The organism is Flavobacterium sp. (assembly GCF_044341265.1).
GTDB lineage: Bacteria > Bacteroidota > Bacteroidia > Flavobacteriales > Flavobacteriaceae > Flavobacterium.
Genome location: NZ_JBIISA010000028.1, coordinates 1 through 52,092 on the forward strand (window position 1 = coordinate 1; position 52,092 = coordinate 52,092).

Consider the following 52,092-nt stretch of genomic DNA (forward strand, 5'->3'; position numbering starts at 1 on the left):
CAAAACTCCAATGCAAGCAAGAGCTATAGCATCAGATGTTCAATTAGAAGTAGTAAATGTTTTTGAAGCTTTGGCATATCCAAATCCATTTGCAGAAAACTTCAAGTTGGATGTAAAAACTAATAGCGAAGCAAGTATTCAAGTTAGAGTTTACGACATGATAGGAAAACTAGTTGAAGACAAAATGATAAACGCTTCTGATATTCAAAATTTTGAATTAGGAAACCAATATCCATCTGGAGTTTACAATGTAATTGTATCTCAAGAGTCTAACACTAAAACACTACGTGTTATTAAAAGATAGTTTTTAAAAAAAAAACTAAATAGTTTAAAACCTCCTCAGTTTCCTGAGGAGGTTTTTTTATTATTATTTATCTTACATAGTTCAACATTGTTAACATTATAACGTTGTAGTTTAAAATCTACAATGCTAATGCTTTGTAAATTAAAAAAATAATGTATTTTTACAGACTCGAAAAGTGGTTCGTTTTCAACTGAATAGCTTTTGTGTTACAAATTAAATTTCTTATTATAATGAAAAAATTTTTACTTATTTTATTTACGTTTTTTAGCTTGTTTGGATTTTCTCAACAAGATGTTTTTAACAGAAGTGATTCCAATACTGGTGATTTTGGTAGTGGTAATTTACCTTGGTTTTATCAAACTTCAAACAACAATCAAGGTGATCCCGACAATGGAAATACAGTAAGTAATAATGTTAAAATTGGACACAACAATTTTACTACAATGATAACTAATGGTCGTTTTTATAGAGTTCGAACATTAGAATTTCAAACTGCTGCAACTTCAAATCGTACTATTAATAATAGTGGTGGTGGTTTAGGTGTGTCCTTTGGTGTTTATAATAATTCATCAGGTTCACATATATTCAATACACCAATAGGTATTGATGGTGCCACAGTTCAGTTACAAGCTAATTCTGGTCCTTTTACCTTTACAACTGATATCTTTATGAATGCAAACACTGTGGAGTTTGGAGGTTCAAATAACACTTTAGTTTCAGGTATTCTTCAAGGTACAGGTAAGCTAGTCAAAAATGGAACAGGATTTCTAACGTTAAGCAATACTAATACTTATTCAGGAAATACAGAACTTGATAATGGTGAACTTTGGATTGAAACAACAGGAAATGCCATTGCAAATAATAATATCTTTTTAGGAAATGGTGGTCTATTGGGTAACACAACCAAAATTTTTCTTTCAAGAACTGCTGGAGGTACTACTTTTTCTAGAAATATTAATGTTAACCCTGGTAATGCCAATACACGTTTTCTAGGAAGTTTAAATACATCAGGTACCAATACGTTCTCGGGTAGTATATTGCGTTCGGGTACTGGAAGACCTTTAACTATTGAGGTTGTTAATGCTGGCGGAACTGTTGCCTTTACTGGAGTAATTAATGGTTCTGATAATATTACTAAAATAGGCCCTGGTACAATGCAACTAGGAACCAGTAATAGTACAATGACTGGAACATGGTTTGTTGAAAATGGTACTTTGCTTACTGATAGTTTCCCAGCGAGAATTGGTGGTGCTAGACCAATAACTTTGGGTACAGCTAGTACTAGTGGTACATTGCGTTTTACTGGAACAAGTGCTACAACAACTACAGCCACTTTAGCTGTAAATGCTGGTGGAGGTTCGATATTTAATGCATCAGCAACGAATTTTTCTTTTTCTAATTCCTTTGCACTTGGTGGGACTTTAACAGTTGGAGCAGAAAGCACAGGTACTTTGCGTTTTACTGGTACTATAAGTGGTTCTAATGGTGTTGTTATCGCTGGAACAGGTAAAGTAGCGTATGAATCTGCGGCTAAAACCTATACAGGAACTACAAGATTAAATAGCGGTACTCTAGAACCTACTGCTGCAAATTATATAGCAAACACTTCAAATTTTATTTTTAATGGTGGAACATACAGCACAGGAGCCACTACGGGTTATTCGGATACTGTAGGTACTTTACAATTATTAGAAAATTCAACGATAAGATTAGGTGATGGTGGTAATACACATACTTTAACTTTTGCAGCTAGCAACGGTGTATCTTGGACTTCTGGAAGAACGTTAACGATAACTAACTGGAGCGGAACTCCTGGAACTGGAGGAACTGCTTCTGCAGGAAGTATTTTTGTGGGTGCAGCAGCAACTAGCTTAACTGCGGCTCAATTAGATCAAATTACTTTTCAAGGATACGAGCCTGGTGCTGTATTAAAATCTACAGGTGAATTAATGCCTAAAGGATATATTACTTATTACTCTAAAGGATCATTAGCTCCAGAAGTATTGACAAACTGGTCTTTAACAACCGATGGAACTGGTGCTTCACCAGCAAATTTTACATCTACAGCTCGATTTGTAATTCAAAATGGTCATACTATGACAACTGGTGCAGCCTGGACACTTTCTGGTGCAAGCACTACACTTCAAATTTTAAACGGCGGTACTTTAGTTTCCACATTTGCAATTACAATCCCTACAACTGGAATTTTTCAAATTGACAATGGTGGTTTATATAAACATGATAATACATCAACTTATGCAACAACTATATTTAGGACAGGTGCAACTGTAATACTTGGAAATTCTAGTACAGTTGAAATTAATAAAACGAACTCAGCAATGCCTACGTTGACAAGTTACGGAAATTTAACAATTGATTTAAGTGTAGATCCAGGCGCTGCAATGAGTTTTGGAGGTAATTTAGCTACAGTAAATGGCAATTTTATTGTTAAGCATACAAGGACTAGACAAGTACGATTAGCCGCAAATTCAGGACCAACTATTACCGTAGTTGGTAATTTTGAAGTTCACCCTAATGCTGATTTTACAATTGTAACAGGTACAGGAAACACAACTCTTAATGTAGATGGTAATATAAATTTAGTTGGAGGAACTTTTTCTTTAGCTACTAGTTCTGGGGTAGGATTTTTAGTAGCTAGAGGTCCAAGTGTAACAATTAGCGAAAATGTTACTTTTGCTGGTTTAATACCAGGAGCAACAGGTTTTTATTTCAATAGAAATGTAGAGCAAACTTTAACTATTGCGCATCCGTTTTCATCAGGAAATGTAAGGAATCGTTTTTTTGTAAGTACTATAAATTCAAACGTTATCAACGAAGTTTACAACGGTGTAGCTGCACAAACTACTATTGATGGAGCAGGTGCTGCTCCTGGTACAGGTTGGTCTGCATGGCCAACAGCAACAGGAGGTACTGCCTTGAAAAGCTTTACTATTAATAACAGTGCGGGTGTAACTTTAAGTACTAACCGTTTTGTAAATACTACTTTAGGTTTAACTAACGGTACAATCACACCTGGTGCTAACTCATTAACTCTAGCTGCAACAGCAACTTTTACAGGTGGTTCGGCTACTAGTCATGTTAATGGTGTTTTAAATAGAGTGTATACAACAACAGGTTCTGCTGTTTTTCCAGTAGGTAAAGCAGGTGTTTACAGACCAGTTGGCTTTCAATATACTGCTCTTACAGGTACAAGTACTGTGTCGGTAAACCAAATAGAAACGGCATTAACAGGTACGCTACCTGCTGATACAAATCTTAATAATGCACGTACTTGGGATATCTCTCAAACAGGTGGAAGTGCTTTTACCTATAATGTAACTTTAGATCCTACAGGAGATACTACAACAGGAACAGTAGTTATGCTTAAAAGAGAATCAGGCACAACTACTAGTAATGCTACTATAACTCCAAATTTCACAAATGCAACTGGGTTTATTACTTTAACAGGAACTAATAATTTTACACTTGGTAGTACGTGTACAGTAACATCTAATGCAGGTGCCAACCAAACAGATTGTATTGGAACAGTCTTTACCTTGGCGGCAAATACACCTAGTTTTGGTACTGGTGCATGGACAGTAAGTGGACCAAGTACTAATGCTTCTCAATTTAGTAATACAGCTAGTCCAACTTCAACATTTACAGCTGATGGTGGTGCTGGAACATATACTTTAACTTGGACAATAACCAATGGTAGTTGTACTGCAAATTCAAATTTAACAGTAACACTAAACCCATTACCAACAGCAAGTATTTCTGGTAATAATGGTCCTACACTATGTTCTGGAAGTGATATTACTTTTACTTTAACAGGAACTTCTGGTGCTGTGGTTACTTATAATTTGAATGGTGGTGCTACAGCTACTGCTACTTTAACAGGTGGTTCGGCTACGGTTACAGTTACTGCAGCTACAGCTACTCAAACTTTAAATTTAGTTTCTGTTACAGATGGAACTTGTCCAGCTACTTTAAGTGGTTCTTCAACAGTATCTGTTGGTGGTGTGGTAACTTGGGATGGTACATCTTGGTCACCAAGTGCTCCAACGGCTACTTCTGCAGTAATCTTTACAGGAAATTATACTATCGGTGCAAACTTTGATGCTTGTACTATAACAGTTAATAATAATGCAGTTGTTAGTGTTACATCTGGATTCAATGTAAATTTAAATGGAGCTATTACAGTTGCTACTGGAAGTTCATTTACCTTAAACAACAATGCTAATTTATTACAATCTAACCCAGCTGCGGTTAATACAGGAAACATCATTGTTAAACGTCAATCTAATCCATTAATTCGTTTAGATTATACCTTATGGTCTTCACCAGTTACGGGACAAGGATTGTACGCATTTTCACCTTTTACATTTGATAATCGTTTTTATGTTTATAATACAACATCAAATTTATACAACAACAGTTCAATCGGATTTAATGTTACAGGAACTAACGCAGCAGGTGTAAACGGAACGGATAATGCTAACGTATTATTTACAACAGGAAAAGGATACTTAATTCGTTTGCCTTACAATCACCCAACAGCACCAATTGTATTTAATGGTAGCTTTACAGGAGTTCCAAACAATGGAACAAAAACCATTACTTTGGCTAATGTAAGTGCAACGCAACAATTCAATGCTGTGGGTAATCCTTATCCATCACCAATTAATATTGCTCAATTTGCAACTGATAATACTAACGCAATTGAACCAACATTATACTTCTGGAGAAAAACAAACAATGCTTTAAGTGCATCCTATTGTACTTGGAACACTACTTCAGGTTTATACGGAGATAATGGAGAAGCTTTTACTAATTCACCAAATGGTGTAATTCAAACTGGTCAAGGTTTCTTGGTTGAAGCAAAAGATGGCGCAACGTCATTAGAATTTAACAACGGTCAACGTGTAGCAAATAATGCTAATCAGTTCTTCAGAACTACTACTGTAGCTACGCCAACAACGCAAGCAGATGCTATTTGGTTAAACTTAACAGGTACAGGTGCTGAATTTTCTCAAGCAGTAGTTAGTTACTTTACTAATGCTACGTTGGGTGCAGACGCTTACGATAGTAAATATTTTAATGATGGAGCTGTAGCATTGAATATGCTTATTGGAAGTACAGAATATGTTATTCAAGGTCGTCCAACCTTCCAAGCAACTGATGTGGTTCCGTTGAACTATAAAGTTACCACAGCAGGAAATTATACTTTTGCTATTGATCACGTTGAAGGATTGTTTTCAACAGGACAGTTGATTTACATTAAAGACAACCAAGATGGTTCTTACCATAACTTGAGTTCGCCTTACACCTTCACATCGGCAGCAGGAACTTTTGCTAATCGTTTTGAATTGGTTTACCAAACTGCCTTGACTACAAATGATAACAACTTTACTGCAAACAGCATCAATGTTATCAAACAACAAAATGATGTAGTGGTAAGAACTTCTGGAACTACAATGCAAGAAGTAACTATCTACGATATTAGAGGTAGAGTATTGGTTACAAAAACCAACATCAATGCTTCAGAAACTAAAATCAATGTAGGAACAACGAATCAAGTATTGCTTGTTCAAGTAACTACTGTTGATGGATTTAAAGCTACTAAGAAAGTAGTGAACTAGTTTCTTGTTTACATAACAATAAAAAAGCCCTTTCGGAAACGGAAGGGCTTTTTGCATTGCTATGATTTTTTTAAGTTATTAATTCTTATTTTAAAAAGTAATTTATTATTAAATTAATGTAATATATAGATTACAAAATTGTTAATTATTGCTTATTAGCGATTAAAATTGCTTTTTATCGATGTTTTTTATACTTACTTTTTTATTTTTTTACTAATTTTGAAAAATATATAATTAGTTACTCAAATCATATCATAGATTTCGTAGTAAAAATTTGATATTTCACGCTTAATTTATAAATATGAGTCATTCATCGATTTTATTGACTTATAGTCCAAGTAAATTGGATGTCACTATGATGCAGGTGTAGTTTTGTATGAAAATAGTCTAATCTAAATTGTTATATTTAATAATTTCAAAATGTTGGTTTATGGAAAAGAATATTACTAAGTTTAAAAAAAGTGGTAGTAAAAGCATTTATTTAATTCTTTTATTTTTTGTTACTACAATTGGTTTCTCTCAGAAAACATGGAATGGTTCTGTTAATACTAATTGGGGTACAGCTGCAAACTGGACGCCAAGTGGTGTACCAGCTTCAACAGATAATGTAACTATTCCTAATGGATTTGATGTCGTTGTTAATGTTATAGCAGTTTGTAATGCATTAACAATTAGTGGTGGAGGAACAACAAATACATTTACCATTAATACAGGACAAAGTTTAACTGCAAGTGGAGCTGTAGATATTGGTGCGCCCTCTACAAACAACAGGTCTAAATCGTTAATTGTTGGAGGTGGTACTATGACTTGTGCCAGTTTGACTCTTGCAAGCACAACTGCAAACTCCAGAGATATTTTTGTAGATTTAAATACTGGAACTTTGAATGTAATAGGTAATATTACAATGAATGGTACAGCTGCCAGAAATAATATTGGTTTTTTTGGAACTCTAAATGGTAATTTGAATGTTGGCGGTACGATAACTGGAGGTAGTTTGGATGCTGGTGCCGGTACAGTAAATTATAACAACACAGGAGCACAGAATATAGGGAATTATGTTTATAACAATCTTTCCATTTCAGGAAGTGGTACTAAAACTTTAACGGCTAATGCTACCGTAGGAGGAGTTTTAACAGTGAATGACAACACGGTTTTGGCCTTATCAACATTTACTTTGGGAACTCCAAGTAGTGTAGTATTATACGGAGGTGCTACAACGGCTTCCTCTATAATTGGCACTGGAGCTTTAACCTTGGGAGCTGGTTTGACCGTTTTGGATGCTACTACAGGTACAGCTGGCGCAACAATTAGTTGTCCTGTTGCTTTGAGTGTAGCTTCTACAACAATTTCTGTAGCCGATGACGGAACATCTGCAACAGATTTGACTATCACAGGAATCATTTCAGGAACTGCTTTTGGTATAAATAAAACTGGTTTAGGAACTTTGTTACTTTCTGGAGTGAATACTTATACTGGTACAACTACTATTTCAGGTGGTATTGTTGCACTTAGTGCTAATAATAGAATAGCAAATGCCTCTAATATGATTTTAAATGGAGGAACTTTCTCTAATGGTTTAACTTCTGGTTTTAATGAAACTGTTGGAACTTTAACTTTAACCGATACCTCTTCTATTGCTTTGGCAACAGGAGGTACTACATTGACATATTCTGCAAGTAACGGAACTGGCTGGACTTCAGGTAGAACACTTACTATTACAGGATGGATTGGTGGATACAATGGTACCGCAGCTAGTGGCGCCAATCCAAAAATATTTGTAGGTACTACAGCAGCTGGATTAACTGCAAGTCAGTTAAATCAGATACAATTTTTTGATGGAACAAATAATTTCGCTGCTGTTTTATTAAGCACTGGTGAATTGGTTCCTACAGCAGCACCTAGAATTCAATCTTTTTCTCCAAATCCTATTTGCTCTGGAGGAACAATAACATTAACGGGACTTAATTTTACAGGAGCTACAGTTGTTCAGGTAAATGGAGCTAATGTTTCTAGTTTTGTTGTTAATTCTAATACAAGTATAACAGCAGTTCTTACTAGTTCTAACACAACCGGTTTAGTTTCTGTTACCACTCCAAATGGAACTGCAACAAGTGCTACAAACTTAGTGGTAAATAGTTTGCCAGTAATTAGTTCAACTACAGCTACACCTGCAGCAGTGTGTTTAGGTGCTACTTCTCAATTGAATGTTGCTGCTACAAGTACTATTGCAGCTATCTCACAAACTAATGCAACATCAACATCTATTCCAGATAATAATCCAACAGGAGTAACTACTACACTTGTGGTACCCACAACTTGTGCTACAGCTGCTCAAGTAGCAACAGTTTCTGTAAATATTACTCATACTTTTAATTCAGATATAGCTATTTATTTAGTAGCTCCTAATGGTTCAGAAATTGCACTTAGTTTAAATAATGGTGGTTCTGGAGATAACTATAATGCTACTTTTCAAACTGGAGGTGCCGCTCTTCCAACTGGAAATTCAACTATTGTTGGAACTTTTGCTCCTCAAGCTGCTTTCTCTGGTTTAACTGGAGATGCAACAGGTACATGGGGATTGAGAGTAGTTGATAATGTTAATTTGGATGTAGGGACAATTAATTCATGGGGTGTAACTTTTGCATCAACAACCTGTCCAGTTACTTATAGTTGGTCGCCATCAGGATCTTTAAATAATGCTGCGATTGCTAATCCTATTGCGACTCCATCAGCAACAACTACTTATACAGTAACAGTTACTTCAATAAATGGATGTACATCAACTGCTACAACTACAGTAACAGTTAATCCATTACCAACAGCAAGTATTTCTGGAAATAATGGACCAATTTGTTCAGGTGCTAATGCTACCTTTACTTTAACAGGAACATCAGGTGCTGTGGTTACTTATAATATAAATGGAGGTTCTACTACAACAGCTACTTTAACAGGAGGAACCGCTACAGTTACAGTTACAGGAGCTACCTCTAATCAAACGTTAAATTTGGTTTCTATAAACAATCCATCTACTTCATGTAATCAATCATTATCTGGTTCTTCTACAGTAACAGTCAACCCACTACCAACAGCAAGTATTTCTGGAAATAATAGTCTAATTTGTTCAGGTGCTAATGCTACCTTTACTTTAACAGGGACATTAGGTGCTGTGGTTACTTATACTATAAATGGTGGTTCTAATACAACTGCTACTTTAACAGGAGGAACAGCAACAGTTACAGTTACAGGAGCTAGTTCTAATCAAACCTTGAATTTGGTTTCTATAAACAATCCATCTACTTCATGTAATCAATCATTATCTGGTTCATCTACAGTAACAGTTAATCCATTACCAACAGCAAGTATCTCAGGTAATAATGGTCCGGCAGTTTGTTCAGGAAGTGATATTACTTTTACTTTAACAGGTACTTCTGCCGCTGTGGTTACTTATAATTTGAATGGTGGTTCTAATACAACAGTTACTTTAACAGGTGGTTCTGCTACGGTTACAGTTACTGCAGCTACTGCAACACAAACGTTGAATTTGGTTTCTGTAACTAATGGAACTTGTCCAGCTACTTTATCTGCTTCTTCTACTGTAGTTATTGAATCTACTACTTGGAATGGAACTTCATGGAGTAATGGAACTCCAACAAGTACTAAAGCGGTAAACTTTACAGGAAATTATACTATCGGAGCTAACTTTGATGCTTGTAGTATTTCAGTATCTAACAATGCAGTTGTAAGTGTTACATCAGGATTTAATGTGAATTTAAGTAACACAATTACAGTTGCTTCTGGAAGTTCATTTACATTAAATAATAATGCTAATTTATTCCAATCTAACGTTTCTGCGGTTAATACAGGAAATATTATTATAAGACGTCAAACCAATCCATTAATTCGTTTAGATTATACCTTATGGTCTTCACCAGTTACAGGACAAGGATTGTATGCGTTTTCACCATTTACTTTTGCTAATCGTTTTTATGTTTATAATACAAGTTCTAATTTGTATACCACAAGTACTTTAGGCTTAAACGTAACAGGAACTAACGCGGCAGGCGTAAACGGAATAGATCAAAACAATGTTCAATTTGCAACAGGAAAAGGATACTTAATTCGTTTGCCTTACAACCACCCAACAGCACCGATTATTTTTAATGGTAGCTTTACAGGAGTTCCAAACAATGGAACAAAAACAATCACTTTGACTAACGTAAGTGCAACACAACAGTTCAATGCTGTGGGTAATCCTTATCCATCACCAATTGATATAGCAAAATTTGCAACCGATAATCTTGCTAATATTGAACCAACGTTATACTTCTGGAGAAAGACTAACAATACTGCGAGTCCGTCATATTGTACTTGGAATACAACTTCTAGTTTATTCGGAGATAATGGAGAAGCTTATACCAATACACCAAATGGGGTAATCCAAACAGGACAAGGTTTCTTAGTTGAAGCAAAAGATGGAGCAGCATCATTAGAATTTAACAATGGTCAACGTGTAGCAAATAATGCTAATCAGTTCTTTAGAGCTAACACAGAAGCTGCACCAACTTCGCAAGCAGATGTTATTTGGTTAAACTTAACAGGTACAGGAGCAGAGTTTTCTCAAGCAGTTGTTAGTTACTTTGCAAATGCTACTTTAGGAGCAGATGCTTATGATAGTAAATATTTTAATGATGGAGCTGTAGCATTGAATATGCTTATTGGAAGTACAGAATATGTTATTCAAGGTCGTCCAACTTTCCAGGCAACTGATATTGTTCCGTTAAACTATAAAGTGACTACAGTAGGAACTTATACTTTTGCAATAGATCACGTTGACGGATTGTTCACAGGTGGAGCACAAGCTATTTATATTAAAGACAACCAAGATGGTTCTTACCATAACTTGAGTTCGCCTTACACATTCACATCGGCAGCTGGAACTTTTGCAAATCGTTTTGAATTGGTTTACCAAACTGCCTTAACAACAAATGATAACAACTTTACAGCAAACAGTATCAATGTTATCAAACAACAAAATGGTGTAGTGGTAAGAACTTCTGGAACTACAATGCAAGAAGTAACTATCTACGATATTAAAGGTAGCGTATTGGTTACAAAAACCAACATCAATGCTTCAGAAACTAAAATCAATGTGGGAACAACGAATCAAGTCTTATTAGTTCAAGTTACTACTGTTGATGGATTTAAGGCAACTAAGAAAGTAGTCAACTAGTTTTTTCTTTAAATAACAATACTAAAAGCCCTTTCGGAAACGGAAGGGCTTTTTTGTGGTAGTTTTTATATAGAAAAATGCCTGTTTACAATTAATTAATTTGGTGGTTTCAAATAAATGAGTACTTTTGTTACTCGTTATTAATGTAACTAACTATGATAGAAACTTTTATTGTTTCTTTTTTGTGGTTGGTTTAGTGAAATAGTTTTTATAATTGCTTGATTTTTGCTATCAGGTAAATTAAATTTTAAATTACTTAAAAAAAAATATATGATTCCATTCAATAAACCCTACCTAACTGGAAAAGAAACACATTATATTTATGATGCTGTAAATTCTGGTAAAATTTCTGGAAACGGAAAATATACTCAAAAATGTCAAGCTTTTTTTGAAAGTCATTATGGTTTTAAAAAAGCACTATTGACAACTTCTTGCACAGATGCTTTAGAAATGAGTGCTATGCTAGCTAACATTGAACCTGGTGATGAAGTTATTGTGCCAAGTTTTACGTTTGTTTCTACAGCCATAGCTTTTGTGAGACAAGGTGCTACAATCGTTTTTGCTGATTCTTATGCTGATAATCCTAATATTGATGCCGATAAAATAGAAGCGTTAATTACAGATAAAACAAAAGCAATAGTTCCTGTTCACTACGCTGGTGTAGCTTGTGATATGGATAAAATTATGGCTTTGGCAACAAAATATAATTTACTTGTAATTGAAGATGCTGCACAAGCCATTGATAGTTTTTATGTAGGTAAAGACGGTGTCAAAAGAGCTTTGGGAAGTATAGGTCATATGGCCGCTTTTTCTTTTCATGAAACTAAGAATATTGTTTCTGGAGAAGGAGGGATGTTGACTATTAATGACGAACGCTTTATTAATAGAGCAGAAATTATTTGGGAAAAAGGAACTAATAGAGCCGAATTTTTTAGAGGTGAAGTTAACAAATATGGTTGGGTAGATACCGGTTCTTCTTTTTTACCTTCTGAAGTTATTGCTGCTTTTCTTTGGGCTCAGATTGAAAATATAGACATGATTCAAGCTAAAAGAAAGTTGCTTTGGAATGCTTATTATGATGGATTAAAAACGCAATCCAATGTTATTTTGCCTCAAGTTCCAGATTATGCCACCAATAATGGTCACATGTTTTATGTTACCGCAAAAGATATTGAGCACAGAACTGCTATTATTGCAAGTTTAAAAGAAAAAGGATATCATGCAGTTTTTCATTATATTTCTTTGCACTCAAGTGATTATTACCAAGCAAAACATGATGGTAGGAGCTTAGATCATTCCGATAAGTTTACCGATTGTCTGTTGCGTTTGCCTTTATTTTTTGAGTTAGAACTTGAAGATATTAAAGGTATTACCGAAGTATTGAATAGAAATTAACCTAACCTAATTGGATATGATAAATTCAAATTTAGAGTTCTTGGGTTCTGTTGGGGTTTTGTTTTTAGTAGCTTTATTCTTTATAGCTATTCACAAGTATTTTCTTTCGAAGTTTTTTAATTTACCTTTTGGAATTTCAATTTCCTTATTGTTGGTTTTTATAACTTCACTGTATGCTTGTTATTTTACCCAATTCAAATCAATCTTATTTCCTGTTTTAGTTGGAACTGGTATTTTGTTATATCGTTCTAGAAGTTCTCTAGAATATAAAGAGACAACAAGAAAATATTACTTTTTTTTAGGTTCGATAGTGCTGCATGGAATTTTACTTTTTGTACAACTTTACTTTAAGTTTTTGAATCTTGATGATAAATATCTAAATCTAAATGCTGATTTTTATTTCTACATAAATAAGGTCTTACTGATAAAGGACACAGGTGTTGAAACCATTTTAGATACTGGTTTTCAAAATTATCCTTCGCCTTATCATTATTTTGATTTGTGGTTTTTGTCTTTATTTAATGAGCTACCAGTACATTACTTCTTGGTGTTTTTTGTAATAATTTTACCTTTTCTAATGTCGGTTTTTGTAATGAATATTTATGAAACGGCTAATCAAATCAAGGAGATTAAAATTAATTTTAAAAACTTTTTGATTGTAAATTTTGCAGTATACCTAGTAGCTTTTCTATTTCCATTAATACAACTGTTTGAACCGATACGTGTTATGCAAACTTCAATTTTTGCTTATCCAAAATTGCTGTTTGTTGGTTTTCTGTTGTCTGTCTTGTTTTATTTTTACTTTAAAAAAGCTTGGAATTCCTTTTTTATTTTTGCTCTAGTAGCTTCTTTAGGCTTTTTAGTGATTCTACCAAGTGTGGCTTTGTTTTCTATTGGTTTGTTCCTGTTTTTATTGATAAGTAAAAAAATTAAAATTGATAAAAACTTAGGTATTTTACTATTGTTTGTGGTTTCTTCAGTTGTTTATATTTATTTCCTTTATGGCAATTATATTACCTACAGTAAAGAAACGTCAGCCACAAGTACAGCACCAGAGGCTACAAATAATTTTGTCTATTTATTTGTTTTATATTTGTTCTACGCAGCTTATTATGTCCCTTTTATTTTGCTTCCAGTAGTGAATGATTTTAAGCTCAAGAATTTAAAAGAGAAGTTTTTATTAAGCAATAAATTTTTAATTTCCTCTTTATTATTTTATGTTTCAAGTGCCATAATTATTCTTATTTTTCATGGTAAAAGTGCCGATTCCAATCAGTTTTATTTTGTAACGATTATTCCGTTTTTTTCTATTTGGATTTCGTTGTATTTGCTTACTACTATTGAAAAATTTAGTAAAATTGGAATTTTGTATTTTGGTTTTCTTCTGCTTTTTGCAGTCTGGGCAAATTCTCTTTTGATAACTTCTTATGGACAGTCGTTTAAGAAGGATACCGAATTAATTCAAGTTTTTATTAAGGAGAAGCCTTATCCCAATAACCTTGCTTTTTTGGTAAAAAGTAAATGGAAAGAAGATGCTTATTTTGTAAATCCAGAGTTTTTTGCACCTGAAGAGCTATTTTTTATAGATAAAAAACCAATAAAAACCTATTGGATAGGACGTTATAAAAATGATTTACCTAAAGATAGAGCGTTTTTTGACGATGCAGAAAAGTCGTTATTGAGTACTGAATTTCAAGCTTTTTATAATAGTAGAAAAGATACTTCTGAGGTTTCCTCACAAGCAGCCTTTTTGAATTTAAAAAAGATACACTATTTAGTTGTGGAGGAAGGAGTAGCGCATAAAGAGATTGCCAAATTATTTACAGATTCTCTTTTATTGCCTCAACTGCACAAAAAAATATATTTCAGAAAATAGTTTTTGCTTCTTTTTTGAGATTTCTTATGAAATGGATGGAGAATAATTAATAAACGAGTACTTTTGTTACTCATTATTTGTATAACTAATTATGTTAGAAACTCTTATTACTTCTAAAACGCGTATCCGTATATTGGTAAAGTTTTTTATCAATGCGGCAAACAATGGTCATTTACGTGGTTTGGCTGAAGAAATGAATGAGTCAACAAATGCTATAAGAAAAGAATTGAATAACCTTTCAGAAGCTGGTTATCTTGAAAAAAAAGCCAGTCAAAACCGTGTATCTTATAAAGCCAATATCAAACATCCTTTGTTTAAAACGTTACAACAAATAGTATACAAACATTTAGGTTTGGATGCTATTATTGACATGATTTTGGCTCGAATGGGACAAGTACAACAAATAGTTGTCTTAGGTGATTATGCCAATGGTATCGATTCTGGTGTTATTGAGGTTTTGATTGTTGGTAAACAATTGAATGCTGATTATATTGACCAATTGGCTTTGAAAATTGAAGATGAAATAAAACGTAAAATAGTTTTTACAATAGCTGATACTGCTGTAGATAAAGGATTAATAATATATCAATTTGACTTTAATCAATCATTTACTAGATAAATTTAAATATGATAGTAGTTTCAGTAATCATTCCTGTTTATAATGCCGACAAGTTTCTTGAGCGATGTATCAACTCATTGTTGTCACAAACCTTAGCTTCTTGCGAATTTATTTTTGTGAATGATGGTTCTACAGATTCTAGTTTTTCTATTTTGGAACGTTTTCAGCAAAAGGATAGTCGAGTTAAATTAGTAAGTCAAGAAAATCAAGGTGTAAGTGAGGCTCGTAACAACGGTTTAAAAATTGCACAAGGCACCTATATTGGTTTCGTTGACGCTGATGATTATGTAGAAAATAATTTTTTTGATACCCTTTACCAAACTGCAGAAAAACATCGTCTTGATATCACTGTTTGCAATTATTTTTCGTCACAAGATGGAACTGCTTTTACCTCGAAAGCGCCATTTAAAGAACATGCGGTTTATGAATCGAATACTATAAAGAAAGATATTCTTCCTTATTTTATTAGTCATGAAAATATAAATTCGATTTGGAATAAACTCTATCGAATGAGTTTAATAAAAGATAATGCCATCATTTTTCCTAAAGGCGTTGCACTTGGTGAAGATGGTTGGTTTAATAGTCTGTGTTTTGCAAAAGCAGATAAAGTGTATTTTTTATCTTATGCAGGTTATCATTACATTGATGTTTCAGGAAGTGCTACTCGAAATATAGTAGGCAAAAACTATTTTCAACGTATTGAGCAAGAGTATGAAAATGATTATTCACATTTACAAAATGCCTATTTAGATACTTCAAGAATTGAAGCATTAAAGGCACATAAGTATATTACAAAAGTAGTTTCCTTGTTGCATGAATATTACAATCCAGTAAATGCGATTGAAATTGAAACAAGAAAATTCTTAGTCAAAGAACTTCTTAATAGTAAAACAACAATCAAAATTTTTAAAGACTATTATAAAACTGTATTTTTACAAAAATCGAAATACGAACAAATACTATTATTTGCTATAAAATATAAATTACCTTTTATAATTTCATTAGTTATAGGGTATAGTAATAAAAGAAACAAACGATAAATTTATGAAATCGCCATAAACAAATCGTTTGCTTGCAATTGATAAATCATCGAACTCCGATTAAAAATAAAATCATTTGTGAGATAAACACCAAATAAAATAGCGATACATATGCACCAAAAAACAAATAATATTTACATATGAAACTATTACTTTTTTTTCATGCCGGAAGTTTGAACAGAGGATGCGAAGCTATAGTGCGATCGGCAGTTGATTTGATCAAAGCCAAATATCCTGAAACTATAATCAATTTAGCTTCTTTTGATTATCAATCCGATTTGCATATTCCTAAAATTGATAAGGTATATGATACAAGACAATTGGACATCAATAAATTTTCATTAAAAGGAATCGTTTCAGCATTGAAAGTCAAATTTCAAAATGATGAAACCTATTATTATAAAGCGAAGTTTGATGCTATCATTAAATTAATTCCAGAACATGATGTTTTTCTATCTATTGGAGGTGATAACTATTGCTATGGTGAACAACCTTGGATTTATGAAGTTGATAAACTAATAAAACAAGCAGGAAAGAAATTGATTCTTTGGGGTTCTTCTATTGGTGATGAAGATTTATCTGATGCTAAAATTGCCGATTTAAAATCGATGGATTTAGTTTTAGCACGTGAAACTCTAACCTATACTATTCTTAAGGATAGAGGTGTTTCTAACGTAAAATTGGTAGCTGATGGCGCTTTTACTATGCAAAAAGAAGAAATGCAAACGCCTGAAGGTTGGCAAGAAAGCAATACTATTGGGTTCAATTTTAGTCCATTGGTTTGGAAACGCAATGAAGCATCTAAACAAGCGGCTTACCAACTTATTCAGCATATTATTGATACTACAGATATGACCATTGCATTGACACCACATGTGTTTATTAAAGGTAATGATGATTATGAAGTATTGCAACAATTCTATAATGATTTTAAAACTACTGGACGTGTTTTACTTTTGCCAAATAACCTGAATGCTATTGAATATAAAGGATTAATTGCTAAAATGCGTTTCTTTATTGGTGCTAGAACACATGCTACAATTGCGGCTTATTCGTCATTAATTCCAACTTTAGTTTTGGGATATAGTGTAAAATCGAAAGGAATAGCTAAAGATATTTTTGGTTCAGAAAAATTAGTTTTAAGTATCAATGAAATTTCAGATAGTAAAAAATTAATAGCAGCTTTTGATGAAATGGTATCAGAGGAACAACAGCTAATTCTAACTTTGGCTAATAACATTCCTACTATAAAAGAAAATGCTAAGAAAGCGGTAACGTATTTATTTGAATTAACTTAATGAAGCAACAATTACTTTTTGTACTTCCAAGTCTTGAAGCCGGAGGCGGTGAAAAGAGTTTGGTGACTTTATTGAACTGCATCGACTATCAACAGTATGATGTAGATTTGGTATTGTTTGCGCCAAAAGGAATCTTCTTAAAGCAATTGCCTAAAAATGTTAAACTACTTTATCTTAACGATGATTATAAAACATTTACTTCTGGGTTGTCTTCTGCTATTGTTAGTTTTTTAAAGCAAGGAAAAATGGGTATGGCATTTTCAAGATTGCTTTATACATTTAAATCTAATATTATCAAAAATAAAGGTAAAGCGGAACAATATTCTTGGAACCATTTGAAGAAATCAATTACTTCACTTACAAAAGAATATGATGCAGCCATTGGTTTTTTAGAAAAATCCTCTATTTACTTTGTAGTTGATTGCGTAAAAGCAAAAAGAAAGATTGGTTTTATTCACAACGATTATGTGAAATTAGATTTAGATGCTTCTTTTGATTTGTCTTATTTTAAAAAGTTGAACACCATTGCCACGGTATCTGAACAATGTGTGACGGTTTTAAAAGAAGTTTTTCCAACCCAAAAAGACAAAGTGCAATTGTTATATAATATAGTTTCTGCCAAATTAATTCATCAAATGGCAGAAGAATCAGTAACTATTGATATTACAAAACCAAGTTTATTATCAATAGGTCGATTGCACTCACAAAAAGGATTTGATATTGCAGTTGAAGCAGCTGCACTATTGAAAAAGCAAGGTTTAAATTTTGTTTGGTACATCATTGGTGAAGGAGCTGAGCGAACAGCTTTAGAACAAGCTATAACTAAGAATGGTTTAGAAAAGCATGTTGTTTTGTTAGGCATTAAAGAGAATCCATATCCGTATATAAAGCAAACCACAATTTTTGTGCAACCTTCAAGATATGAAGGAAAATCAATTGCATTAGATGAAGCAAAGCTCTTGCATAAACCTATTGTGGTTACCAATTTTACCACAGCCAAAGACCAAATTAACCATTTAAAAAATGGAATTATTTGTGAGATGGATGCCAATAGTTTGGCAGATGCTTTAACAAGTTTATTGCAAAATGAGAGTTTACAAAATGAATTATCTTTACATTTATCTAAAGAATCTTTAGGTTCAGAAGATGAAATAGATAAATTTTATAAAATAATAAATGGCTGAAAATAAAAAAAATCTCCTTTTTATTATCAATAATCTGAATTGTGGCGGTGCTGAGAAATCACTTGTTTCTCTTTTGCAAACCATAGATTATTCAAAGTATGCTGTTGATTTATTTGTGTTCAAGCACGAAGGTGTTTTTTTTGAGAATCTTCCCAAAGAAGTAGTTGTTCTTGAGGAGCAAACCATTGTGCCTTATTTGTATTCAAGCACCAAAAGTGCTGTTTTAAAAGCTGTTAAGAGCTTTAATTTTCGTGCTATTTATTTAAGAATTGTTTTGTTTCTATTGTCTAGAAAATATAAAAACGGTGTTTTGCAAGAACAGTATTTCTGGAAGTACTATGCTAAAGCTCTTTCTAAACTTGAGAAAGAATATGATGTCGCGATAGGTTTTCAAGAGAAAAATCCAATCTATTTTTGTATTGATAAAGTAAAAGCTAAAAGCAAAATTGGATGGATTCACACCGATTTAGAAAAACTACAATTAGATTTTGATAATGATAAATACTATTTCGAAAAATTAAATCATATCGTTACCGTTTCAGATGGATTAACAGAACGATTGCAAATTAAACTTCCTGAATTTAGTTCTAAAATCGTTACTATTGAAAATATTATTTCATCAAAGGTTATCACAGAATTAAGTAAAGAACGTATTGATGTAAATTTTGATTCGACTTATTTTAATCTTATCTATGTTGGTCGAATTGCCAAAGAAAAAGGATTATTCATGGGATTGGAAGCTCTTAAAATTTTAATCGAAAAAGGGCACAAAGTGCGCTGGTATCTTATTGGAGATGGAGATCAAAAAGAGGCTCTTTTGAATGAAGCTAAAAACTATGGAGTTTCTGAGTATTTGTTTTTTCTTGGATTGAAGAGTAATCCGTATGCCTACATTAGTAACGCTTCGGCCTTTATTTTGCCTTCCTTTTTTGAAGGAAAATCCATTTCATTAGAAGAAGCTAAGTTATTGCATAAACCTATAGTGGTTACCAATTTTAGTTCGGCCAAAGATCAAATAGATAATGGTGTTACAGGTTTGATAGCCGATATGAATGCTATTTCAATTGCCGAAAAAGTTGAGCAACTTATCAGTAATAGTTCGCTTCAAGCGGATTTAACCAATAATTTGAAAAATACTACCTTTGGCACTGAAAATGAAGTAACTAAATTTTACAATTTGATTTCTAATGGATAGTGCTAACTTGATTACCATTTTTACGCCTTGTTACAATAGAGCTCACTTGCTTTCACAATTGTATCAAAGTCTTTTAGAGCAAAATGCTACAAATTTTGAGTGGCTAATTGTTGACGATGGTAGTACAGATACTACTAAAGAAGTTGTAGCTAATTTCATTTCAGAAAATAAAATCCCAATTTCATATTACAACAAACCCAATGGCGGAAAGCATACAGCTATTAATTATGGTGTTCAAAAAGCTAAAGGTGCTTTATTTTTTATTGTAGATAGTGATGATTTTTTATCAAAAGAGGCAGTAAAATTGACAACTGATGCATGGGTAAAAATTCAAGATAATAAAAAAATTGGTGGTATTATAGGTTTGTCAGAATTTACTAATGGTCAACTTGTTGGTGATGCTTTTTTGGAAGACGAATGGCAATTGTCATTTTCAGATTATTATTTGAAATATCATTTGAGAGGAGACAAATCGGTTGCTTTCAAAACTAGTGTAATGAAGGAATATCCATTTCCAGAAGAAGCAGGAACTCGTTTTGTATTTGAAGCGGTTGTATGGCATGAAATGGCAAAAAAATATGATGTTTTAGCTTTAAATAAAGTAATACAATATAAAGAATATTTAGAAGAAGGTTTGTCTGATAGTTCTTATAAACTATGGTATATCAAATCTTTAGCTTTTTCTTATTTTCAATTGATTGCTAATAAAACCTATTCTTTTTCAAGATATCCAAAAACTTATATATGGAGTTTTATTCATTTAGCCATTAACTCTTTACTGAGTGGAACTAGTTATTTTGATAAACTACCCTCATTTAAAGATAAATGTTTATATTTAATTTTATTTCCAAGAGGATATTACTCTTATTTGAAAATGAGAAAACTAATTGTGAAGTAATATGATACAGAGAATTATTCAAAAAATATATTATAAGATAAAGGGAATAACTCCAGAGCAACTCACCTTAGAAGCTAATATTAAAGCAGGAATGAAGGTTGGAAAAAATTGTTATGGCTTGATAGGTTGTACTATTGATTATGCTCATTCGTGGTTGATTGAAATTGGTGATGACGTAGTTTTTGCACCTCAAGTTTACTTGTTAGCACACGATACAAGTACAAAAAGAAGCTTGGATTATACCAGAATTGGAAAAATTAAAATTGGAAATAATTGTTTTATTGGAGCTAGAGCTTTTATTATGCCTGGTGTAACTATTGGTGATAATTCCATAGTTGGAGCAGGAAGTATTGTATCTAAATCAGTTCCGGCAGATGTTGTTGTTGCAGGTAATCCAGCTAGAATTATTTGCACTGTTGCTGAATATGAAACCAAGTTGAAATCAACTTTTGAAACATCACCAAAATTTGGAGAAGAATATACATTAGATTTTTCTATCACTGATGCTATGAAGCAAGAAATGATAGAAAAGATGGAAAACACAGTTGGATTTGTTAAATAGAAAATATGGTTTACTTACTACTTATAGTATTTTTTACACTTTTATTGGTTCTAATTATTGACTTGTATCCACAATTGAATACTTGGCAAAGCCGTATTAAAATTGGAAGGTTTTCCGATGATGAATTATGGAAAGAAAAAGTAAAAACTATTGCTGTGCGATGGTTAAAGCAAACGCCTACCATAAAAGTAACCGACAATACTCGTTTGATAATAATTGATATTTTAAAAGGAAATTATTCTCGAAATGCCATTCAAAGTTGGCAAGAAGCAGCTTTACTTCTTGGTTTAAATGAATATAAAAGTGCAACTCGCAACAAGGAGTTAGATAATTCCATTAATGCCTTTGTTGCTTCAAAGTTAGATTCAAATGGAAATTGGATTGTACCTCCAGCCGAAGTTGATTCGGTAATTTTAGGATATGCTTTATTGAAATTAGATGATTTTGATTATACAAAGTATAGACCAGCTTTTGATTTTTTATATGAAATGATTTTAAATTTGAAGGGTTCTGATGGCACTATAGCTTACAGAAAACATACTTCAGATTATCGTTATGTAGATACTATTGGTTTCATTTCTCCATTTTTAGTGCGCTATGGTTTGCTTTTTAATCAACCAGAAGCAGTTGCTTTAGGAATTAATCAAATTCGTGTTTTCAATTCACACGGAATGTTAGCGTCTCATTTTATACCATGTCATACCTATAATATAAAAACAAATTTGCCTGTCGGATTATTCGGTTGGGGAAGAGGTTTAGGTTGGTATGCTATTGGATTAATTGATGCTTGGGGTGAATTGCCAGATGGACATCCTGAAAAGGATGAGGTGACTCAAATGGTAATTGCTTTTGCAAAAATGGCACTTTCTTTTCAAAATGATAATGGTAGTTGGAATTGGTTAATAACGAACAGACAATCTCAGTTTGATTCTTCTGCTACTGCCACTTTAGCGTGGTTTTTTGCCAAATCCAAAGCTATTTCAAGTATTGCTAATGAAAGTGAGCAAGCCAAAGTTAAAGCTCTAAATTATCTAAAACAAGTAACTCGAAGAGATGGTGTTGTAGATTTTTCACAAGGAGATACTAAAACTATAGGAGTGCATTCGCAACAGTTTGATATTTTACCTTTTACACAAGGATTTTGTTTAAGAACTTTAAGTTTATAATTATGAAATCGCCATTAACAACAAGTTTGTTGCAAACAAACACCTATAAATAAAAGGCGATACCATATATGACCTCTAACAAATCAAATTTTACAAATATGAATATTATTAGAATGTTTCTTAGAAATTTAAATTTATTTACATTTCAAAGTTTATTTTTAAATCTATTTTTAAAGGGTAAGCGTTCAAAAAAAAGTTTAATTATTTTGCAAGGTAAAGTTGGATTTCATTACGAAAAGACTTCAAAAATTAATTGTAAAGATGGTTTTTTATACATAAATAAATCCATGAGAACCAAAGAACCCTTTTCTGGAGCAATAGAGTTAAATGATAATTCTGAAATAAATGTTGAAAACACATTTTCTATCCATTCTGGATGTCACATAATTTTACTAGACAATGCTAAACTAAATTTAGGCAGTGGATATATTAATAGAAACCTTAGAATAAGATGTTATAAAGAAATTTCTATTGGAAACAATGTCGCAATATCCGAAAATGTAACCATCTGGGATTCTGATGCCCATGCTATAATTGGAAAAGAAGACCAAATGACACAATCAATTTCTATCGGAAATAATGTTTGGATCGGAAATAATGTAACAATATTAAAAGGGGTTACTATAGGAGATGGAGCTATTGTAGCAGCAGGTTCTGTAGTAAACAAAAATATACCTAAAGCTTGTCTAGCTGCTGGTGTTCCTGCAAAAGTTATTAGAGAAAATGTAAATTGGAAATAAATGAATAACGACTCTAGATTTTCTAATTCTGTAAAGAATATTTCATTTGGCTTACTAGCTCAACTGTCACAAATGATATTGGGGTTTGTAAGCAGAACTATCTTTATTAAGTTTTTAGCGGTAGAATATCTTGGAGTTAACGGTTTGTTTACAAATATCTTATCACTTTTATCTCTTGCAGAACTCGGAATTGCTGGCGCAATTTCATATTCGTTTTATAAACCTTTGGCAGAAAAAGACGAAGAAAAAATAGCATCGTTAATAAATTTTTCTGCTAAAATTTATACCTCAATTGCTATTATTGTTGCTATACTTGGCCTATTAGTAGTTCCTTTTTTAGATGATATTGTAAAAAATCCGCCTCAAGAACTTGCAAACGATTTAGTAATTATTTACCTACTCTTTTTGTTTAATACGGTTTCAGCTTATTTTTTACAGTATAAAATTAGTATTTTTCAAGCAGATCAACGAAGTTTCATAGTATTTCAAAACAATGCATTATTCTTTTTTCTTCAAAATGTATTTCAGATAGTGGTTCTAATCTTATTCAAGAACTTCATTTTTTATCTTATTATACAAACGGTATTTCAACTTTTAGGTAATCTTGTTTTATCTTTAAAAGTAAATAAATATTATCCTTTTCTAAAAAAATATAAAGCGGTAAAATTAGACTCAGAAAGTAAAAAGCAAATTTATTCAAATGTTAAAGCTAATAGCTTTATCAAGATTGGCGGAATCTTAGTGAATAGTACAGATAATTTAATTCTAAATTATTTTTCTGGAATTGCAATGGTTGGGCTATTATCAAATTATAATTTGCTTATAGGTCTTGGTTCAAGCTTAATTGTTCAAGTTTTTTCAAGTTTAACAGCAAGTGTAGCCAATATTAATGCTATCGAAAGTCAAGATAAAAAAATAGAAACATTCAATTTAATTAATTTCATGAATTTCTGGATTTATGGATTCTTTTCAGTAGCTATACTATTTTTAATTAACGATTTTATATTAATTTGGATTGGTCAAAATTATGTGCTTCCATTATCTGTAGTAGTGTTATTGGTGATTAATTTTTACATGTATGGCATGCAAAATGCTGTTTGGATGTTTAAATTTACTTTGGGAATATTCAAACAAGGTCAGTATATAATTCTTTTTACCGCATTAATAAATTTAGTATTATCTTTTATATTTGGATATTATTATGGCTTAGTAGGCATTTTGGCTGCAACTGCCATTGCAAGAATGGTAACAAACGCTTGGTTTGATCCCTATATTGTTTTTAAATTAGGTCTAAATTTGAATCCTTTACATTATTTGATTAAATACATAAAGTATCTTTTAATTTTAGTATTGTCTATCGCAGTTATACTGGTAATTATGAATTATGTTACAGTAAATGGACTTTTGTTGGTGGTTATAAAAGTTATTGTTGTAATGATTACCCCTAATATATTTATAATATTGTTTTATAGAAATAATGCCGATTTTAAAAATCTTATGTCTATGTTAAACGTTTTAATTAAAAAATTCACTAAAAAAACAGCTTAATATTTTTTATGAAACTACTTTACATAACAAACGGTTTAAATGGCTCAGGTGGATTGGAACGTGTTCTGTCTATCAAGGCAAGTTATTTGGCTGAAAAGATGGGTTATGAAGTTCATATTGTTTGTTTAAATGATTCGCATCTCAGTTTGTTTTATGATTTTAGTCCTCAAATAAATTTGCATAGTATTTCAGTTTCAGGAAATCCAATATCGTATATAAAAAGTTATATTTCTGGGTTAAAAAAGGCGGTTTCTCAAATAAAACCTGATGTGATTTTGGTTTGCGACGATGGATTGAAAGCTTTTTTTCTACCTTTATTGATTAAGTCAAAAGCCAAAATGATTTATGAACGGCATGTTTCCAAAACTATTTCGATTGGAAAAAATGCTGGATTTTTAAAAAGAATTGCTGCAAAGTTTCAATTTTTTTTAATGAATACTTTAGCGAAAAAATACGATAAATTCGTTGTGCTTACTAACGAAAATCGTAAAGAATGGCCTTTGCAAAATTTAGAAGTAATTTCCAATCCGTTGTCTTTTTACCCAGAAGCATCTGCTGCTCTTACTGCTAAAAAAGTAATAGCAGTTGGTAAACAAAGTCATCAAAAAGGATATGATTTATTATTGCAAGCATGGCAAAAAGTAGTTGCTCAACAACCTGATTGGCAATTAGAAATTTACGGAAAAAAAGAGCCTTCAGAAGGTTTGGAATCTCTTGCGATTGCTCTAAAGATTAATGATAATGTTAGTTTTTTTGAACCAGTTAAATCTATTGAGAAAAAATATTTAGAATCCTCTATTTATGTAATGTCATCTCGTTATGAAGGTTTCGGAATGGTTTTAATTGAAGCTATGGCATGCGGAGTTCCATGTGTGTCCTTTGATTGTCCGTATGGTCCGAGTGATATTATAGATGATAGTGAAGATGGTTATTTAGTTACAAATGGCGATATAACATTATTGGCTCAAAAGTTATTATTGCTTATTGAAGAAGATACTTTGAGAACTAAGATGGGAAACAATGCTAAAGTTAATGTTAAACGATTTTTACCAGAAACAATATGCAATCAATGGGATGCACTTTTTAAATCGTTGATGTCATGAGAAAGATAGTTATCCTTGTCGATCAGATGCATTCTCATGGTGGAATTGAGAAATTGGTTGCTATAAAAGCCAATTATTGGAGTGCTGTTTTTGGCTATGATGTAACTATTTTAAGCACTGAACAAGCAGGAAAACCAATAATTTACGATTTAAACAATAAGGTTAAATTTCAAGATTTAGCTATAGATTTTAATAGAAAAAAGAGTTATTTTAGTATAATTAATATATTAAAATTACTTAAAAATATTGTTAGACTACAACAGTTTATTCTAAAGAAAAACCCCGATTTTATTTTAGTTGCTTCACATATTCCAATGACTTATGTTTTACCTTTTTTGATTACTGGAAAAGCTAAAACAATTAAGGAATTTCATTACACTAAGTTTTATGACTCTAATCAAGGAATTAAAAATAAACTTCTCATTTTTATAGAGTCAAAATATGAGTATTTAGTAGTTTTGAGTAAAGAAGAGCAAAGTTTTTATTATTCAAAAAACACGGTGGTTATACCAAATCCAATTGAGGATGAGGTAAACGAACCTTTAATTACTTTATCTCAAAGACCACTTGTAGCCATAGCTATTGTTAGATTTGCTCCAGTAAAGCAATTAGAAAGTATGGTTGAAATTTGGGAACAGTTTTACAAAAATCATCCAAAGTGGGAATTGCATTTATATGGTTCTATTGGGAACGAATATTATCAAAAAATTTTTAATTTAGTTCATGAAAAGCAATTACAATCAACAATAGTATTCAAAGGACAAACCAATGAAGTTTCAAAGGTTTTACAAAGCGCAAGAGTTTTACTAATGACCTCTATTCAAGAATGTTTTCCTATGGTTATTTTAGAAGCCAATGCTGTTGGCGTTCCAGTAGTGTCCTTTAATTGCCCAACAGGACCAAGAAACATTATTCACGAAGCAAAAGATGGTTTTTTAATACCAGTTGGAGACCAAAATGCTTTTGTAAATAAACTTGAGCAACTCTCTAATAATACGCTACTTTTGGATACTTTAGGAAACAATGCAAAACAAAATGCATCGAATTATATTCTTTCAAAAGTGATGAATCTATGGAATACTATTATATTTGCTAAATCATGATGAGAACACTATTTCTTTTTTTCGGACAATTATTTTTTATTCCTCACGGAATATTGTTCTTGTTGTCTAATAATAAGGAGGTTATTGTTCGAGATTTGTATGCTAGAACTATTCCAAAACAAGGATTAGTCAATCAATGTTATGATTTGACGAAAGAGTTATTGTTGAGTAAGTATTTTAGAACATTATTTTATTACAGAACACCAGGATTTTTCTCAAAGTTATTAAGGATGTTCTATCCCAAACAAGACTCTTTTACAATTGATATAAATACCAAAATAGGAGCCGGATTGCAATTGGCACATCCTTATGCAACGATTTTAAATGCTACTTCTATTGGAGAAAATGTTTATGTAAATCATCTAGTTACTTTGGGTGAAAAAGAGGGTAAAAAACCAATTATTGGAAATAATGTACAGTTGCACGCCGGATGCATTGTAATAGGAGGTGTAACCATTGGTGATAACGCCATAATTGGAGCAGGAGCTGTTGTTGTTAAAGATGTGCCAAAACATGCAGTTGCAGTAGGAAATCCGGCAAGAATAATTGAAAAAAATAGTTAATGAATCTAATACCTGCAGAATATTACACTAATATATATTATCAATTTTTATTGTTAATGACATTGGTTGTATTGGCACAAGGTGGTACAAAATTAGAGTCGTCTCAAAATTTGAGTACAAAAAACGTTCTCGGTTTTATCGTTTTTGTTATTTTATTATTTTATATTGGTTTGCGTCCATTGAATTATCGATTTGGAGATATGATAATTTATGATAGACAATTTCAAACGTATGCTTCAGGAGCACCATTAAAGGTTGAAAAAGATGCTCTATTCGAATATTTTAAATTTGGTACAGCCCAAATAGCTAGTTCTTCTATATTTTTCTTTCTGTGTACCATTTTGTATTTAGTTCCTTTATATTTGGCTTGCAAAAAGTTCTTTAAAGACTACTGGTTTTATGGTTTTTTTATGCTTGTAATTTCTTTTTCCTTTTGGACCTATGGCACTAATGGACTACGAAATGGAATAGCCACCAGTCTTTTTTTGTACGGATTGTCTAAAGATAAAAAGTTTGTGATTTTAACGATATTGTTTGCTAGTACTTTTGTGCATAAATCGATGTTGTTGCCATTATTTGCTTACATAGCTACTTTAGTTTACAACAATTCAAAAGCTTATTTTTATTTATGGCTAGCGTGTATTCCTCTATCTTTGGCTTTAGGAGGTTTTTTTACGAATTTCTTTATGACTGTGGGTATTATTGAGGAAAAAGCAGTTGAAGGGTATTTAGGACAGTTTGATCAAGCAGCAGAAGGAGTAGAGTTGAAAGTAGGTTTTCGATGGGATTTTTTAGTCTATAGTGCCTCTGGTGTTTTTGCAGGATGGTATTATATTTTTAAACAAAAGTATCAAGACAAACTTTATCTTCAATTGCTTAATGTTTTTTTGTTTTGTAATGCTTTTTGGGTTCTAGTAATCCGAGCTAATTATTCTAACAGATTGGCTTACTTATCATGGTTCATGTTGGGAATTGTCATTATTTATCCATTGATTAAACATAAATTTTTTCAAAATCAGCATCAAGTAATTGTCAAAGTAATAGTAGCATATTTTGCTTTTACCTATATTATGAACGTATTTATTTACAAACTATAGACTACAAATGAATCCACTAATTTCGGTTATAATTCCAGTATATAATGTTTCAAAATATTTGAAGCAATGCTTGGATAGTATTGTAAATCAAACCTATAAAAATCTAGAAATTATTCTCGTAAATGATGGTTCAACGGATGATAGTCTAAAAATATGTGAAGTTTACGAACAATTAGATTCTAGAATCGTTGTTATTTCTCAAGCCAATAAAGGATTAGCTGGAGCAAGAAATACAGGTATTGAAAATGCAAAAGGCGCTTATTTAATGTTTGTTGATAGTGATGATTGGATGGAATTGTATGCCATAGAAACTGCATTTTCCAAAATGGATGAAGTAGATTTGGTTTGTTTTTCTTTTTATAAAGAATATCCAAGTACACAAGTAGCTAGAGTTTTTGGTTTGAATGGAAAATTCGATGCTGCTTTTATGCAAAGAAGAATAACAGGTCCTATTAAAGAAGAACTTTCAGACCCTAGTCATTTAGAAACTTTAGTTACGGCTTGGGGTAAAATTTATAAGACAGCTATCATTAAAGAAAACAAAATTCAAGCTAAAAATCTAAGTGAAATTGGAGCTTGGGAAGATGGGTTTTTTACTTGGGAGTATCTCAACCAGTCCAAATCGGTTTACATTTTGGATGTACCAATGTATAACTATAGAAAGTTTAATTCAGAGTCTATAACTTCAAATTACAAAAATAGTTTATTAGATAAGACTAATCATATGTTCGATTTGCTTTCTGAACAATTAAAAAAACATAATAAAGGAACCGACTATCTAGAAGCTTTCAATAATAGAATATGTCTTAGTGTTATTGGGTTGGGTTTGAACGAATCTTTTAATAAAGCTTCTTTTTTTACTCAATGTAAGAATATGAAAACGGTTCTTAATTCTAGATATCATAAATTAGCCTTTAGAAGTTTGGAATTGCGCTATTTTCCTATTCATTGGAAATTATTTTTCTTCTTTTCCAAATACAAGTTAACAGTTCCTTTACTATTATTGTTATTAGCGATTAAAAAAATTATTAAAAAGTAATTTCAAAATGGAATATCCAATTAGAATCTTACAACTTTTTACCATACTCAATCGCGGTGGTGCAGAAACCAACGTGATGAACTACTACCGAAAGTTGGATAGAACTAAGTTTCAGTTTGACTTTATTGTTCATCGTGATGAGCCAGGTGCTTATGAAGATGAGATTACTACTTTGGGAGGAAAAATATATAGATTACCACCTTTTAATCCACTAAAGATTAAAGAGTATAAAAAACAGATTGCCCTATTTTTTGACCAACATACTTACCTAATAATTCACGGAAATTGTTCCGAATTAGGTATTTATATTTATCAAGAAGCTCAAAAAAGAAGAACGCCTGTAATAATTGCTCACGGACACAATGCCACTGATGGTTGGAATTTGAAATCGCCTTTTAGATATTATTATAAAAAGCGAATGCTACGTTACATAAACACTTATTTTACTTGTGGTGATGAAGCTGCAGTATGGCTTTTTGGTAAAAAAAATGCTAGTAATGCCTTTACAATGACCAACGCTATTGATACTAAAATGTTTGCTTTTGATGAAACTAAAAGTCTTCAAGTAAGAAAACAATTAGAAGCCACAAACACTCAAAATTTTATTCATGTAGGTCGCTTTAACAAACAAAAAAATCATGAGTTTCTTATTGAAATTTTCGCTGAATTGGTGCAATTGAATTTAAATAGAAAACTTTTTTTGGTTGGTAATGGTGAGTTAATGGAATCTATTCAAAAAAAAGTTACGGATTTAAAACTTGAAAACAATGTGTATTTTCTTGGTTTGAGAAGTGATGTAAACGAATTGCTTCAAGGAATGGATGTGTTTTTATTTCCATCATTGTTTGAAGGATTACCAGTTTCTTTGGTTGAAGCACAAGCTAGTGGTGTAAAATGTTATATTTCTGATGGTGTACCTAAAGAAGCAATAATTGTAAATGACAATGTAAAAGTTATTTCTCTTGAAGAATCAGCATTAGTATGGGCGCAAACTATTCATTCTCAAAATGATTTTATAAAAAAAGATGTTTCTCAAGTAGTTATTGATAAAGGATATGATATTAATAAAAATGTAATTTTACTACAAGAAAAATATTTAGAACTATTGCAACAACATTCATGAAGACATTAACCATTTTTACACCTGCTTTTAATAGAGCGCATTTACTACCCAGACTTTATGAAAGTTTGTGTAAGCAGACTTGTCAAGATTTTGATTGGTTGGTTGTTGACGATGGTTCCTCTGATGATACAAAAGCACTAGTGGCTGGTTGGATTGCAGAAAATAAAATTCCAATCACCTATATTTATCAAGAAAACCAAGGAATGCATGGTGCTCATAATACAGCTTATAAGAATATAAAAGCTACTTTGAATACTTGTATAGATTCAGACGATTACATGCCTTTGAATGGTGTTGCCTTGATTTTATCAAAATGGGAAACTATTGATCAAAAAAAGTATGCTGGAATTATTGGTTTAGATAGGTTAGAATCAGGTGCGATTTTAGGGTCTAAATTCACTTCAGATTTTACTACATTAGAAGACTTTTATTTAAATGGTGGCACAGGTGATAAAAAATTAGTTTACCGAACAGATGTTATTACTAAGTATCCAGAATATCCAATTTTTGAAGGTGAACGCTATGTTGGGTTAGGAACAAAATATCTTTTTGTAGATAAAGACTATGAAATGGCAACTCTTAATGAAGTTTTAGTCATAGTTGATTATCAGCCAACAGGTTCGAGTAATACTATGTTCTATCAATATATGAAATATCCTAAGGGATTTATATATAATAGGATAACGACGATGCGCTTTTCAAAATCTACAAAAAGAAAATTCATAGAAGCGATACATTATATATCGAGTTGTATTATTATAAAACGTAGTAACTTTTTAAAAGATTCACCAGAAAAATTGTTGACTTTATTGGCAGTTCCATTCGGAATCGCTTTATATTTAATGATTCGATTTAAAACCAGAAAATAATTGTTTTGAAAAAAATAATAAGAACAGCCACCGTTTCTATTTCATTAGACATCTTGCTTAAAGGTCAATTGGCTTTTTTGAAAGAGCATTATGAAGTTGTAGCTGTTTCTGGTCAAGATGTACATTTGGAAAATGTTGATAATAGAGAAGGTGTTCGAACGATTCCAGTTGCTTTTCAGAGACAGATTTCGCCTTTCAAAGATTTTGTTTCATTAATAAAATTGTATAAAGTTTTAAGAAAAGAAAAACCACTAATAGTTCATTCAATAACGCCTAAAGCAGGATTACTCTCAATGCTAGCGGCCTATTTTGCAGGAGTACCTATTAGAATTCACACTTTTACAGGATTGATTTTTCCCTATAAAAAAGGATTTTTGCATCATTTATTGTTGTTTTTAGATAAAATTTTATGTCGATTTGCAACCCATATTATCCCTGAAGGCGAAGGTGTAAAAAAAGATTTAGTAGCTTTTAAGGTTACAAAAAAACCTTTGAAAGTAATTGCTAATGGAAATGTAAATGGAATTGATTTAGATTTTTTTAATCCCAATAAAGTTTCTCAAATTGAACAAGAAAACTTAAAACAACAATTGCATATTGCTGCTTCAGACTTTGTTTTTGTTTTCGTTGGAAGACTAGTGTCAGATAAAGGAATTAATGAATTGGTTGCTGCTTTTACTAATTTGTGTAAACAAAATTCAAATTGTAAATTGCTTTTGGTTGGTCCTTTCGAAAACGAATTAGATCCCTTAAATCGTGAAACATTAGATTTGATATCTTCCAATAAATCTATCATTACTGTTGGATTTCAAGACGATGTAAGACCTTATCTTGCTATTTCAAATGTTTTTGTTTTTCCAAGTTATAGAGAAGGTTTTCCTAATGTTGTTTTGCAAGCCGGAGCTATGAATTTACCTTGTATAGTAACTGATATTAGTGGTAGTAATGAGATAATTATTTCAAATGAAACTGGAATTATTATACCAGTTAAAAATGAAATTGCTATTTTTGACGCGATGCAATTGCTATTTCATGACAATGATTTGTTTCAAAAATTGCAATCAAAATCAAGAGTAAATATAGTTTCGAGGTTTCAACAAGAATTTGTATGGAATAGCTTACTTCAAGAATACAAAAGATTAGAAAACAATGTATAAAGAACTTTTTAAACCTTTTTTTGATGTCATCACTGCATTTATTGGATTGATATTGTTATTACCTATTTTATTTATTGTAACAATATTTCTTTTTTTTGCAAATGATGGCAAGCCTTTTTTCTTTCAATTGCGTCCGGGTAAAGCAGGAAAAATTTTCAAAATCATCAAGTTTAAAACCATGAACGATAGGAAAGATGCCGAAGGTAATTTACTTCCAGATTCAGATAGGTTGACCAAAGTAGGAAGTTTTGTTAGAAAAACATCTTTAGATGAAATACCACAATTATTAAATGTTGTTATTGGAGATATGAGTATAGTTGGTCCCAGACCATTACTAACTAATTACTTACATTTGTATAGTGATTTTCAAAACAGAAGGCACGAGGTAAAGCCAGGCATTACAGGATGGGCACAAGTAAACGGAAGAAATGCCATTTCGTGGGATAAAAAATTTGAATTAGATGTTTGGTATGTAGATCATATTTCATTTTTATTAGACCTAAAAATTCTATTTAAAACCATTCAGAAAGTAATAAAAAGTGATGGAATAACAGCAGTAGATTCTGCTACAATTGAGCCTTTTCAAGGAAGTTAAATTATAAATTGACTGATATGCAAGATATAGTAATCATAGGAGCTGGAGGTTTTGGACGAGAAGTAAAAACCATAATAGATGCTGTAAATAAGGTTAAAAAAACTTATAATTTTATAGGATATTATGATGATGGTATTGAAAAAGGTACCCTAATCAATAATTTTCCAGTTTTAGGTAATTTACAAGATTTGAATGCAATTGATAAAGAAATTTCGGTTCTTTTAGGTGTTGGTGATCCAACTACCAAAAGTAAGATTGTTACTTTTTTATCCAACGAAAAAATTAATTTTCCAACTTTAATTCATCCATTAGTTCAAATTTCAAATGATGAGGTGACCATTTCAAATGGTTGTATTATATGTGGCGGAACGATAATTACTTGCAACATTAAAATTGGAAGTTTTGTAACCTTAAATCTAATGTGTACAGTAGGTCACGACTCAATAATAGACAATTTTTCGTCGTTTATGCCCTCAGTAAATATTTCAGGAGAAGTACATATTCAAGAGAAAGTTTATGTGGGTACTGGAGCAAAAATTATAAATCAACTAACTATAGGAACAGGAACTATTGTTGGTGCCGGAGCCGTAGTTTCAAAAAGTTTACCAGATTATTGTACAGCAGTTGGAATACCTGCTAAACCTATAAAATTTCATAATCATGACTAAATCCAAAATATGGCTTTCTTCACCTCATATGGGTGGTACAGAACTAAAGTATATACATGAAGCTTTTGATAGTAATTGGGTTGCTCCATTAGGACCTAATGTAACTGGTTTTGAACAAGATTTAGAAAATTACATAGGAAATAATGCCTTTGTTGGTGCACTAAGTTCTGGTACTGCTGCCCTACATTTAGGTTTGATTTTACTAGGTGTAAGAGCAGGAGATGAGGTTATTTGTCAGAGTATGACTTTTTCAGCCTCAGCAAATCCAATAGTTTATCAAGGCGCCACACCAATTTTTATTGATAGTGAACCTGATACTTGGAATTTATGTCCTAATGCTTTAGAAATGGCGATAAAGGATAGAATTTCTAAAGGCAAAAAACCCAAAGCTATTATTGCTGTTCATTTGTATGGAATGCCTTATAAAATTGATGAGGTGCGCAGTATAGCCAATAAATATGAAGTTCCGATTCTCGAGGATAGTGCAGAAGCTTTGGGAAGTACTTATAATGGACAAAAATGTGGCACTTTTGGTGATATTAGTGTTTTGTCGTTCAATGGAAATAAGATAATTACTACCTCTGGAGGAGGAGCAATAGTTACCAAGAATAGTGACTTGAAAAATAAAGCTATTTTTTTAGCTACTCAAGCAAGAGACAATGCACCACATTATCAGCATAGTGAAATTGGGTATAATTATAGAATGAGTAATATATGTGCCGGAATAGGTAGAGGTCAAATGGAAATTTTAGATGATCACGTTGCAAAACGAAGAGCAATGCATGATTTTTATGTGAATATTTTTAAAGAAAATACTGCAATTACAGTTTTTTCTGAGCCGAATGAAAATTATTTTTCTAATCATTGGTTGTCTGCTGTAACCATAAATTCTTCATTAAATGGAGGTAAATCTAGAGAAGATTTACGACTATTATTAGAAGCAGAAAACATTGAAAGTCGTCCGTTATGGAAACCTATGCATTTACAACCTGTTTTTAAGGATGCACCTTATTATGGAGGGACTGTTTCAGAAAATTTGTTTGATAATGGTCTTTGTCTTCCTTCAGGTTCTAATTTGACAGACGAAGAAAAAGAGCGCATAAAAAATGTTATAAATAATTTTTAAGATTTTTTTAAGAACTTTTTTTCTTATTTTTACCACCATAAAAAATAAATATCCATTGAGAAACAATACCCAAAGAAATTTTTTTACAGATTTTTTTAAAACATTTTCTGACATCAATTTTGGATTTAGCTTTAAAAATTTGAGTTATTTACCTCGATGGGTCATTCTATTGATTGATGTTTTTATTGTTTTATTATCTGGTGTTGTTACTTATTTTCTCTTTCAAGGGCTTAAATTAAATTACATTCCCAAAGAACACCTTACTATTGGTTCCATTTTATATCTTTTTGTAAATATCTTTTTCTTTTGGATTTACAGAACTTATTCTGGAATTATCAGACACTCTTCTTACATTGATGCGTTAAAATTGTTTTTTTCTCAGTTTTCTACATTTGTAGTGCTGCTTTTATTTAACTTTTTTGTTTTACTATTAGATAAGCCAAAATTGTATTTAACTACTGGTGCTTTTATCAATGCTGTTTTATCTTTTAGTTTTTTGTTTGTTTTTCGAATGATCGTTAAGCAAACTTTTGAATTATTATTCAAAGAAGCCAGTTCCGAAAAAAGAATGGCAGCTATTATTTATGGTTCAGATGCTAATGCCTCTGCCGTAGCTTCTGCATTGAAAGCCGAGACACCTGGAAGGTTTAAACTGGTTGGTTTTATTGATAAAAATAATCAGAATTCGACAAAAAGGATATTAGATCTTCCTATTTTTCAAATAAAGAAAAGTATTCCTGTTTTGATGCGTTCCAAAAAAGTTGAAGCTTTAATTATTGCTGATAAAAGTCTGACCAAAAAAGAACGTTTAACAATAGTGGATGAATGTATAGAATATGGATTTAAAGTATATACCCTTCCTGTAGTTTCTGATTGGGATGATGAAAAAGAAATTTCCAAAAACATTAAGAATTTTGAAATCCAAGACTTATTAGAACGAAAACCAATCGTTTTAAATACCGACAGTATTTCTTCTAAACTTAAAGGAAAATCAATTTTAGTCACAGGAGCAGCAGGTTCTATTGGTAGTGAAATTGTAAGACAAGTACTTCATTTTAATCCGAAGAAGATTATATTGTTGGATCAAGCAGAAACACCACTTCATTCTTTATCGTTGGAGATCATAGGGTTAGGTTTGTCTGTTGAGGTGGTTAATGTCATTGCAGATGTTAGGAATTATGGAATTTTAGAAAGATTGTTTATAACCTATCAACCCGACGTAGTTTATCATGCTGCTGCATATAAGCATGTTCCAATGATGGAAGAAAATCCTTCACAAGCTATTTTTACCAATGTTTTGGGAACAAAGAATGTTGCTGATTTGTCTAATAAATATCATGTAGAGCGTTTTGTAATGATTTCTACAGATAAAGCCGTAAATCCTAGTAGTATAATGGGAGCTAGTAAGCGAATTGCTGAAATGTATGTGCAATCGAAACATTTTAAACATATAAAAAACAATTCAAAGCGTTACACTAAATTTATTACCACTAGATTCGGAAATGTATTGGGATCCAATGGTTCGGTAGTTCCATTATTTACAAAGCAAATCCAAGAAGGTGGTCCAATTACCATAACACATCCAGAAATCATTCGTTATTTTATGACTATTCCAGAAGCTTGTCAGCTTGTATTGGAAGCGTGTTCAATGGGTAATGGAGGCGAAATTTATATTTTTGATATGGGTAAACCAGTTAAAATTATTGATTTAGCTAAAAAAATGATTCGTTTGGCAGGATACCAACCTGATAAAGAGATTAAAATAAAAATTGTCGGATTACGACCAGGTGAAAAACTTTATGAAGAATTATTGAATGATTCTGCACAAAACTTAACAACTCATCATGAAAAGATAACTATTGCAGTTGAGGTTTGCGATGATTTTGAAATCGTTAGTCAACAAGTAGAAGAGTTGATAAGTATTTCTTATGATGGCAACTCAGAAATGATAGCTGCAAAAATGAAAAATATAGTTCCAGAGTATAAAAGTATGAATTCTGTATTCCAAACTTTAGATATAGAAGTTAAAGACTCTTATGTTTACACCAAATAGAATGTAAATTGAATGGTTTTTAATATATTTGTCACCAATTAATTATATTTTTTTCGAATGAAAAACTATTTCTTTTATATATCAATACTTTTTCTGTTTCTTTTTTCTTCTTGTGTCTCTAAAAAAAAATTTGTTTATCTTCAAGGTTCACAAGATTTTAGCAATGTATCTACTAATTATGACCCGATAATTCAAAATGACGATTTGTTGTCTATTGTTGTAACTACACAAGAGGTTGAAGCTGCTGCACCTTTTAATTTACCTAGTTATTTGGTTGATAATGAAGGGAAAATTGATTTTCCAGTTATAGGAAATATTCAAGTTTCAGGTTATTCTATAAAAGAGTTAAAAAGCATGCTAAAGCAAAAATTAGCTACTCATCTTATTGATCCTGTCATCAATATAAAAATATTAAATTTTAAAGTTACCGTTTTGGGCGATGTAGCAGGTCCAGGTATTAAATCTTTTGATAATCATAGAGTAACTTTATTTGATGCCATTGGTGCTTCAGGAGATTTAACAATTTTTGCAAAAAGAAATAATGTATTAATTGTTAGGGATATTCAAGGTTTAAAAACATTTAATAGAATTGACATCACTAAGGCAGATTTTGTTAACTCTCCTTTTTATTATTTAGACCAAAATGATTTAGTTTATGTTGAACAAAGGAAATCAAAAATTAATTCAGCGGCATTGCCAACAATTTCCTTGTATGCTTCATTATTTGGTTTATTGCTCACTTCGACAATACTTTTAACAAGATAATTATGCAAAATTTATTGTCTCAAGAATCGAATTCAGAAGCACAAAATGAAGTTAATATTAAGGAACAAATCTTTAATTATCTTCAATATTGGAAGTGGTTTGTATTAAGTGTTTTAGTACTTCTAACTATCACTTTTGTTTATTTAAGATATTATGTTGTAGAATATGGAGCTGCCTCTTCCATTTTGATAAAAGACGAAAAAAAAGGTGGTACCAGTGAGTTCTCTGCTTTTAGTGATTTGAATATTTTCTCAGGAAAGAATAATGTTGACAATGAGATTTTTATATTAAAATCTAGACAATTATCTCAGGATGTTGTTAAAAAAATGGATTTAGACATCTCTTATTTCAGTGAAGGAAGAGTTGTTTTTAAAGAACTTTATACTGATTCACCAATAAAAGTTATTTTCACTGACAAAAAAGAGGATTATAATGAAAAATCTTTAAGTTTTGTAGTAAGAGTTATTTCAAATAAACAATTTGAAGTACTGGATGTTGAAAAGAAGAATGCGAAGCGCTATAGTTTTGGTCAAAAAGTACCTTCAACATTAGGGAGTTTTATTGTTAAGTTAAATACATATCCAATGCCTGAGAATATTGTTGATATCATTGTTGTGAAATCAACCTTAGAAGGAAGAGCCAATGGTTTTAGAGGTAAGTTGTCGGTATTTTCAGTTGAGAAAACCAATGTTATAAATTTAGGTATAACAGATCAAATCCCTGAAAGAAGTGTGGATTTTTTAAATGCATTGGTACAACAATATAATGAAGATGCTGTAAGGGATAGAAATCAAGTTGCAGAGTTTACCAAAGAATTTATCAATAACCGATTAGATATTATTACCAAAGAATTAGGTGGTGTAGAAGGACAAGCCGAGCAGTTTAAAAAAGACAAAGGATTAGTAAGTTTAGAGTCAGATGCTGAATTGAGTATTGCAGGTGCAGTTGATTATAATAAAACAATTCTAGCTATTGAAACAGATTTAAAAGTAAGAGATTTTCTGTTAGATGAAATTAGAAAAACTAAAAAAGACGAATTGTTTCCTACTAATGTTGTAGTAGCAACAGAAACTTCTTCTAGTTATATTACAGAATACAATACACTTGTTTTAGAGAAGAGAAGACTATTAAAAAGCGCTACTGAATCAAATCCAAAAATTAAGAATATTGATTTGAGGATTTCGGAGTTGAGAGAAAATATCGTTCAAAGTTTATTAAGTAAAAAGAATGATTTAGCTATTCAGAAAAGAGATTTGTTAAGACAACGTTCTCTTTATAATGGAAAAGTGTATCAGGTTCCTACCAATGAACGAAATTATAATGAAATCGCAAGACAGCAAAATATAAAGCAATCTTTGTATTTATACCTTTTACAAAAACGAGAAGAAACTGAAATATCATTAGCGGTTACTTCTGCCAAAGCTAAAGTTATTGACAATGCTTATCTAACAGGACCAATTTCACTCAAGAAATCGATGTTCTATCTTGGAGCTTTTATTTTAGGATTACTAATTCCTTTTGGAATATTATTTTTAATAAACGTCTTTGATACTAAAATAAAATATCGTCAAGATATAGAAGGCAAAGTTTCTATTCCTTTCTTGGGTGATTTGCCAAAATCAGAGACTAACGAAGAAATTATTCAATCTAATAGTAGGTCTAGTTCTGCAGAAGCGATTAGAATGATTAGAACCAATTTAGAGTTTATGCTCGCTCATGTTCCTGAAAATGCTTGTAAAACTATATTTGTAACATCATCATTACCAAAAGAAGGGAAAACATTTTGTGCCATTAATTTAGCAACTACTATTGCTTTGTCAGGAAAAAAAGTCTTAATAATAGGTTTAGATATTAGAAATCCTAAACTGGATCAATATATTGCTCTACCAGTTAAAGGTATTACAAACTATTTAACAAAACCAAACGAAGACATCAAGGAATTCACTGTTAAAGTAAAAGATTTTGATAATTTTTATGCATTACCTTCTGGCGTTATACCACCAAATCCGGTTGAGTTATTAATGAATGATAAGCTTACTACTTTATTTGATGAACTTAAAAAGCAATATGATTATATAGTTGTCGATACAGCTCCAGTGAGTGTGGTAACCGATACTTTATTGATTGCTAAAAATGCTGATGCTTTTATTTATGTAATGCGTGCCAATTATCTTGATAAGCGTATGCTTAAGTTTGCAGATTCCTTATATAAGGAAAACAAACTTCCAAATATGTCAATAGTTCTTAACGATACTGAAGTTAAGAAAACCTACGGCTACGGCTACGGCTACGGCTATGGCTATGGCTATGGCTACGGAGTTGAAGAAAAAGAATTAACTTTTATTCAAAAAGTAAAAGAATTTTTTTCTAAAAAGAAATAAATAGAATTAAGGTTTAAAGAAAACATTGTTTTGAAAAGCTTCCTTTAAAGGATCAAGGTTTTTCAAAACAATTTTTTTATTAAATGATTCTACATGTTTCATATGATGTGCATCAGAACCTACAAAATCTATCATATTATTTTTTAATAAATAGTCGGCTGTTTTGGCTACCATTGGTCCGTAATAACCCACAGATGAGAGTAGATTGATTTGAAAGAGACAACCTGCATGTTTCAACTTTTTATATTCTTGGAGGTTATTATGGTAAAAATTGTATCGTTCTGGATGAGCTAAAACTGGTTTGTAGCCAGCTACTTGTATATCAAATATAATGTTATACAATTGTAATGGTGCGTTAATGTATGACATTTCTACTAAAACAAAATTTTCTTTAAGTGTTAGTAACTTTTCTTCTTGAAATAGATTTCTAAACCTATCATCAAGCATATATTCTGCAGCAGCTTTAAACGGATTGTCAATAGTGTTGTCTTTTAGGTGACTTAATGTTGTTATAAGTGTATCTTCAATTTTAGTTTTGGAATTTTCCCAAACATGCTCCATTACGTGAGGAGTTGTTATAAAATTACAGAATCCTAACTTTTTTAATTCGTTTATCAATGTCAAGGTGTCGTCAATATCTTTTGATCCATCATCTATTCCAGGTAATAAATGCGAATGAATATCAGTATAATCATTAGGGATTATATCTTTGAGGTAAGTCGATTTTTTATTGAAGAAAAACACGTTATTTTTTTGTAAAAGTAATCCAAAATAAATAAAAATTTAAAATACATATATAGATTTTGTTTTCTAAATTTGGCTCTTATTAAAACCATGAATAAATTGAAGCAATTATTACTAAAATCTTTAAAATCTTATTTTCATTACCTGTACTTTTTTTATAGTATATTGAAGACTAGGCTTTTTTTTATTTTTGCAATTAGTATATTGTATAGTTTTGTTGATGCTATGAGTTTGACAATGTTTATTCCATTGTTTCAAATTGCATCTGGAGAAGGTTCTGCTTCGAGTACAGGAACTAGTGATGTTTTCATGCAGGTTTTTAACTACCTCAATCTTAAACCTACTGTCAATTCTGTTTTACTAATTATGCTTTTCTTTTTTTTGTTAAAAGCAGCTTTCCGATATTTTGATGTTTATTACAGAGTTTTAGCAACATCTTATTTCAATAAAAAGATTAGAAGTAATTTGCTCTCTAATATTTCTAATTTAAAGTATTCAAAATTTGTCACCCTAAATTTTGGTACTATCCAAAACAGTGTGACAGCAGAAATATTGAGTATCAATAATGCTTTTTCTCAATATGTATCTGTTGTTCAAAATATAATTTTTGTATTAGTGTACATTGGGTTGTCTTTTTTGACAAACCCAAAATTTACTATTATTGTTATTATAGGTGGTTGGTTGTCAAGATTTTTGTTTAAATCACTATATAGAAGTTCGCAGTCATTGTCGTATTCCATAACAAATGAAAACAATAAGTTATCTAGTTTGGTTTTGCAACAAGTAACCAATTTCAAATATCTTAAGTCTACAGCATTGATGAAGAATTATCTGAATAAGATTAATGCAACAGTCGATGACATTGAAAAAGATGTAATTGTATTAGGTAAAACTTCAGCAAAGGTTATGTCATTCCGTGAGCCAATTATAGTTGTTTTCTTGCTGATTGCAATTTATATTCAAGTTAATATTATAGGTGGAACTTTTAGTTCAATTATTGTTATCCTATTATTTTTTTACAGAGCTTTTGGTAGTTTAATGAGTGTGCAACAAAGTTGGACTGCCTTTTTAAAATATGTTGGTTCTATCGTTCATTATGAGAAATTTACTGCAGAATTAAAAAGTGAAAAAGAAACTCAAGACGGAATGGCATTTGAAGGATTTGAAACTAATATTCAATTAAAGAATATTTCCTTTCAGTATAATGATAAATCAAAAGTTATTGATGGTGTATCACTTGATATTCCCAAAAATAAGACTTTGGCTTTTGTTGGAAAAAGTGGTTCAGGAAAAACAACTTTAGTAAATATCTTGTGCGGTTTATTGTCACCTACTAGTGGTGAAGTTTTGGTTGATTCAAAAAAATTAAAAGATTACTCTATTGATACTTTTCGAAGTAAAATTGGATTTATATCGCAAGAAACAGTTGTTTTTAATGATACGCTTTTTAATAACGTTACCTTTTGGTCGCCTAAAAACGAAGCTAATTTAAAGCGTTTTAATGATGTTATTCAACAAGTTGATTTAACTGATTTTGTTGAAAAAGCTGAGCTTAAAGAAGATATTGCTTTGGGTGATAATGGCGTAGTGATGTCTGGCGGACAAAGACAACGACTTTCAATTGCCAGGGAATTATATAAAAATATTGAATTATTGATATTAGATGAAGCTACTTCTGCTCTAGATTCTCAAACCGAAAAATTTATTCAAGAAAGTGTAGATTCATTAAAAGGTAAAATTACAATTGTTGTTATTGCTCATCGATTATCAACTATTAAAAATGCGGATTCTATAGTTTTGATAAATGCTGGTAAACTAGAAAGTCAAGGAAATTACAATGAGCTGTTACAAATTTCACCAACCTTTGCAAAAATGGTTTCATTGCAAGAGTTATAATTGATATTTATGAAATTTGCCATCCTTATTACTACTAAAAATAGACTTGAAGATTTAATTTTCACATTAGATAGAATCAATGGTTTGCTTTTGCGTCATGATTTAGAATGCATTATTTGCGATGATGGTTCTACAGATGGCACTTTTAATTATTTGACTCAGAATCATCCTAAAATAAAGTTACTTCGAAATAATAAGTCACGCGGTTTAATTTTTAGTAGAAATCGTTTATTAGAAACTACAACAGCTCAATTTGCTATCTCATTAGATGATGATGCTCATTTTTTATCAGAAAATCCATTAGAAGAAATTGAGCTGTATTTCGAGAACAATTCTAATTGTGGCTTAATAAGTTTTAGAATTTTTTGGGGTAAAAATGCTCCAAATACTTTACGAACTCAATTACATCCAGAAAGGGTAAGAGGGTTTGTAGGTTGCGGTCATGTATGGCGTATGTCTGCATGGAAATCAATTCCACCCTATCCAGAATGGTTTATTTTTTATGGAGAAGAAGATTTTGCTGCCTATCAATTGTTTAAGAAGAATATTGAGATTCATTATTTACCTATGGTTTTAGTACATCATCGGGTAGATATAATTTCAAGAAAAAATAATGCCGATTATCAAATAAGGCAAAGAAGAAGCTTTCGTTCAGGATGGTATTTGTATTTTCTGTTTTATCCATTTCTTGAAATACCAAGAAAATTGGTCTATACACTTTGGATGCAATTGAAAAACAAAACTTTCAAAGGTGACTTTAAAGCTACTTTAGGAATCATTCAAGCTCTTTTTGATGTTCTAATTAATTTTCCTAAATTGCTAAAGCAAAGTAATCGATTATCAAATAAAGAATATAAGGAAATCAATCAACTAAATCCAATTAGAATTTATTGGAAACCAGAAGATGAAAAGTAAAACTATAGCCATAATTCCAGCTCGTGGTGGATCTAAAAGATTACCTGGTAAAAACATTCTTCCACTTGGAGGAATGCCTTTACTGGCTCATAGTATTATTTATGCAAAATCAAATTCTGATATAATTGATGAGGTTTATGTTTCTACAGACGATGAGCAAATAAAAGAAGTAGCTTTGGCTTATGGTGCAAAAGTAATTGACAGACCACCATCCATTTCAGGAGATTTGGAGCCTACAATTTCATCATTGCAGCATGCTTTAGAATCTATTGATTCCGATGTTGAAAATGTAGTTTTATTGCAGCCAACCAATCCGTTACGACCAATTGATTTATTGTCAGAATGTTTTCAAAAGTATTTAGAGGACAATTTAGATAGCTTATTTACAGTATCACAAAATCATCATAAATTTGGCAAAATTCACAATAACGTTTTTGTTCCGTTCAATTATGAAATAGGACAACGTAGTCAAGATTTAGAACCTCTTTATTTTGAAAACGGATTATTGTACATTGCCAAAACAAAATTGATATTAGAAGGAAAAATTATATCTGAAAAGGCATTTCCTTATATTGTAAATCATGTATTTGCAGATGTAGATATCGATACCCAAGAAGACTTTGACTATGCCGAATATTTATTAAATAAAAATAAGAAATAGAATGAACCCATACATAGAAATAGCAGGAAGAAAAATTGGACCTGATTTTCCACCATTAGTAATTGCCGAAATCGGAATTAACCACGAGGGTTCACTTCAAGTTGCCAAAGAAATGGTTGATGCTGCGCATAGAGCAGGAGTTGAAGTGGTTAAACATCAAACTCATATTGTTGAGGATGAAATGAGTGGTGCTGCCAAAAAAGTTATTCCAGGAAACGCTGATGTTTCTATTTACGAAATCATGGAACGTTGCGCGTTAAGTGAAGTAGAAGAACTAGAACTTAAAAATTATGTTGAAAGTAAAGGTATGATTTTTATCTCGACACCTTTTTCTAGAGCTGCTGCCGAACGTTTAAGAAAATTTGATATTCCAGCTTATAAAATTGGTTCAGGTGAATGTAATAACTATCCACTTTTAGAACACATTTGTTCTTTTGGTAAACCAGTAATTTTAAGCACTGGAATGAATACCATTGAGAGTGTTGCCAAAGCGGTAGCTATTTTTGATAAACACAATATTCCGGTGGCTTTGTTGCATACTACCAACTTATATCCAACGCCTATTCATTTGGTACGATTTGGTGCCATGACACAACTACATCAAGCTTTTCCAGATAAGGTTTTTGGGTTGTCAGACCATACTTTAAATAACAATGCTTGTTTAGGAGCTGTGGCACTTGGAGCAAGTATTCTTGAAAGACATTTTACAGATCACATGCAACGAACAGGTCCAGATATTGTTTGTAGTATGGATGAAAAAGCTACTACAGAATTGATTGTTTCTTCTAATGAAATGTGGCAAATGCGTGGCGGAACTAAAGAACCTGCCAAAGAAGAGCAAGTAACTATTGACTTTGCTTTTGCAACAGTTTGTTCTATTGCTGAAATTAAAAAAGGCGATGTTTTAACCAAAGAAAATATTTGGGTAAAACGACCTGGAACAGGAAAAATTTTGGCTGAACATTTCAATGATTTACTAGGAAAAGCAGCTACTCGAGATATAGCAAATGATGAACAATTGGATTTTAATGATTTTGAATAAATGAAAGATTTTGTAACTTTTTTATTGACTAAAGTATATAATAGTAAATCAATTTCTGATGAGATTGTGGCTATTGCTTTTGATAAAACTGTTGCCGATGTTCAGTATCATTTTTCAAGTTTATCAACTTCTGAAATTGAAAGTAGGATTAAATCAAATAGTAATGAATTAGCTGTTTTTTTATTCCGTTTAGGTAATGAATTGCATTTAAATAATTTAGAAGAACTAAAACCACAGATACATTGGTTACTCAAAGAATTGTGTTCATGTGAAATCTATTTTAATAACACTATTGATGTTGGGTTTTATATTATTCATGGTCAAGGAACAGTAATTGGAAGTAGAAATACCATTGGGAAAGGATTTATAATCCATCAAGGATGTACTATTGGACATAAAAAAAACGGAAGTGGTAAAGGTAATAGAATTGGTCACAATGTTACTATGTATTGCAATTCTTCAATAATTGGAGAAGTAACAATTGGTGATAACTCGATTATAGGAGCACATGTTTTGGTTGCTGAGAATTTAGAAGCTAATACAATTGTAACTGCTGACTTAAATAATAAAAAAAAGCAAATTAATTAAATGAAAAAAATCCTATTCTTAACATATATACGTCTCGATTTTGGTAAAGTAAAATCGTTTATTCCTTTAATTTATAAGTATTAAGAGTATTTTTAAAGTGATAATATGATTCAAAATACTAATAGATTAAGAGAGTTAGACTTTTTAAGAGGAGTTGCAATTATTTTAGTTTTACTCAGACACTTACCACTTACTCCTTTTACTTCAAAAATGGGATGGATTGGTGTAGATTTATTTTTTGTACTAAGTGGTTTTTTAGTGTCGGGCTTATTGTTTAAAGAGTACAACAAGTTTGGAAATATTAAACCAAAATTATTTCTAATTAGAAGAGGTTTCAAAATATATCCCATTTATTTTTTAACCTATTTTTTATACCTATCTATAAAATTAGTAAAAGGTCAATTTCTTTGGAAAGGTTTACTAGCTGATGTTTTTTTTATTCAAAATTATATCATGGGTTGGGGTTATGCCTACGTAGCGACTTGGTCATTAGCAATCGAAGAACATTTTTATTTCTTTTTTGCTATACTTTTATATTTTGCAATAAAAAAGAGTTTTTTCAATTTGAAATTCAATTCTAAATGGAGTTATTTTGAAATAGTTATTCTACTTTTACTCATTATTATCTTTATATTAAGACTTTATAGTAATTATTATCATCCAGAACTGAAAGAAAAAAATGTTACTATGACGCATCTTCGTATGGATTCTCTTTTGTTTGGTGTCTTAATATCTTATTTTTATTATTTCAAAAATCAAATTTTGACTAATTTTTTTAATAATAACAAGAGGCTTTTGATTATAATTGCAGTAATTTTGTTGATGTTTACACCATTTATTGATTTTGAAGATTCTATTTTTGTAAGAACATTTGGATTTACATTTCTTTATATATCTTTTGGTATTTTCTTAATCAGTTTTTTAGTGTATCAAAATATTAATTCTGTATTGAATAAAATGTTTTCTGAAAGAGTAGTTAATTTTATAAGTAGAATTGGATTAGCATCTTATTCAATTTATTTAATTCATGGATTTGTAGCAGTTTCTTTTTCGTTTTTGAGGTCTTATGTTTTTAAAATTCAAGTTGACCCAATAGTTCTTTTTCCATTTACTGCTACAACTAGTATTGTCTTAGGAATGATAATGACCAATTACATAGAAAAATATTTTCTTACAATTAGAGATAAATTTTATCCAAGTCGGATAGCATAAAAGATTATGAAAAAAATCCTATTTCTAACCGGAACGCGTGCTGATTTTGGCAAAATAAAATCACTTATTTCTATTCTTGAAAGCCAACAAGAGTTTGAAATATTTGTTTTTGTTACTGGAATGCATTTGCAAAAAGAGTACGGATATACGCTTATAGAAATAGAACGTTGCAACTATAAAAACGTTCATACTTTTGAAAATCATACTCATGAAACTACAATGGATTTGACTTTGGCTAAAACCATAGAAGGTCTTTCTAGTTATTGCAAACAAGTTAATCCAGACATGATAGTTGTTCATGGCGATAGAGTTGAGACACTTGCTGGAGCTATTGTAGGTTCGTTAAATAATATTTTAGTTTCTCATATTGAAGGCGGAGAATTGTCAGGAACTGTTGATGAGCTAATTCGTCATAGCGTTTCTAAATTGAGTCATATTCATTTTGTTTCCAATGATGATGCAGCCAAAAGATTAATTCAAATGGGAGAAATGACTTCGTCAATTTATACCATAGGTTCACCAGATATTGATATCATGTTTTCAGATGATTTACCATCTTTAGAAAAAGTAAAAGAATATTATCAAATCCCATTTGACGATTTTGCAGTAGTAATGTTCCATCCAGTTACAACTGAAGCATCAGAAATGAATCAATATGCTACTAATTTTGTTGATGCTTTGTTAGAAGACCATCATAACTATGTAGTAATTTATCCGAATAATGATTTGGGAAGTCAATTTATAATTGATAATTATAAAAAGTTACAGAATAACAACCGTTTTAGAGTTTTTCCTTCTTTACGATTTGAGTATTTTCTAACTTTATTAAAAGAATCTAAGTTCATAATTGGTAACAGTAGCGCCGGAATTAGAGAAGCTCCTTACTATGGAATTCCGATTATTAATATTGGAACTAGACAGCAAAATAGAGCCTTACATGCCGATATTATCAATGTAGATTATAAAAAAAGTGCTATTAAAGAAGCCTTACAACTTATCATCAATCACAAAACCCAAAAAAGTAATTCCGACTTTGGTGACGGAAATAGTGCTCAATTATTTTTAGAATCGTTAAAAAATAATGATATTTGGAACATTAACCACCAAAAGCAATTTAAAGAACTATAATGATTTCAACTCTTAAGAAAAAATTTGATTGGCAAACTAAGTACAAGGTTAAAAGAAAACTCAATGTTCTAAAGGCATTTTTTGTTTCCAATAATCTAACCAAATTGGCTAAAATATTTAAAACAGACAAATGGGGTGGCCATTTTTATACACCACATTATCAGTTGCATTTTGCACCCTATAGATTAAAAAAAATCAAGTTTCTTGAAATCGGAGTCGGTGGATATGAAAATCCACATTCAGGAGGAAATTCATTGAGAATGTGGAAGGCTTATTTTCCTTTTGCCAAAATATACTCACTAGATATTCATGATAAATCACCTCAAGAAGAAAGCCGTATTAAAATTTACAGAGGAAGTCAGGTAGATAAAGAATTTTTACAATCTATTTGTAATGAAGTAGGAGAGTTTGATTTAATTGTTGACGACGGAAGTCATATCAATGAGCATGTAATTGAATCCTTTGAATTTTTATTTCCAAAATTGAAGAAAGGTGGAATCTATGTGGTTGAAGATACGCAAACCTCTTATTGGGAAGACTATGGTGGCACCTCTACTGATTTCAATAAAAAAGGAACCATTTATTGCTTTTTTAAATCCCTAATTGATGGATTGAATAATGAAGAATTTATGCTTCCAGATTATAAAAAGACGTATTACGATCAGCATATAGTTTCGATGCACTTTTATCACAACATGATATTTATTTACAAAGGTGATAATAACGAGCCTTCTAATTATTTGGTAAATAACAAAGTAAAGAATGGATAAGCAAAAAGTTGCCATATTATCAACTGTTGCCAACTTTGATTTATACAAAAAATCATCTACATTATTTCCAAAAGATATTCAGCGCTATGTTATAAATGGCACCAATGGAATGCATGGTTTGCATAGCATTACTTATATGATGTCTAAGCTTAAAGGCAAGGGAATTGAATGGTTGGTTATGGCAGATGAGGATGTGATTTTTACTGATGCTAATCAAGTTTTTTCTATCATAGAAGATATGGAGACAAACCATCTGACGGTTTGCGGAGTAAGAGATGGTGGCGTTATTTTGCACAGAAAAGAAAATCCCTATGCTATCAACACGTTCTTTTCAGTTTTAAATTTCAAAGAAGTTGAAAGTATTTGGAATGAAAAGGAAATGCTAGCCAATCAGTTTATTAACGTTGGTGAGTTTCCAGATTCGTTAGCTAAATTACCTTATGAGTATAATGAACATAGTGTTTACGAACCTTATTATTGTTTTTATTTTTGGCTAAGAAGAAAAGGAAAGCAATTCCTTTTTTTAGATACTAAAATGAGCACTGATGGAATTGCTAACATTGTTTATTACAAAGAAAAAGAGGTTTTATGCCACACTTGGTATGCAAGAAGTTATGGCATTAACCAAAAACATACTGGCAGAATAAATGAGATTTTAAATGCAAGAGGTGTTTTAGATGCTTCATCGTCATCTTTATCTGACGTAATATTATATAAAAAAACTACATTTGCTTTAGAACAAAAAATTAAGAAATATTACAAAAAGGTTTGTAGAAAATTGTTTAAATGAAAAAATTAGGAATAGTAATTACCGATGGCGTTGGATATAGAAATTTTATCTTGAGTGATTTTATATCTGAAGCTCAAAAAAGTTTTGATGAGGTAGTGATTTTATCCTATTTACCTAAATCTGTATATAATTCTGTTATATGTAAAGTCATTGAATTACCAGTTTATGAAGAAAAATTTATTAATTGGTTTTTTAGAAAAGCCAAAGAACTTGCCCATCTTCATTTGCACAAGAAAGGAAATTTTGGTATTCAAGACAACTTAAGAGTTAATAATTCAAAAGCTAAAACAACTAGAGGTTTTACGACAAGATTAATCAATAAATGGACGTCTTATTTTTTCTCTGAAAAATGGATTCAATTTTATAATAAGTTGCAACAAAGGTCTTTTAGAAATAATTTAATTTCTAAAGAATATGGCACTTTATTGAAAGATGAAAAATTTGATTTATTATTTTTCACTCATCAAAGACCACCTTTTATAGCTCCATTGGCATATCAAGCTGAACAGAATAATGTGAAAACTGCTTCCTTTATTTTTAGTTGGGATAATTTAGCTTCCAAAGGAAGAATGGCTGCCAATTTTGATTATTATTTAGTTTGGAGTGATTTAATGAAAAAAGAATTACTTCAGTTTTATTCGAAAGTAAAACCTGAAAATATTGAAGTTGTTGGGACACCACAATTTGAGCCGTATGTTTTAGATAGATATAAAACTACTAAAGATGAATTTCAACAAAAATTTGGTTTAGATAGTTCTAAAAAAACCATTTGTTTTAGTTGTGGCGATATAGCAACGAGTAAAAATGATGAGCTTTATATTCAAACTATAGCTGATGCTATTAAAAGTAATGAAATTGAAAATGTTAACTTATTAATAAGAACTTCACCAGCTGAAGATCCAATTCGATTTAAAAGTTTTGTTGAGAGATATCCCTTTATTAAATGGAATTATCCAAAATGGCCACTTTCTAGAGATAAACATCAAGAGTTGTGGACGCAACGAATTCCTTCTGTAGAAGATGTGATTGATTTGAGGTCAGTACTCGAGTTTTCAGATTTGAATATTAACATGTTGTCTACCATGAGTTTGGACTTTATACAGTTTGATAAACCAGTTATCAATCCTGTTTTCGGAAATCTTGAAAACGGATTGTATGATGACCAACGTTTTTTGAATTACGCTCATATTGAAAACGTAGTCAATTCTAAAGCGACCAAAGTTGTTAAAGATGAAACCTCATTGATTGAAGCAATAAAAATATATTTGAACAACCCAAATTTAGACAGCGAAAACAGAATGGAATTGCTAAAATTACAAGTAAGTAAACCCTTATTTGAAACTGGCAAACGTATAGCACAAACCTTAAAAGCATGGGTGTAAACCAACAAAAAATAGCCGTTTTGTGTAACTATGAGCTTCTTCCAGAGCGAGTAGGTGGCATGGACTATTTTTATTGGATGTTTGATGCAAAATGCAAAGAACAAGGCATTGAAGTCGATTGGTTTTTTCCAAATCTATCAAATCATGGAGGTTATTCTAAACTAAATTTGCATTCAAGTGACTACAAAAATGTTGAGAATTATTTTTTAGAATATCATTCTCAAAACCATTATTCTCATGTAATAACTCATTTTATTGAGCTTTGCACGCCATTTTATAAAAAACTAAAAAAGATAAACAAGGCTAAGATAATTGCTATCGATCACAATCCAAGACCTTTGTCTGGGTATCCTCTGAAAAAGCGTTTAGAAAAAAAGACTAAAGGAATTTTATATGCCAAATACATAGATTTGTTTGTTGGAGTATCTGAGTATTCTAAAAATCAATTAATTAAGGAATTAGGTTCTTTTATTAAAGATAGAATAAAAGTTGTTTGCAACGGTTTGGAAATTAAAAAGTTCAAAGTAAAAACAGATTTTAGTGTTTCTAATAAATTTTTAACGGCCTCACATTTAAGAAAAGACAAAGGAATTCAAGATGTTATTTATGCTGTAGCAGCTTTGAA

39 protein-coding genes and 2 pseudogenes are annotated in these 52,092 nt (G+C 31.2%); 40 read left to right on the plus strand and 1 reads right to left on the minus strand.

Annotation, left to right across the window (positions count from 1 at the left end; genetic code table 11):
- From ACIQ06_RS12445 to ACIQ06_RS12585, 29 genes and pseudogenes are all read left to right on the plus strand, one after another.
- The coding region (locus tag ACIQ06_RS12445; RefSeq protein ID WP_396146778.1) for a T9SS type A sorting domain-containing protein at positions 1–304 on the plus strand (304 nt) is incomplete at its 5' end.
- A gap of 230 nt (positions 305–534) precedes the next feature.
- On the plus strand, positions 535–5,946 hold the full coding sequence (locus ACIQ06_RS12450) for a T9SS sorting signal type C domain-containing protein (protein ID WP_396146780.1): 5,412 nt from the start codon (positions 535–537) through the stop codon (positions 5,944–5,946).
- A gap of 430 nt (positions 5,947–6,376) precedes the next feature.
- On the plus strand, positions 6,377–11,176 hold the full coding sequence (locus tag ACIQ06_RS12455; protein WP_396146782.1) for a beta strand repeat-containing protein: 4,800 nt from the start codon (positions 6,377–6,379) through the stop codon (positions 11,174–11,176).
- Between the two features lie 270 nt (positions 11,177–11,446).
- Positions 11,447–12,571 carry a dTDP-4-amino-4,6-dideoxygalactose transaminase gene (rffA, locus tag ACIQ06_RS12460; RefSeq protein WP_396146784.1) on the plus strand — a complete coding sequence of 375 codons (1,125 nt, stop codon included), beginning with the start codon at positions 11,447–11,449 and terminating at the stop codon, positions 12,569–12,571.
- A 16-nt stretch (positions 12,572–12,587) separates the two neighbouring features.
- Positions 12,588–14,447 carry a hypothetical protein gene (locus tag ACIQ06_RS12465; RefSeq protein ID WP_396146786.1) on the plus strand — a complete coding sequence of 620 codons (1,860 nt, stop codon included), beginning with the start codon at positions 12,588–12,590 and terminating at the stop codon, positions 14,445–14,447.
- 91 nt (positions 14,448–14,538) lie between these two features.
- Positions 14,539–15,066, plus strand: a complete 528-nt coding sequence (locus ACIQ06_RS12470) for an ArsR family transcriptional regulator (protein WP_396146788.1) — start codon at positions 14,539–14,541, stop codon at positions 15,064–15,066.
- A gap of 8 nt (positions 15,067–15,074) precedes the next feature.
- Complete coding sequence (locus tag ACIQ06_RS12475) at positions 15,075–16,106, plus strand: glycosyltransferase (protein WP_396146790.1); 1,032 nt, start codon at positions 15,075–15,077, stop codon at positions 16,104–16,106.
- Positions 16,107–16,246: 140 nt separating this feature from the next.
- Positions 16,247–17,404, plus strand: a complete 1,158-nt coding sequence (locus tag ACIQ06_RS12480) for a polysaccharide pyruvyl transferase family protein (protein WP_396146792.1) — start codon at positions 16,247–16,249, stop codon at positions 17,402–17,404.
- On the plus strand, positions 17,404–18,588 hold the full coding sequence (locus ACIQ06_RS12485; protein ID WP_396146794.1) for a glycosyltransferase: 1,185 nt from the start codon (positions 17,404–17,406) through the stop codon (positions 18,586–18,588). The genes ACIQ06_RS12480 and ACIQ06_RS12485 overlap by 1 nt, the downstream gene beginning before the upstream one ends.
- Positions 18,581–19,783, plus strand: a complete 1,203-nt coding sequence (locus tag ACIQ06_RS12490; RefSeq protein WP_396146796.1) for a glycosyltransferase — start codon at positions 18,581–18,583, stop codon at positions 19,781–19,783. The genes ACIQ06_RS12485 and ACIQ06_RS12490 overlap by 8 nt, the downstream gene beginning before the upstream one ends.
- Positions 19,776–20,681, plus strand: coding sequence for a glycosyltransferase family A protein (locus ACIQ06_RS12495; protein ID WP_396146799.1), 906 nt, complete (start codon positions 19,776–19,778; stop codon positions 20,679–20,681). Before ACIQ06_RS12490 ends, ACIQ06_RS12495 begins: the two co-directional genes overlap by 8 nt.
- Position 20,682: 1 nt before the next feature.
- Positions 20,683–21,243, plus strand: a complete 561-nt coding sequence (locus tag ACIQ06_RS12500) for an acyltransferase (RefSeq protein ID WP_396146801.1) — start codon at positions 20,683–20,685, stop codon at positions 21,241–21,243.
- 5 nt (positions 21,244–21,248) lie between these two features.
- Positions 21,249–22,409: a glycoside hydrolase family 88 protein gene (locus ACIQ06_RS12505; RefSeq protein ID WP_396146803.1), complete on the plus strand. Its 1,161-nt coding sequence runs from the start codon at positions 21,249–21,251 to the stop codon at positions 22,407–22,409.
- Positions 22,410–22,978: 569 nt separating this feature from the next.
- A pseudogene (locus ACIQ06_RS12510) lies at positions 22,979–23,149 on the plus strand (DapH/DapD/GlmU-related protein); the annotation flags it as partial.
- On the plus strand, positions 23,150–24,697 hold the full coding sequence (locus ACIQ06_RS12515; RefSeq protein WP_396146805.1) for a lipopolysaccharide biosynthesis protein: 1,548 nt from the start codon (positions 23,150–23,152) through the stop codon (positions 24,695–24,697). It abuts the pseudogene before it with no gap.
- Between the two features lie 8 nt (positions 24,698–24,705).
- Entirely contained in the window at positions 24,706–25,800 is a 1,095-nt protein-coding gene (locus tag ACIQ06_RS12520) for a glycosyltransferase family 4 protein (RefSeq protein ID WP_396146807.1), read from the plus strand.
- Entirely contained in the window at positions 25,797–26,903 is a 1,107-nt protein-coding gene (locus tag ACIQ06_RS12525) for a glycosyltransferase (RefSeq protein ID WP_396146809.1), read from the plus strand. The genes ACIQ06_RS12520 and ACIQ06_RS12525 overlap by 4 nt, the downstream gene beginning before the upstream one ends.
- The gene (locus ACIQ06_RS12530; protein WP_396146811.1) at positions 26,900–27,466 is read left to right on the plus strand and encodes a serine O-acetyltransferase; all 567 of its coding nucleotides are present in this window, start codon (positions 26,900–26,902) and stop codon (positions 27,464–27,466) included. Before ACIQ06_RS12525 ends, ACIQ06_RS12530 begins: the two co-directional genes overlap by 4 nt.
- Positions 27,466–28,563: an EpsG family protein gene (locus ACIQ06_RS12535; protein WP_396146813.1), complete on the plus strand. Its 1,098-nt coding sequence runs from the start codon at positions 27,466–27,468 to the stop codon at positions 28,561–28,563. Before ACIQ06_RS12530 ends, ACIQ06_RS12535 begins: the two co-directional genes overlap by 1 nt.
- Before the next feature lie 7 nt (positions 28,564–28,570).
- Complete coding sequence (locus tag ACIQ06_RS12540; protein WP_396146815.1) at positions 28,571–29,602, plus strand: glycosyltransferase family 2 protein; 1,032 nt, start codon at positions 28,571–28,573, stop codon at positions 29,600–29,602.
- Between the two features lie 7 nt (positions 29,603–29,609).
- Entirely contained in the window at positions 29,610–30,725 is a 1,116-nt protein-coding gene (locus ACIQ06_RS12545; protein WP_396146817.1) for a glycosyltransferase family 1 protein, read from the plus strand.
- On the plus strand, positions 30,722–31,594 hold the full coding sequence (locus ACIQ06_RS12550; protein ID WP_396146819.1) for a glycosyltransferase family 2 protein: 873 nt from the start codon (positions 30,722–30,724) through the stop codon (positions 31,592–31,594). The genes ACIQ06_RS12545 and ACIQ06_RS12550 overlap by 4 nt, the downstream gene beginning before the upstream one ends.
- A 5-nt stretch (positions 31,595–31,599) precedes the next feature.
- Complete coding sequence (locus ACIQ06_RS12555; protein ID WP_396146821.1) at positions 31,600–32,751, plus strand: glycosyltransferase family 4 protein; 1,152 nt, start codon at positions 31,600–31,602, stop codon at positions 32,749–32,751.
- Complete coding sequence (locus ACIQ06_RS12560; RefSeq protein WP_396146823.1) at positions 32,744–33,346, plus strand: sugar transferase; 603 nt, start codon at positions 32,744–32,746, stop codon at positions 33,344–33,346. The genes ACIQ06_RS12555 and ACIQ06_RS12560 overlap by 8 nt, the downstream gene beginning before the upstream one ends.
- 17 nt (positions 33,347–33,363) lie before the next feature.
- The gene (locus ACIQ06_RS12565) at positions 33,364–34,014 is read left to right on the plus strand and encodes an acetyltransferase (protein ID WP_396146825.1); all 651 of its coding nucleotides are present in this window, start codon (positions 33,364–33,366) and stop codon (positions 34,012–34,014) included.
- The gene (locus ACIQ06_RS12570) at positions 34,007–35,140 is read left to right on the plus strand and encodes a DegT/DnrJ/EryC1/StrS family aminotransferase (protein WP_396146827.1); all 1,134 of its coding nucleotides are present in this window, start codon (positions 34,007–34,009) and stop codon (positions 35,138–35,140) included. Before ACIQ06_RS12565 ends, ACIQ06_RS12570 begins: the two co-directional genes overlap by 8 nt.
- Positions 35,141–35,195: 55 nt before the next feature.
- Positions 35,196–37,193, plus strand: coding sequence for a polysaccharide biosynthesis protein (locus ACIQ06_RS12575; protein WP_396146829.1), 1,998 nt, complete (start codon positions 35,196–35,198; stop codon positions 37,191–37,193).
- Between the two features lie 57 nt (positions 37,194–37,250).
- Entirely contained in the window at positions 37,251–37,958 is a 708-nt protein-coding gene (locus tag ACIQ06_RS12580; RefSeq protein WP_396146831.1) for a polysaccharide biosynthesis/export family protein, read from the plus strand.
- Positions 37,959–37,960: 2 nt separating this feature from the next.
- Entirely contained in the window at positions 37,961–40,339 is a 2,379-nt protein-coding gene (locus ACIQ06_RS12585) for a GumC family protein (protein WP_396146833.1), read from the plus strand.
- A 6-nt stretch (positions 40,340–40,345) separates the two neighbouring features.
- On the opposite strand, the gene ACIQ06_RS12590 is transcribed toward ACIQ06_RS12585, so the two are convergent.
- Positions 40,346–41,083 carry a tyrosine-protein phosphatase gene (locus tag ACIQ06_RS12590; protein WP_396146835.1) on the minus strand — a complete coding sequence of 246 codons (738 nt, stop codon included), beginning with the start codon at positions 41,081–41,083 and terminating at the stop codon, positions 40,346–40,348.
- A 204-nt stretch (positions 41,084–41,287) separates the two neighbouring features.
- Between ACIQ06_RS12590 and ACIQ06_RS12595 the strand changes: the two genes are divergently transcribed.
- The 11 genes and pseudogenes from ACIQ06_RS12595 to ACIQ06_RS12645 form a co-directional block, all read left to right on the plus strand.
- The gene (locus tag ACIQ06_RS12595) at positions 41,288–42,979 is read left to right on the plus strand and encodes an ABC transporter ATP-binding protein (RefSeq protein ID WP_396146837.1); all 1,692 of its coding nucleotides are present in this window, start codon (positions 41,288–41,290) and stop codon (positions 42,977–42,979) included.
- Positions 42,980–42,988: 9 nt separating this feature from the next.
- Positions 42,989–43,894 (plus strand): glycosyltransferase family 2 protein, encoded by a 906-nt coding sequence (locus ACIQ06_RS12600; RefSeq protein WP_396146839.1) that lies wholly within the window; start codon positions 42,989–42,991, stop codon positions 43,892–43,894.
- Positions 43,884–44,555, plus strand: a complete 672-nt coding sequence (locus ACIQ06_RS12605; RefSeq protein ID WP_396146841.1) for a cytidylyltransferase domain-containing protein — start codon at positions 43,884–43,886, stop codon at positions 44,553–44,555. Before ACIQ06_RS12600 ends, ACIQ06_RS12605 begins: the two co-directional genes overlap by 11 nt.
- A gap of 1 nt (position 44,556) precedes the next feature.
- Positions 44,557–45,597 (plus strand): N-acetylneuraminate synthase family protein, encoded by a 1,041-nt coding sequence (locus ACIQ06_RS12610; RefSeq protein ID WP_396146843.1) that lies wholly within the window; start codon positions 44,557–44,559, stop codon positions 45,595–45,597.
- The gene (locus tag ACIQ06_RS12615) at positions 45,598–46,185 is read left to right on the plus strand and encodes a hypothetical protein (protein ID WP_396146845.1); all 588 of its coding nucleotides are present in this window, start codon (positions 45,598–45,600) and stop codon (positions 46,183–46,185) included.
- 105 nt (positions 46,186–46,290) lie between these two features.
- On the plus strand, positions 46,291–47,397 hold the full coding sequence (locus ACIQ06_RS12620; protein ID WP_396146848.1) for an acyltransferase family protein: 1,107 nt from the start codon (positions 46,291–46,293) through the stop codon (positions 47,395–47,397).
- A gap of 6 nt (positions 47,398–47,403) precedes the next feature.
- Positions 47,404–48,525, plus strand: a complete 1,122-nt coding sequence (gene neuC, locus ACIQ06_RS12625) for a UDP-N-acetylglucosamine 2-epimerase (RefSeq protein ID WP_396146850.1) — start codon at positions 47,404–47,406, stop codon at positions 48,523–48,525.
- Positions 48,525–49,295 carry a class I SAM-dependent methyltransferase gene (locus ACIQ06_RS12630; RefSeq protein WP_396146851.1) on the plus strand — a complete coding sequence of 257 codons (771 nt, stop codon included), beginning with the start codon at positions 48,525–48,527 and terminating at the stop codon, positions 49,293–49,295. Before neuC ends, ACIQ06_RS12630 begins: the two co-directional genes overlap by 1 nt.
- Entirely contained in the window at positions 49,288–50,085 is a 798-nt protein-coding gene (locus tag ACIQ06_RS12635) for a hypothetical protein (RefSeq protein ID WP_396146853.1), read from the plus strand. Before ACIQ06_RS12630 ends, ACIQ06_RS12635 begins: the two co-directional genes overlap by 8 nt.
- Complete coding sequence (locus tag ACIQ06_RS12640) at positions 50,082–51,467, plus strand: hypothetical protein (RefSeq protein ID WP_396146855.1); 1,386 nt, start codon at positions 50,082–50,084, stop codon at positions 51,465–51,467. The genes ACIQ06_RS12635 and ACIQ06_RS12640 overlap by 4 nt, the downstream gene beginning before the upstream one ends.
- Positions 51,458–52,092, plus strand: a pseudogene (locus ACIQ06_RS12645) (group 1 glycosyl transferase); the annotation flags it as partial. The gene ACIQ06_RS12640 and the pseudogene ACIQ06_RS12645, both read left to right, overlap by 10 nt.

Excerpts from the sequence above, each read along its gene's own strand:
- ACIQ06_RS12450 (WP_396146780.1), top strand. The coding sequence starts at position 535 with ATGAAAAAATTTTTACTTATTTTATTTACGTTTTTTAGCTTGTTTGGA.
- ACIQ06_RS12455 (WP_396146782.1), top strand. The coding sequence starts at position 6,377 with ATGGAAAAGAATATTACTAAGTTTAAAAAAAGTGGTAGTAAAAGCATT.
- rffA (WP_396146784.1), top strand. The coding sequence starts at position 11,447 with ATGATTCCATTCAATAAACCCTACCTAACTGGAAAAGAAACACATTAT.
- ACIQ06_RS12465 (WP_396146786.1), top strand. The coding sequence starts at position 12,588 with ATGATAAATTCAAATTTAGAGTTCTTGGGTTCTGTTGGGGTTTTGTTT.
- ACIQ06_RS12470 (WP_396146788.1), top strand. The coding sequence starts at position 14,539 with ATGTTAGAAACTCTTATTACTTCTAAAACGCGTATCCGTATATTGGTA.
- ACIQ06_RS12475 (WP_396146790.1), top strand. The coding sequence starts at position 15,075 with ATGATAGTAGTTTCAGTAATCATTCCTGTTTATAATGCCGACAAGTTT.
- ACIQ06_RS12480 (WP_396146792.1), top strand. The coding sequence starts at position 16,247 with ATGAAACTATTACTTTTTTTTCATGCCGGAAGTTTGAACAGAGGATGC.
- ACIQ06_RS12485 (WP_396146794.1), top strand. The coding sequence starts at position 17,404 with ATGAAGCAACAATTACTTTTTGTACTTCCAAGTCTTGAAGCCGGAGGC.
- ACIQ06_RS12490 (WP_396146796.1), top strand. The coding sequence starts at position 18,581 with ATGGCTGAAAATAAAAAAAATCTCCTTTTTATTATCAATAATCTGAAT.
- ACIQ06_RS12495 (WP_396146799.1), top strand. The coding sequence starts at position 19,776 with ATGGATAGTGCTAACTTGATTACCATTTTTACGCCTTGTTACAATAGA.
- ACIQ06_RS12500 (WP_396146801.1), top strand. The coding sequence starts at position 20,683 with ATGATACAGAGAATTATTCAAAAAATATATTATAAGATAAAGGGAATA.
- ACIQ06_RS12505 (WP_396146803.1), top strand. The coding sequence starts at position 21,249 with ATGGTTTACTTACTACTTATAGTATTTTTTACACTTTTATTGGTTCTA.
- ACIQ06_RS12515 (WP_396146805.1), top strand. The coding sequence starts at position 23,150 with ATGAATAACGACTCTAGATTTTCTAATTCTGTAAAGAATATTTCATTT.
- ACIQ06_RS12520 (WP_396146807.1), top strand. The coding sequence starts at position 24,706 with ATGAAACTACTTTACATAACAAACGGTTTAAATGGCTCAGGTGGATTG.
- ACIQ06_RS12525 (WP_396146809.1), top strand. The coding sequence starts at position 25,797 with ATGAGAAAGATAGTTATCCTTGTCGATCAGATGCATTCTCATGGTGGA.
- ACIQ06_RS12530 (WP_396146811.1), top strand. The coding sequence starts at position 26,900 with ATGATGAGAACACTATTTCTTTTTTTCGGACAATTATTTTTTATTCCT.
- ACIQ06_RS12535 (WP_396146813.1), top strand. The coding sequence starts at position 27,466 with ATGAATCTAATACCTGCAGAATATTACACTAATATATATTATCAATTT.
- ACIQ06_RS12540 (WP_396146815.1), top strand. The coding sequence starts at position 28,571 with ATGAATCCACTAATTTCGGTTATAATTCCAGTATATAATGTTTCAAAA.
- ACIQ06_RS12545 (WP_396146817.1), top strand. The coding sequence starts at position 29,610 with ATGGAATATCCAATTAGAATCTTACAACTTTTTACCATACTCAATCGC.
- ACIQ06_RS12550 (WP_396146819.1), top strand. The coding sequence starts at position 30,722 with ATGAAGACATTAACCATTTTTACACCTGCTTTTAATAGAGCGCATTTA.
- ACIQ06_RS12560 (WP_396146823.1), top strand. The coding sequence starts at position 32,744 with ATGTATAAAGAACTTTTTAAACCTTTTTTTGATGTCATCACTGCATTT.
- ACIQ06_RS12565 (WP_396146825.1), top strand. The coding sequence starts at position 33,364 with ATGCAAGATATAGTAATCATAGGAGCTGGAGGTTTTGGACGAGAAGTA.
- ACIQ06_RS12570 (WP_396146827.1), top strand. The coding sequence starts at position 34,007 with ATGACTAAATCCAAAATATGGCTTTCTTCACCTCATATGGGTGGTACA.
- ACIQ06_RS12580 (WP_396146831.1), top strand. The coding sequence starts at position 37,251 with ATGAAAAACTATTTCTTTTATATATCAATACTTTTTCTGTTTCTTTTT.
- ACIQ06_RS12585 (WP_396146833.1), top strand. The coding sequence starts at position 37,961 with ATGCAAAATTTATTGTCTCAAGAATCGAATTCAGAAGCACAAAATGAA.
- ACIQ06_RS12600 (WP_396146839.1), top strand. The coding sequence starts at position 42,989 with ATGAAATTTGCCATCCTTATTACTACTAAAAATAGACTTGAAGATTTA.
- ACIQ06_RS12605 (WP_396146841.1), top strand. The coding sequence starts at position 43,884 with ATGAAAAGTAAAACTATAGCCATAATTCCAGCTCGTGGTGGATCTAAA.
- ACIQ06_RS12610 (WP_396146843.1), top strand. The coding sequence starts at position 44,557 with ATGAACCCATACATAGAAATAGCAGGAAGAAAAATTGGACCTGATTTT.
- ACIQ06_RS12615 (WP_396146845.1), top strand. The coding sequence starts at position 45,598 with ATGAAAGATTTTGTAACTTTTTTATTGACTAAAGTATATAATAGTAAA.
- ACIQ06_RS12620 (WP_396146848.1), top strand. The coding sequence starts at position 46,291 with ATGATTCAAAATACTAATAGATTAAGAGAGTTAGACTTTTTAAGAGGA.
- neuC (WP_396146850.1), top strand. The coding sequence starts at position 47,404 with ATGAAAAAAATCCTATTTCTAACCGGAACGCGTGCTGATTTTGGCAAA.
- ACIQ06_RS12630 (WP_396146851.1), top strand. The coding sequence starts at position 48,525 with ATGATTTCAACTCTTAAGAAAAAATTTGATTGGCAAACTAAGTACAAG.
- ACIQ06_RS12635 (WP_396146853.1), top strand. The coding sequence starts at position 49,288 with ATGGATAAGCAAAAAGTTGCCATATTATCAACTGTTGCCAACTTTGAT.
- ACIQ06_RS12640 (WP_396146855.1), top strand. The coding sequence starts at position 50,082 with ATGAAAAAATTAGGAATAGTAATTACCGATGGCGTTGGATATAGAAAT.